Annotated in this window: 55 protein-coding genes and 1 pseudogene (1 of these 56 cut by a window edge); 33 read left to right on the forward strand and 23 right to left on the reverse strand. The window is 65.8% G+C overall.

Annotated features, from left to right (window positions below):
- The 6 genes and pseudogenes from A0U87_RS01910 to A0U87_RS01935 form a co-directional block, all read left to right on the forward strand.
- A pseudogene (locus tag A0U87_RS01910) lies at positions 1-637 on the forward strand (hypothetical protein); the annotation flags it as partial.
- 66 nt (positions 638-703) lie between these two features.
- The gene (gene sseA, locus A0U87_RS01915) at positions 704-1,552 is read left to right on the forward strand and encodes a 3-mercaptopyruvate sulfurtransferase (RefSeq protein WP_048936316.1); all 849 of its coding nucleotides are present in this window, start codon (positions 704-706) and stop codon (positions 1,550-1,552) included.
- The gene (gene metC, locus A0U87_RS01920) at positions 1,549-2,757 is read left to right on the forward strand and encodes a cystathionine beta-lyase (RefSeq protein WP_048936315.1); all 1,209 of its coding nucleotides are present in this window, start codon (positions 1,549-1,551) and stop codon (positions 2,755-2,757) included. The genes sseA and metC overlap by 4 nt, the downstream gene beginning before the upstream one ends.
- Entirely contained in the window at positions 2,754-4,049 is a 1,296-nt protein-coding gene (locus tag A0U87_RS01925) for a mechanosensitive ion channel domain-containing protein (protein ID WP_048936314.1), read from the forward strand. The genes metC and A0U87_RS01925 overlap by 4 nt, the downstream gene beginning before the upstream one ends.
- A 271-nt stretch (positions 4,050-4,320) precedes the next feature.
- Positions 4,321-5,061: a TorF family putative porin gene (locus tag A0U87_RS01930; protein ID WP_048936313.1), complete on the forward strand. Its 741-nt coding sequence runs from the start codon at positions 4,321-4,323 to the stop codon at positions 5,059-5,061.
- 115 nt (positions 5,062-5,176) lie between these two features.
- A complete protein-coding gene (locus A0U87_RS01935; RefSeq protein ID WP_048936451.1) occupies positions 5,177-5,695 on the forward strand; it encodes a sterol desaturase family protein in 519 nt (172 codons plus the stop codon).
- A gap of 411 nt (positions 5,696-6,106) precedes the next feature.
- Here A0U87_RS01935 and A0U87_RS01940 read toward each other — a convergent pair whose 3' ends face one another.
- Together A0U87_RS01940 and prfB are read right to left on the reverse strand one after the other, a co-directional pair.
- Positions 6,107-6,826 (reverse strand): methyltransferase domain-containing protein, encoded by a 720-nt coding sequence (locus A0U87_RS01940; RefSeq protein ID WP_048936312.1) that lies wholly within the window; start codon positions 6,824-6,826, stop codon positions 6,107-6,109.
- Positions 6,826-7,953: a peptide chain release factor 2 gene (gene prfB, locus A0U87_RS01945; protein ID WP_048936311.1), complete on the reverse strand. Its 1,128-nt coding sequence runs from the start codon at positions 7,951-7,953 to the stop codon at positions 6,826-6,828. The genes A0U87_RS01940 and prfB overlap by 1 nt, the downstream gene beginning before the upstream one ends.
- A 228-nt stretch (positions 7,954-8,181) precedes the next feature.
- Here prfB and A0U87_RS01950 point away from each other — a divergent pair, with 228 nt between their 5' ends.
- Positions 8,182-8,616: a hypothetical protein gene (locus tag A0U87_RS01950; protein ID WP_048936450.1), complete on the forward strand. Its 435-nt coding sequence runs from the start codon at positions 8,182-8,184 to the stop codon at positions 8,614-8,616.
- A 33-nt stretch (positions 8,617-8,649) separates the two neighbouring features.
- On the opposite strand, the gene A0U87_RS01955 is transcribed toward A0U87_RS01950, so the two are convergent.
- Both A0U87_RS01955 and A0U87_RS01960 read right to left on the reverse strand, forming a co-directional pair.
- Positions 8,650-11,184 (reverse strand): transglycosylase domain-containing protein, encoded by a 2,535-nt coding sequence (locus A0U87_RS01955; protein WP_048936310.1) that lies wholly within the window; start codon positions 11,182-11,184, stop codon positions 8,650-8,652.
- Positions 11,185-11,320: 136 nt separating this feature from the next.
- The gene (locus A0U87_RS01960; RefSeq protein ID WP_048936309.1) at positions 11,321-12,601 is read right to left on the reverse strand and encodes an N-acetylmuramoyl-L-alanine amidase; all 1,281 of its coding nucleotides are present in this window, start codon (positions 12,599-12,601) and stop codon (positions 11,321-11,323) included.
- 519 nt (positions 12,602-13,120) lie between these two features.
- Between A0U87_RS01960 and A0U87_RS01965 the strand changes: the two genes are divergently transcribed.
- The 9 genes from A0U87_RS01965 (at position 13,121) to A0U87_RS02005 (ending at position 21,805) form a co-directional block, all read left to right on the forward strand.
- Positions 13,121-15,859 carry a ribonuclease E/G gene (locus tag A0U87_RS01965; RefSeq protein WP_234415655.1) on the forward strand — a complete coding sequence of 913 codons (2,739 nt, stop codon included), beginning with the start codon at positions 13,121-13,123 and terminating at the stop codon, positions 15,857-15,859.
- A gap of 149 nt (positions 15,860-16,008) precedes the next feature.
- The gene (locus A0U87_RS01970) at positions 16,009-17,355 is read left to right on the forward strand and encodes a M48 family metalloprotease (RefSeq protein ID WP_048936449.1); all 1,347 of its coding nucleotides are present in this window, start codon (positions 16,009-16,011) and stop codon (positions 17,353-17,355) included.
- Positions 17,352-18,119, forward strand: coding sequence for a DsbA family protein (locus A0U87_RS01975; RefSeq protein ID WP_170978344.1), 768 nt, complete (start codon positions 17,352-17,354; stop codon positions 18,117-18,119). The genes A0U87_RS01970 and A0U87_RS01975 overlap by 4 nt, the downstream gene beginning before the upstream one ends.
- Positions 18,120-18,289: 170 nt before the next feature.
- Entirely contained in the window at positions 18,290-18,424 is a 135-nt protein-coding gene (rpmH, locus tag A0U87_RS01980; protein WP_004210039.1) for a 50S ribosomal protein L34, read from the forward strand.
- A gap of 32 nt (positions 18,425-18,456) precedes the next feature.
- The gene (gene rnpA, locus A0U87_RS01985) at positions 18,457-18,858 is read left to right on the forward strand and encodes a ribonuclease P protein component (RefSeq protein ID WP_037518557.1); all 402 of its coding nucleotides are present in this window, start codon (positions 18,457-18,459) and stop codon (positions 18,856-18,858) included.
- Positions 18,855-19,067, forward strand: a complete 213-nt coding sequence (gene yidD, locus A0U87_RS01990) for a membrane protein insertion efficiency factor YidD (RefSeq protein ID WP_004210035.1) — start codon at positions 18,855-18,857, stop codon at positions 19,065-19,067. The genes rnpA and yidD overlap by 4 nt, the downstream gene beginning before the upstream one ends.
- 35 nt (positions 19,068-19,102) lie before the next feature.
- Entirely contained in the window at positions 19,103-20,809 is a 1,707-nt protein-coding gene (gene yidC, locus A0U87_RS01995) for a membrane protein insertase YidC (RefSeq protein WP_048936307.1), read from the forward strand.
- Between the two features lie 41 nt (positions 20,810-20,850).
- Positions 20,851-21,498 carry a ribosome biogenesis GTP-binding protein YihA/YsxC gene (gene yihA, locus A0U87_RS02000; RefSeq protein ID WP_048936306.1) on the forward strand — a complete coding sequence of 216 codons (648 nt, stop codon included), beginning with the start codon at positions 20,851-20,853 and terminating at the stop codon, positions 21,496-21,498.
- Positions 21,499-21,502: 4 nt separating this feature from the next.
- Entirely contained in the window at positions 21,503-21,805 is a 303-nt protein-coding gene (locus tag A0U87_RS02005; RefSeq protein WP_037507361.1) for an alkylphosphonate utilization protein, read from the forward strand.
- Between the two features lie 6 nt (positions 21,806-21,811).
- On the opposite strand, the gene A0U87_RS02010 is transcribed toward A0U87_RS02005, so the two are convergent.
- Complete coding sequence (locus A0U87_RS02010) at positions 21,812-22,363, reverse strand: 2'-5' RNA ligase family protein (RefSeq protein WP_048936448.1); 552 nt, start codon at positions 22,361-22,363, stop codon at positions 21,812-21,814.
- A gap of 119 nt (positions 22,364-22,482) precedes the next feature.
- Between A0U87_RS02010 and A0U87_RS02015 the strand changes: the two genes are divergently transcribed.
- Positions 22,483-22,917: a pyridoxamine 5'-phosphate oxidase family protein gene (locus tag A0U87_RS02015; RefSeq protein ID WP_122928705.1), complete on the forward strand. Its 435-nt coding sequence runs from the start codon at positions 22,483-22,485 to the stop codon at positions 22,915-22,917.
- A 17-nt stretch (positions 22,918-22,934) separates the two neighbouring features.
- Positions 22,935-23,312 (forward strand): DoxX family protein, encoded by a 378-nt coding sequence (locus tag A0U87_RS02020; RefSeq protein ID WP_080993508.1) that lies wholly within the window; start codon positions 22,935-22,937, stop codon positions 23,310-23,312.
- A 3-nt stretch (positions 23,313-23,315) separates the two neighbouring features.
- On the opposite strand, the gene A0U87_RS02025 is transcribed toward A0U87_RS02020, so the two are convergent.
- Complete coding sequence (locus tag A0U87_RS02025; RefSeq protein WP_048936303.1) at positions 23,316-24,554, reverse strand: aminotransferase class V-fold PLP-dependent enzyme; 1,239 nt, start codon at positions 24,552-24,554, stop codon at positions 23,316-23,318.
- Positions 24,555-24,705: 151 nt separating this feature from the next.
- On the opposite strand from A0U87_RS02025, the gene A0U87_RS02030 reads away from it, so the two are divergent.
- On the forward strand, positions 24,706-26,754 hold the full coding sequence (locus A0U87_RS02030; RefSeq protein ID WP_048936302.1) for a carbon starvation CstA family protein: 2,049 nt from the start codon (positions 24,706-24,708) through the stop codon (positions 26,752-26,754).
- On the forward strand, positions 26,751-26,936 hold the full coding sequence (locus tag A0U87_RS02035) for a YbdD/YjiX family protein (RefSeq protein WP_010336890.1): 186 nt from the start codon (positions 26,751-26,753) through the stop codon (positions 26,934-26,936). Before A0U87_RS02030 ends, A0U87_RS02035 begins: the two co-directional genes overlap by 4 nt.
- 14 nt (positions 26,937-26,950) lie before the next feature.
- Here A0U87_RS02035 and A0U87_RS02040 read toward each other — a convergent pair whose 3' ends face one another.
- Positions 26,951-27,868: an XdhC family protein gene (locus A0U87_RS02040; protein ID WP_048936301.1), complete on the reverse strand. Its 918-nt coding sequence runs from the start codon at positions 27,866-27,868 to the stop codon at positions 26,951-26,953.
- A gap of 69 nt (positions 27,869-27,937) precedes the next feature.
- Positions 27,938-28,606 (reverse strand): S24 family peptidase, encoded by a 669-nt coding sequence (locus A0U87_RS02045; protein ID WP_048936300.1) that lies wholly within the window; start codon positions 28,604-28,606, stop codon positions 27,938-27,940.
- Between the two features lie 115 nt (positions 28,607-28,721).
- On the opposite strand from A0U87_RS02045, the gene A0U87_RS02050 reads away from it, so the two are divergent.
- Together A0U87_RS02050 and A0U87_RS02055 are read left to right on the forward strand one after the other, a co-directional pair.
- Complete coding sequence (locus A0U87_RS02050; protein WP_004210013.1) at positions 28,722-28,907, forward strand: hypothetical protein; 186 nt, start codon at positions 28,722-28,724, stop codon at positions 28,905-28,907.
- A complete protein-coding gene (locus A0U87_RS02055; protein WP_048936299.1) occupies positions 28,904-29,275 on the forward strand; it encodes a hypothetical protein in 372 nt (123 codons plus the stop codon). The genes A0U87_RS02050 and A0U87_RS02055 overlap by 4 nt, the downstream gene beginning before the upstream one ends.
- 9 nt (positions 29,276-29,284) lie before the next feature.
- Here A0U87_RS02055 and A0U87_RS02060 read toward each other — a convergent pair whose 3' ends face one another.
- Together A0U87_RS02060 and A0U87_RS02065 are read right to left on the reverse strand one after the other, a co-directional pair.
- Positions 29,285-30,367, reverse strand: a complete 1,083-nt coding sequence (locus A0U87_RS02060; RefSeq protein ID WP_048936298.1) for a hypothetical protein — start codon at positions 30,365-30,367, stop codon at positions 29,285-29,287.
- A 51-nt stretch (positions 30,368-30,418) separates the two neighbouring features.
- Positions 30,419-31,642, reverse strand: a complete 1,224-nt coding sequence (locus A0U87_RS02065) for a TIGR04063 family PEP-CTERM/XrtA system glycosyltransferase (protein WP_048936297.1) — start codon at positions 31,640-31,642, stop codon at positions 30,419-30,421.
- 101 nt (positions 31,643-31,743) lie between these two features.
- On the opposite strand from A0U87_RS02065, the gene A0U87_RS26085 reads away from it, so the two are divergent.
- From A0U87_RS26085 to A0U87_RS02090, 6 genes are all read left to right on the forward strand, one after another.
- On the forward strand, positions 31,744-31,881 hold the full coding sequence (locus A0U87_RS26085) for a hypothetical protein (protein WP_004210005.1): 138 nt from the start codon (positions 31,744-31,746) through the stop codon (positions 31,879-31,881).
- Positions 31,874-33,238: a putative O-glycosylation ligase, exosortase A system-associated gene (locus A0U87_RS02070; RefSeq protein ID WP_010336883.1), complete on the forward strand. Its 1,365-nt coding sequence runs from the start codon at positions 31,874-31,876 to the stop codon at positions 33,236-33,238. The genes A0U87_RS26085 and A0U87_RS02070 overlap by 8 nt, the downstream gene beginning before the upstream one ends.
- Entirely contained in the window at positions 33,235-33,948 is a 714-nt protein-coding gene (locus A0U87_RS02075) for a hypothetical protein (protein ID WP_048936296.1), read from the forward strand. The genes A0U87_RS02070 and A0U87_RS02075 overlap by 4 nt, the downstream gene beginning before the upstream one ends.
- Before the next feature lie 78 nt (positions 33,949-34,026).
- Positions 34,027-35,034 carry a DNA topoisomerase IB gene (locus A0U87_RS02080; protein ID WP_048936295.1) on the forward strand — a complete coding sequence of 336 codons (1,008 nt, stop codon included), beginning with the start codon at positions 34,027-34,029 and terminating at the stop codon, positions 35,032-35,034.
- Positions 35,035-35,066: 32 nt separating this feature from the next.
- Positions 35,067-36,224: a mechanosensitive ion channel domain-containing protein gene (locus tag A0U87_RS02085; RefSeq protein ID WP_048936294.1), complete on the forward strand. Its 1,158-nt coding sequence runs from the start codon at positions 35,067-35,069 to the stop codon at positions 36,222-36,224.
- 114 nt (positions 36,225-36,338) lie between these two features.
- Positions 36,339-36,737, forward strand: a complete 399-nt coding sequence (locus tag A0U87_RS02090) for a hypothetical protein (RefSeq protein WP_010336879.1) — start codon at positions 36,339-36,341, stop codon at positions 36,735-36,737.
- Between the two features lie 383 nt (positions 36,738-37,120).
- On the opposite strand, the gene dgcA is transcribed toward A0U87_RS02090, so the two are convergent.
- Positions 37,121-38,095 carry an N-acetyl-D-Glu racemase DgcA gene (gene dgcA / locus A0U87_RS02095; RefSeq protein ID WP_048936447.1) on the reverse strand — a complete coding sequence of 325 codons (975 nt, stop codon included), beginning with the start codon at positions 38,093-38,095 and terminating at the stop codon, positions 37,121-37,123.
- A gap of 103 nt (positions 38,096-38,198) precedes the next feature.
- On the opposite strand from dgcA, the gene A0U87_RS02100 reads away from it, so the two are divergent.
- Together A0U87_RS02100 and A0U87_RS02105 are read left to right on the forward strand one after the other, a co-directional pair.
- A complete protein-coding gene (locus tag A0U87_RS02100) occupies positions 38,199-39,491 on the forward strand; it encodes a class I SAM-dependent methyltransferase (protein WP_048936293.1) in 1,293 nt (430 codons plus the stop codon).
- A 57-nt stretch (positions 39,492-39,548) separates the two neighbouring features.
- Complete coding sequence (locus A0U87_RS02105) at positions 39,549-41,336, forward strand: ABC transporter transmembrane domain-containing protein (RefSeq protein WP_048936292.1); 1,788 nt, start codon at positions 39,549-39,551, stop codon at positions 41,334-41,336.
- A 24-nt stretch (positions 41,337-41,360) separates the two neighbouring features.
- Here the strand turns inward: A0U87_RS02105 and A0U87_RS02110 are convergent, their stop codons facing one another.
- The 5 genes from A0U87_RS02110 to A0U87_RS02130 all read right to left on the reverse strand — a co-directional run bounded on the left by A0U87_RS02110 (position 41,361) and on the right by A0U87_RS02130 (position 44,402).
- Positions 41,361-41,684 (reverse strand): PilZ domain-containing protein, encoded by a 324-nt coding sequence (locus A0U87_RS02110; RefSeq protein WP_048936446.1) that lies wholly within the window; start codon positions 41,682-41,684, stop codon positions 41,361-41,363.
- Between the two features lie 179 nt (positions 41,685-41,863).
- A complete protein-coding gene (locus tag A0U87_RS02115) occupies positions 41,864-42,286 on the reverse strand; it encodes a biopolymer transporter ExbD (protein ID WP_004209993.1) in 423 nt (140 codons plus the stop codon).
- 24 nt (positions 42,287-42,310) lie between these two features.
- Positions 42,311-42,799, reverse strand: a complete 489-nt coding sequence (locus tag A0U87_RS02120; protein ID WP_004209992.1) for a biopolymer transporter ExbD — start codon at positions 42,797-42,799, stop codon at positions 42,311-42,313.
- A gap of 113 nt (positions 42,800-42,912) precedes the next feature.
- Positions 42,913-43,668 carry a MotA/TolQ/ExbB proton channel family protein gene (locus A0U87_RS02125; RefSeq protein WP_004209990.1) on the reverse strand — a complete coding sequence of 252 codons (756 nt, stop codon included), beginning with the start codon at positions 43,666-43,668 and terminating at the stop codon, positions 42,913-42,915.
- Positions 43,669-43,739: 71 nt separating this feature from the next.
- Positions 43,740-44,402: an energy transducer TonB gene (locus A0U87_RS02130; RefSeq protein WP_004209989.1), complete on the reverse strand. Its 663-nt coding sequence runs from the start codon at positions 44,400-44,402 to the stop codon at positions 43,740-43,742.
- A gap of 249 nt (positions 44,403-44,651) precedes the next feature.
- Between A0U87_RS02130 and A0U87_RS02135 the strand changes: the two genes are divergently transcribed.
- Both A0U87_RS02135 and A0U87_RS02140 read left to right on the forward strand, forming a co-directional pair.
- Positions 44,652-45,530 (forward strand): hypothetical protein, encoded by an 879-nt coding sequence (locus tag A0U87_RS02135; RefSeq protein ID WP_137405194.1) that lies wholly within the window; start codon positions 44,652-44,654, stop codon positions 45,528-45,530.
- Between the two features lie 109 nt (positions 45,531-45,639).
- Positions 45,640-46,944 carry a homoserine dehydrogenase gene (locus A0U87_RS02140; RefSeq protein WP_010336871.1) on the forward strand — a complete coding sequence of 435 codons (1,305 nt, stop codon included), beginning with the start codon at positions 45,640-45,642 and terminating at the stop codon, positions 46,942-46,944.
- Between the two features lie 20 nt (positions 46,945-46,964).
- On the opposite strand, the gene A0U87_RS02145 is transcribed toward A0U87_RS02140, so the two are convergent.
- Positions 46,965-47,402: a hypothetical protein gene (locus A0U87_RS02145; protein ID WP_048936290.1), complete on the reverse strand. Its 438-nt coding sequence runs from the start codon at positions 47,400-47,402 to the stop codon at positions 46,965-46,967.
- 220 nt (positions 47,403-47,622) lie between these two features.
- Here A0U87_RS02145 and glpX point away from each other — a divergent pair, with 220 nt between their 5' ends.
- Positions 47,623-48,606 carry a class II fructose-bisphosphatase gene (gene glpX, locus A0U87_RS02150; RefSeq protein WP_004209983.1) on the forward strand — a complete coding sequence of 328 codons (984 nt, stop codon included), beginning with the start codon at positions 47,623-47,625 and terminating at the stop codon, positions 48,604-48,606.
- 95 nt (positions 48,607-48,701) lie between these two features.
- Here glpX and A0U87_RS02155 read toward each other — a convergent pair whose 3' ends face one another.
- From A0U87_RS02155 to A0U87_RS02180, 6 genes are all read right to left on the reverse strand, one after another.
- A complete protein-coding gene (locus A0U87_RS02155; protein ID WP_004209982.1) occupies positions 48,702-49,079 on the reverse strand; it encodes a MerC domain-containing protein in 378 nt (125 codons plus the stop codon).
- Positions 49,080-49,170: 91 nt separating this feature from the next.
- Positions 49,171-50,952: a sensor domain-containing diguanylate cyclase gene (locus A0U87_RS02160; protein WP_048936289.1), complete on the reverse strand. Its 1,782-nt coding sequence runs from the start codon at positions 50,950-50,952 to the stop codon at positions 49,171-49,173.
- A 129-nt stretch (positions 50,953-51,081) separates the two neighbouring features.
- On the reverse strand, positions 51,082-52,581 hold the full coding sequence (locus A0U87_RS02165; RefSeq protein WP_048936288.1) for a catalase: 1,500 nt from the start codon (positions 52,579-52,581) through the stop codon (positions 51,082-51,084).
- Positions 52,582-52,695: 114 nt separating this feature from the next.
- On the reverse strand, positions 52,696-54,168 hold the full coding sequence (locus A0U87_RS02170; RefSeq protein WP_048936287.1) for a glycerol kinase: 1,473 nt from the start codon (positions 54,166-54,168) through the stop codon (positions 52,696-52,698).
- Positions 54,165-55,673, reverse strand: a complete 1,509-nt coding sequence (locus A0U87_RS02175; RefSeq protein ID WP_048936286.1) for a glycerol-3-phosphate dehydrogenase — start codon at positions 55,671-55,673, stop codon at positions 54,165-54,167. Before A0U87_RS02175 ends, A0U87_RS02170 begins: the two co-directional genes overlap by 4 nt.
- A gap of 143 nt (positions 55,674-55,816) precedes the next feature.
- Positions 55,817-56,227 carry the 3' portion of a hypothetical protein gene (locus A0U87_RS02180; protein WP_048936285.1) on the reverse strand. 195 nt of this gene lie beyond the right edge of the window, so 411 of the gene's 606 nt are visible here — the last part of the coding sequence; its start codon lies beyond the right edge, outside the window — the gene reads right to left on this strand; it ends in the stop codon at positions 55,817-55,819.

The following is a 56,227-nucleotide window of genomic DNA, read 5'->3' on the forward strand; positions in this document are numbered from 1 at the left end:
CGTTGCGCCGCCCCCGCCTGCTCCGGCTCCGGCCCCTGCTCCCGCGCCCATTCCGGCGCCCACGCCAGCCCCTGCCCCCGAACCCGTGGCAGCTGCGCCGGCCAGCGACGCCGGCGATCGCCCCTGGATCGACCTCGGCCTCGACATCAGCCTCGCCCGCTCCTCGCTGATCGGTGTGACCATCGGCTACACGCTGCTGCTCCACAATCGCGGCGATCGCCCGGCCCGCGACATCATGGTGCGCGGCATATTGGGCAATGCGGGCGCGCAGCAGGATGCGTTGCTGCGCCATTTCTTCGGTGGCGAGACCGGCATGCCGCTGCATTCGATCGTCTCGATCGCGCCGGGCGAAACCGTGCGCATGACCAATGAACTGCGCCTAGCCCAGGACGAGATCGTGCCGGTGACGATGGGCGAACGGTCGCTACTGGTGCCGATAGCCGCCTTCGACGCCCATTATCGCTGGGGCGAGGATGAGGAAGCGCCCGAAGGCACCGGCCGCACCGGTCGCGCCTTCATCGTCGGCCAGGAACAGGATCCGCCCGCCGAACGCCTGTCGCCTTTCCGCCTCGACCAGGGGCCGCGCCAATATCGCCGGCCGGCCGCCCGCGCCGCCGCCGAAGTGCCGCCGGCCTGAGCATTTCCCTTTCCTGTCCGGCCAGGCGCTCCTAAAGTGCCTGCCGGACAAGGCAAAAGGGGCCGCATGGACATTATCGTTTCCACCGACTGGCTGGCCGGCGAAATCGGCAAGCCCGATCTCGTCATTCTCGACGCCAGCCTGTTCCTGCCCGGCACGCCGCGCGACCCGCGCGCCGAATTCGACGCGGCCCATATCCCCGGCGCCGCCTATATGGACCTGCCGAGCCTCAGCGATCCCGCCGATCCGGTACCGGGCCAGTTGCCGCCCGACGCGCTGATGACGCAGCGCATGCAGGCGCTGGGCGTCAACGCCGACAGCCGCATCGTCGTCTATGACAATAGCCCGACCCACAGCGCGGCGCGCGGCTGGTGGATGATGCGCGTCTATGGCCTGGGCGCATCGGCTGCGATCCTGGACGGCGGCCTGCCCAAATGGGTCGCCGAAGGCCGCCAGGTCGACAGCGGCATGCCCGCCATCGAGCCGGGCAACGCCGTCGCCCGGCTCGACCGCACACAGGTCCGTAGCAAGGCGGACATCCTCGCCAATCTCGCCAGCGGCACGGCGCAACTGCTCGATGCACGCGGCGCAGGGCGCTTCACCGGCGCCGAGGCCGAACCCCGCCCCGGCATGGCGTCGGGCCATATCCCCGGCAGCCGCAACATCCCCTCCTCCGCCTTCTTCGCCGCCGACAACAGCCTGAAGCAGGGCGAGGAGCTGCGCCGCCTGCTGATCGACGCCGGCACCGATCTCGACCGGCCGATCATCACCACCTGCGGCAGCGGCGTGACCGCGGCGATCATCCTCGCGGCGCTCGAAACGCTCGGGAAGCGCGACGTCAGCCTCTATGACGGCAGTTGGTCGGAATGGGGGTTCGATCCCGCCACGCCCAAGGCGACCGGGCCGGCCGCATGAGCGAGGACAGCAGAAGGCCGCTAACCCGACTGGCGCAGGCCGGCCGCCGCGCCGACTGGACCGGCATGCCGGGGCAACCCGGCGCGATCGTCAGTCCGGGCGTGTGGCGCGCTTCCACCATCCTCTATGACGATGTCGCCCATCTGCGGAAGGCGGCTGGCAGCAGCACGCATGAACGGCTGTTCTACGGGCGCAAGGGCACGCCGACCAGCTGGAGCCTGGCCGATGCGCTGACCGAGATGGAGCCGGGCGCGGAGGGCACGATGCTCTTCCCCTCGGGCGTGGCGGCGATCGCCTGCGCGCTGATGGCGGTGCTGCGGCCGGGCGACCAGTTGCTGATGGTCGACAGCGCCTATGATCCGACCCGCAATTTCTGCGAACAGGTGCTGAAACCCTTCGGCGTCGAGACGCTCTATTATGATCCGACCATCGGCGCCGGCATCGCCGAGCTGCTGACCGATCGCACCCGCGCCATCTTTCTGGAATGCCCCGGCAGCCTGACCTTCGAGGTGCAGGACGTGCCGGCGATCACCGCGATCGCGCGCGATCGCGGCATCACCACCCTGCTCGACAATACCTGGGCGACGCCGCTTTTCTTCCCGGCGCTGGCCCATGGCGTCGATATTTCGATCCTCGCCTGCACCAAATATATTGTCGGCCATAGCGACGTGATGATGGGGTCGGTCACTGCCACACCGGCGCTGTTCCCGAAAGTCCGCCAGTCTGCCTATCTGTTCGGCCAGATGACCAGCCCCGACGATGCCTGGCTTGCCAGCCGGGGCCTGCGCACGCTGGGCGTCCGCCTGGCCCAGCATCAGGCGAGCGCACTGCAGATCGCGCAGTGGTTGAAGGACCAGCCCGACGTTGCCCGCGTGCTGCATCCCGCTCTGCCCGATTGCCCCGGCCATGAATTGTGGGCGCGCGATTTCAGCGGCTCGACCGGCCTGTTCAGCTTCGTGCTGCAGGGCGGGGACGAGGCGGCCCGCGCCGCGCTGATCGACGGGCTCGCTCATTTCGGCATCGGCTATAGCTGGGGCGGGTTCGAGAGCCTGGCCCTGCCGGTCGATCCGGCCCGCTATCGCACCGCGACCGCCTGGCAGGCGGAAGTGCCGGTCATCCGGCTGCAGATCGGGCTGGAGGATCCCACCGACCTGATCGCCGACCTTGACGCCGGTCTCGCCCGCTTCCGGGCAGCGCGCGGATGACGCAGCTGTCCGCATGGCTGGCCCGACTGCCGGGCAATGCGGACATCACCCAGCCGCTGATCGCGGTCGGCATCGCGCTGCTGCTCTATGCCATTGCCCATAGCGCGGCGCGCCTGCTGGCGCCGCGGGTGAAGGACAGGCTGCCCGCGCTCAGCGAACTGGTCTCCACCCATATTCGCCCGATGCTGCGTCATGCGATCAGCGTGCCGCTGTTCGCGACGGCACTGGCGCTGTGGCCGGCGGACAGCATCGCCCATCTGATCCTGGGCGCCGCGCTCGCCCTCGCCGTCGCCCTGTTCGCGCTGCATCTGCTGCAGGCGCTCAGCTTCCCGCGCTGGGCGATTACCCCGCTCGCCCTGCTGCTGTTCGTCATGGTGATATCGGGCAGCAGCGGCGGCATCGCGCCGGTCGGGTCGATGCTCGATGATGTCGCGCTGACGCTGGGCAAGCGGCGGATCAGCCTGCTCGACCTATTGTCGGTTGCGGCGACATTGGTCGCGCTGCTTGCCGGTATCCGCCTTGCCAACCGGCTGATCCGGCGCAGCATCCAGAAGGCGCCCGATCTCGACCCGACCCAGAAGTTGCTGGGCCAGAAGCTGGCCGGGATCGCCGTCATCATCGCCGCCTTCTTCATCGGCATCGACATATTGGGCATCGACCTCACCGCCTTCACCGTCTTTTCCGGGGCGCTGGGCCTGGCGGTCGGCTTCGGCCTGCAGAAGACGGTCGGCAATCTGATCGCCGGCATCATCCTGCTGATGGACCGGTCGATCAAGCCGGGTGACGTGATCGCGGTCGGCGACAGTTTCGGCTGGGTCAGCAAGATCGGCGTGCGCGCCGTGTCGATCATCACCCGCGACGGCAAGAAGCATCTCATCCCCAACGAAAATCTGATGACGCAGGAGGTGGAGAACTGGTCCTATTCCGACCGCAATATCCGCGTCCGCATCCCGGTGGGGATCAGCAACGACAGCGACATCGCGCTGGCCCAGCAACTGATGCTGGAAGCGGCCAAGGAAAGCCCGCGCGCGCTCAAGCATCCCGAGCCCAAGGTATGGCTGACCGCGCTCGGCCAATATCGGCTGGAGCATGAGATTCGCGTCTGGATCAACGATCCGGAAAATGGCGTGGGCGGGGTGACATCCGACGTGCTGATGCGGGTGCTGGACAAGTTCAAGGCACATGGCATCATCGTCCCCTATCCGCGCCAGATCATCGAATTGCGGCAGCCGCAGGACAGACATGATCCAGCAATGAATGAGCCCGACATTTCGGACCATTCCCCGTCCTGAGCGACCGCGACAGCGTTCGAATATCCAATAAATTATGCCTTATCATGCAGATACGCCGGACATCCGGCGATCGCAGCCGCGCACCTTGTTGCGTCGTAGCAACAATAAAAGACGCAAAAGACATGAAACAGCAATAATATCTTGTGCGCCGCAGCGCGCGCAGGCATGGCCAAACTTGTTGAGGCAAGCTGGCCCACTTCCCCTGGGGGAAGCATAGAGGCAGGCGCCTGAACGCAGGCGGGACGATCGCAGAACCATCAAGGGGATTATCATGCGTAAGTCCATTCTCGGCCTCTCGGCCTTCGCTCTTGTTGCGCTGTCGGCACCCGCCATGGCCCAGGATGAGCCCGCTCCCGCGGTGACCGTCACCGGCAATGCCGCCGTCGTCAGCGATTATCGCTTCCGCGGCATTTCGCAGACCAACAAGAAGTTCGCGCTGCAGGGCGGCATCACCGTCACCCATGAATCGGGCTTCTATGTCTCGACCTGGGGCAGTTCGATCGACGAATATGTCGCCAACGGCTCGGACCAGGAACTCGACCTGATCGGCGGCTATTCGACCACGGTCGGCGGCGCGACGATCGACGTCGGCGTTCTCTATTATTACTATCCGGGCAATGCCGGTGCGAACACCGACTTCGTCGAGCCCTATGCCTCGATCAAGGGCACGTTCGGCCCCGCCACCGCCAAGCTGACCGCCAACTACGCCCCCAAGGCGAAGGCGCTGACCGTCGGCAATGGCAAGGAAGACAATCTCTACCTCGCTGGCGACGTCTCGGCCTCGATCCCCAACACCGCGCTGGGCGTGTCGGCGCATCTGGGTCACAGCTTTGGCCCGAGCTACCTGACCATCGGCAAGGAATATACCGACTGGAATATCGGCGCGACCTACACCTGGGGTCACCTGACCTTCGGCGTATCCTATGTCGACACCGACAAGTCGCTCTATTCGTCGGCAGGCCACAATATCAGCAAGGCCGGCGTGCTCGGTTCGCTCACCGCCTCCTTCTGATCCGCCTTCCCTTCGGGGATGAACAGGGCCACGCTCTCCAGGGGGGATCGCGGCCCTTTCCTATATGCGGTGTTTACGGGTCGCCTTGGCCCGCGCCGCTGCCTATAAGGCGCCGATGCCTCCGATCGCCCTCCTGCTGCTCTTCGTCGTCACGATCGCGCTGATGGAGGGCTTTGCCTATGTGATGCACCGCTGGGTGATGCATGGGCCGGGCTGGTTCCTCCACGCCAGCCACCACCGCCCCCGCACCGGCTTCTTCGAGGCCAATGACCTCTATTTCGTGATCTTCGCCATGCCCTCCATCCTGCTGCTGCTGGGCGGGGTGCAATGGGGCTGGGGCAATTGGGCGACGGCCGTTGGCGCCGGCGTCGCCGCCTATGGCGCGATCTACCTGGGCTTCCACGACATCATCGTCCATCAGCGGGTGCGCCACCGCTATGTTGCCCGCTCGCGCTACATGAAGCGGATCGTCCAAGCGCATCGGCTGCACCATGCGGTCGAGACCAAGGACGGTACGGTCAGCTTCGGCTTCCTGATCGCGCCCCACCCCGCGGACCTCAAACGCGAACTAGCGCGGCGCGGCCGGGCCGGCGTGCGCGCCGCCAGGCATTGGCAGCCCGGCACGCGGGACTAGATCCGCGCGACATCGGTGGGAAGCGGACATTCTACCCCTCTCCCTTGAGGGAGAGGGCTGCGCAGACTTGGCAGCTTGCTGCCTAGTCGTAGCTGGGTGAGGGGGATGCCGCCCTTTCCTATTCGGTCATTCTCTGCTCCACCCTTGTCCATGGACGAGAGTGCCCGGCAATCCATGCGCGACATCCCGCCAATGGCTGGCCGGCGCCTGACTGGCGCACCCTTGTCGCGTCACTGTCGCTTCGGGCGCGCGTCAGCGACGCGTCGCGTTCTGCCCGGCTGTCGCGTTACAGGCGCGCCACCGGCGCGCGGCAGGCGCATATCTGGCGCAAATAGGGTGAATCACCCCGATAACGGTGTGAACTTCGGCGGACATGAAACTGTCGCGTCGCGAACCGGACTGGGCAGGCCCCTAGCCGCGCAGCGCGCAGGGGACGATGCTGGACGGATCGGGGCGGGCGGTGCTGCGGCGGAAGCGGGCCATATAGCCACCGGCGGTCGGCTTGGCGATCATCTCCTCCAGCCGGAAGCCCATTGCCGCCAGTTCGCAGGTGAGCAGGCGCCGGGGCGTGCCATGCTGGTCGGTCGGCCGATCGGCATCGACCACGATCAGTTCGCCATCGGCTTTCAGCGCGGGGCTGAGATGCCAGAGGAACGCATAGGGCTCGGCGATCTCATGATACATATGGACCATGAAGATGCGGTCGAAGCTGTTTTCGGGCAGCTTGGGATCTTCCGGCGCGCCCAGCTTCACGCTGACATTGGTCCAGTTTTCGCGGGTGATGCGACGGCTGAGCGCATCGATCACCTCGGGCAGGATGTCCTCGGCCAGAACCCGGCCCTTGGCGCCGACGCGCTTGGCCAGGCGCACGGTATAATAGCCCTCGCCAGCACCAATGTCGGCAATGGTCATGCCCGGCCGGATGCCGGCCCGGTCCATGATGTCCTCGGCCTCATTGACCCGGTCGCGCGCCTCCTCGCTCGACCAGCGGGTCGACACGATCGGCGCCACCGGCCGGTCGGCGCGGGGGAAGGACGCGGCGCCGGCCGCGCGTTCCGACTGATTGCCGCCTGCCAGCGGCCCGCAGGCTGCCAGCAGGAGCAACGGCCCCGCCAGCGCCATGCGGATCATCAGTCGACATCCTCCACGTCGACCTTCTCGCCCGTGACCTTCTGGCTGAGCGCAGCGGCCATGAACGGATCGAGCGCGCCATCGAGCACATCGTCCGGAGCGGTCGAGGTGACGCCGGTGCGCAGATCCTTCACCAGCTGATAGGGCTGGAGCACATAGGAGCGAATCTGGTGACCCCAGCCAATTTCGGTCTTGGCAGCATAGTCGGTCGACGCTGCTTCCTCGCGCTTGCGCAGTTCCGCTTCATACAGGCGCGCCTTAAGCATGTTCATGGCCGTCGCGCGGTTCTTGTGCTGCGAGCGGTCATTCTGCGACGCGACGATGATGCCCGAGGGGACGTGGGTGATGCGGACCGCGGAGTCGGTGGTGTTGACGTGCTGGCCGCCCGCACCCGAGGCGCGATAGGTATCGATCTTGAGGTCGCTCTCCTTGACCTCGATATCGATATTGTCGTCGATCACCGGATAGACCCAGACCGACGAGAAGCTGGTGTGGCGGCGCGCGGCGCTGTCATAGGGGCTGATGCGGACCAGGCGGTGGACGCCGCTTTCGGTCTTGGCATAGCCATAGGCATTTTCGCCCTTGATGAGGAAGGTAGCCGACTTGATGCCGGCGGTTTCGCCCGCCTGATAATCGACCAGTTCCACCTTGAAGCCGCGCCGTTCGGCCCAGCGGCGATACATGCGCGACAGGATTTCGGCCCAGTCCTGGCTTTCGGTGCCGCCGGCGCCGGCGTGGATTTCCAGATAGGTGTCGCTGGCATCGGCTTCGCCCGCCAGCAGCGCCTTGATCTTGTCCTCGTCGGCGCGCTCGGCCAGCGCCTTCAGCGCGGCGATCGCTTCGGAGACCATATCCTCATCGCCTTCGGCCTCGGCCATTTCGATCAGTTCGGCATTGTCGGTCTTTTCCGCCTCGATCGCGCGGGTGGCGCCGATCGCGCTGTCGAGACGGGTGCGCTCGCGCATCACCTCCTGCGCCAGCTTGGCATTATCCCACAGGGTCGGATCCTCGACGCGGGCATTCAGCTCGTCCAGCCGGCGTAGCGCACGGTCCCAGTCGAGGAAGCGGCGCAGCAGGTCCAGCGCGGCGTCGATACGGTCGATATATTGCTGCGCTTCGGCGCGCATGGGAGGTCTCCAGAATCTCGTGGCGTCCAGCGTCAGCTACCCGAACGCATCAAACGCCTGCCCCTATCCCAGGCCGGGCTTTTTGGGAAGATCAATCCGCCGGAGGGGCGGCGCGGCAAAGGTCCGAAATCTGCCGGACATAATGGCATCTTAGCCCGATGGCGCAGACCGCCCCGCGCGAGGGCGGCGCATCAAGGGGGAAAACCTTTTTCCATGAAAGGCGATCCCATGAACCCGACCACGCCCATGCCGGCGACGCACAGCCCGGCCACCCTCTATATCCTGCTCGACGCCGTGCGTTGCTGGGCGGCAGCGCGACGCCGACGCCGGCCGGCGATGGCCCAGTTGCACCTGCGGCTGCGACGCTATGGCTGCGAACAGCTATCCCCGGCGCTCGACAGCCTGTTGCGCCTGGGCGAGCAGGTGACCGGCCATGGGCTGCGCACCGGCCGGGGGCCGCGCCTGAGCGAGGACGAGAATCTGCTGATCGACCTGTTGCAGGCGCGCTGGACCGGCCCCGTTCCCTATGCCTGCAGCGACGCGATCGCCTGCGCCTTCTGCTATGCGGTGCGATCGACCCAGATATTGCTGGCGCAGGCGCTGGAGGGCCGGCGCGGCGCCACCAGCCTGTCGATCCGCGACGCCAATCCGCGCCACTGCTGAGGATAAGAGGGCGGGCGCCGACGCGCCCGCCCCTCAATAGATGCCGCCCTGGTCCTGCAGGAAGTCGGCGTCGTTGCGCTGCCGGGTGCGGACCGCGTCGGCCTTGGCCGCGACCTTGGCCTGCGCCTCCGCCTCTTCCTTGCGGATGGTGCGGCGCGGTTCGGATTCGGGCTTGAACGCTTCCCAGATGACCGCGGGCTTGGGCTCGTCGGTCGGCCAGGCGCCATAGACGCGCTTGCCCGAACGGCGGTCGATCGCGACCATGCGAATGCCGGCCGGGGCGATGAACGGCGTCTTGGGCATGGTCTCCAGGATCGGGGCCATCGCTTCCTTCCAGATCGGCGCGGCGATGCGGCCACCCTGTGCCCAGCCGCCCAGGCTGCGGGGCTGGTCATAGCCGATATAGACGCCGGCAACGAGGTCGGGCGAGCCGCCGACGAACCAGACATTGGTCGGGCCGTTGGTGGTGCCGGTCTTGCCGAACAGCGGGCGCTTGAGGTCAGCCAGCACGGTCGCGGTGCCGCGCTGGATCACGCCTTCAGTGATATGGACGACCTGATAGGCGGTCATCGGGTTCATAACCTGACGCCCCTCGAACCCGAAGCGCGGCATCGGCTTGCCGTCCCAATTGGCCATGTTGCAATTGTCGCAGGGATGCCAGCGTTCCGGCCAGATCACCTTGCCGCGCCGATCCTGGACATAGTCCATCAGCTTGGGCGCGAATTGGCGACCCTGATTGGCGAGCGTGGCATAGGCGTTGACCATCCGTTCCACCGTCGTCTCGCCCGCGCCCAGCGCGAAGGAGAGATAGGGCTGATAGTCGCCGATGCCCATATTCTTGATGGTGCGCACGACCCGGTCCATGCCGGTCTGGCTGGCGGCGCGCACGGTCATCAGGTTGCGCGACTGTTCCACGCCCCAGCGCATCGTCTGCGGCCCGGCACTGCCGCCCGAGAAGTTGCGGAAGCATTTCTGGCCAAGGCCGGCGCCCTGATAGACGCACAACGGGCCATCAACGATGATCGAGGCCGGCGTCATGCCATTGTCGAGCGCGGCGGCATAGACGAAGGGCTTGATCGTCGAGCCGGGCTGACGCTGCGCCTGGGTCGCGCGGTTGTAGGAGGAAAGGCGATAGTCGAAGCCGCCCTGCATCGCGCGGATGCGGCCCGAATGCACTTCCTCCACCACCATGCCGCCCGACACTTCGGGAATGTTGCGCAGCGCCCAGCTGGCACCGTCGCGGGCGACGATGATCAGGTCGCCCGGCTTCATCGCCGAGATGGCGGGACCACCGGTGCGGCGATAGGGCAGCTGCGCCAGGCTGGCGGGCAGCGTGCCGGTGGTGCCGTCGGCAAAGCCGATCTGCGCGCCACTGCTGTCGCGGCTGATGACGGCGGCGACGCGCCAGCCGGCATAATCGACGCTGATGAAGCTGGCGGCGAGTTCGCGTTCCCAGCCCTTGTCGGGGTCGATATGACCGACCGGGCCGGACCAGCCGCGCCCGGCGCCGAAACGCAGCAGGCCGTTGCGCAGCGCGGTCTGGGTATGATCCTGCACCACCGGATCATAGGGGCTGCGCACCCACAGGCCGCCGGCATAGACGCTGTTGGGGCCATCCTCCGCCTTTTCGCCGAACTGCTGGATCAGGCGGCGACGCACCTCCTCCATATAATAGCCGCCGGCATTGGCGTCGAAGCTGGAGCCATGGGCGGCAACGGTGCCGAGCGGCAGGGCGATGGCGGCGTCGCGCTGGGCCGCGCTGATCCAGCCATTCTTCTCCATCTCGCCCAGCGCCCAGTTGCGACGATCGATCGCGCGGGCATGGCCGGTGGTGCTTTCCGGGCGATAATTGGCCGGCCCCTTGGGCAGGATCGCCAGATAGGCCATTTCATGCAACTGGAGATCGGCGACGTCCTTGTCGAAATAGGCGCGGGCCGCCGCCTGCACGCCATAGGCGTTCCGGCCGAGGAATATCTGGTTGAGATAGAGTTCGAGGATCTGCTGCTTGGTGAGGACATTTTCCATACGCCAGGCGAGAATCATTTCCTTCACCTTGCGCGTGGGCGAATATTCGTCGCCGATCAGCAGATTCTTCGCCACCTGCTGGGTGATGGTGGAGCCACCGCGGGCGCGCTGCCCCGAGCCGAGCTTGCTGGCATAGTCGAACACCGCACCGGCAAAACCGGGAATGTCGACGCCATGATGTTCGAAGAAGGTCTTGTCCTCCGCCGCCAGATAGGCGTGGATCAGCTGCTGGGGATAATCGCTATATTGCAGCTGGACGCGGCGTTCGCGGGCATAGCTGTGGACCGGCTGGCCATTGATGTCGCGCACCATGGTCGGTAGCGGCGGCTCATATTCCAGCAGCGAGGTCGCGTCGGGCAGGCCGCGCGCGAAGATCAGCCAGAACAGGAAGATGGCGAGCAGGAAGCCGCCCAGCAGGATCGCGGCCCAGCGGAACAGGCGGCGCTGCCACAAGGGCTTCAACCGGTCGGCAATGCCCCCGGCGCCACGGCGCAGGCGATAGGCGAAGGACGATGCGGGCGGATTGGAACGGGCCTCTTCCATGGTGGAAGAGGCTCTAGAGCCTGATCGCCTGAGATGGAAGCGCTTTGCGTTTCCATCGATGGCGTGAATCAGGCTCTACATCCTGACTCCCGGTCAAAAGTCCTTCAATACCAGCACCGATGCGCGGATAGACGCGTCAGCCGCCCGACCGGCCGCTGCCCATGGCAAGCTTGCGGGCGAAATGGACGTCGATGGCGCGGGCGACGCCGCGCGCGATTGCCTGCTGCCCCTCGTGCGAGGAGAGGAAAACGGCATCATCCGCATTGCTGATATAGCCGGTCTCGAACAGGACCGAGGGGGTGTCCGGGGCCTTCAGCACCATCAGCGAGGCGAAGCGGTGATAGGCGCTGCGGAACGGCACATAGGGTGCCGCCTCGCGCTGCAGCAGCCGCGCGAAATTGGCCGAAATGTTCATCGATTCCCGCTGCGTCAGATCGATGAGGATCGAGGAGACATCGCCCGACTGGTTGCCGAGATTGACGCCGTTCAGCACATCGGCCTTGTTCTCGCGCGCGGCGAGCCGGGCCGCCTCCCGGTCCGATGCGGTTTCGGAGAGGGTGTAGACGGTGGCGCCATGGGCATCGGCATTGTCCGCCGAATCGGCATGGACCGAGATGAAGAGATCGGCACCCAGCTTGCGGGCGATGCCATAGCGCTCCTGCAGCACGAGGAAGCGGTCATCGTCGCGGGTCAGCGCCACGCGCACCCGGCCGGACTTGACCAGCTGGTCCCGGATCGCCTGCGCGATCGCCAGCGTCACATCCTTTTCGCGCTTGCCATTATCCTTGTTGATGGCGCCCGGATCATGACCGCCATGACCCGCATCAATCACCACCAGCGGGCGCGATCCGTCGCGCACGCCCTCGATCGCGGGCAGATCGACGCCGCGTGCGACCGGCGGGATCGGCACGGTGATCGAATGAATGCGCTTTTGCGGCCGGGCGCTCATATTGGCGGGCGCGTCGAAGCGCAGCCGCCCCTGCCCCACGGCGGTGCGGAACCGGCCGTCGGTCACATTCTGGAGCGAGAAGCTGAGCGACTTGCCGTCGGCCGCGATCTGCGGATCGCCGAGCGTTGCCGGCGTCGTCAGGTCTAGCACGATGCGCGCCATGGTGTCGCTGAGCTGGCCCTGGCGAATGCCACTGACCGCAGCATTGGAACCGGCATAGCGGCTGGCACCGGCCTGCGCGCCGGCAACATCCAGCGCGATGCGGCGCGGCCCGTCGAGCAGGAAGGCGGACGCGCCCTCGACCCGATCGTCGAACCGAACGGTGACGCGGTCGCCCTGCACGTCCACAGCCGCGATGCCGCCGGCATCGCCGGGGGTCGCGGCCAGCATCGTCGTTGCCAGCGCAATTATGTTGAGCATGCGCTGCTTGTGCAACGCGCGCCCATCGGCCGTCCAGCCCATTTTCATGACGTCTATCCGTCCAGCGTCCCCACGCTGAATTTCGGATTAAGCATCGCCCGTTGTGACGGGGTAAAATGAGACGGTTAATATCGGTTTCAGCATGAATCGCCGACCGGCCAATCAAGGTCATCATAAAGACATAATCTTTTCACGGACCGTTGCTCCCCGCGCCCATGACTGCTACCCCTTCACATTCCGGGAGGACCGACCATATCAATAAGGTCCTTTGCGGATCTTGATTATTTGCATCGGCGCGCGCCTGTCGCTCGAGCCGATGCGCAACAGGTTGACGCTGCATGAGGCATGACTTTCCTTCCACGCTGGCCCCGATACCGGGTGCTGTGGCGTGGATGGTCCGGCCCGGCGCACTGTCCGGCCCTGCCGACGCAGCAGACACGCAATTCTTCCTTCAAACCTGGACGATGCCGCCTCGCGCGCCGAACCCGGCGCGCGCACGGCCGTCCCTTCACTATCGCGTGGCGGCCCGGCTCCATGCCTGCGGCCGCCGTCGCCGGAGACACATAAATGACAATGCGTATGCTGATCGATGCGCGCCACCGGGAAGAAACCCGGGTCGCGGTCGTCAAGGGAAACCGGATCGAGGAATTTGACTTCGAATCCGCTGAGCACAAGCAGCTCAAGGGCAATATCTATCTCGCCAAGGTCACCCGCGTAGAGCCTTCGCTCCAGGCGGCCTTCGTCGATTATGGTGGCAATCGCCACGGCTTCCTCGCTTTCAGCGAAATCCATCCCGACTATTACCAGATTCCGCGCGAAGACCGCGAGGCACTGCTGCGCGAGGAACGCGCGCATGCCGAGGAAGAGGCCGCGCTGCGCGCCGATTATGACGAGGATGAGGACGCCGCCGGCGACGATGGCGTCGAGGTCGTGGAAGCGACCCATCATGACGATGAGGAAGGCGCCCACGAAGCCGAAGCCAGCGAAGGCGAAAGCAACGAAGGCGGCCGCCCGAACCGGCGCAAGCGCGAAAAGGGCGACGACGCAGCCGACGAGCTGCGCCGCAAGCGCATGGCGCTGCGCCGTCGCTACAAGATCCAGGACGTCATCAAGCGCCGCCAGGTGCTGCTGGTGCAGGTCGTCAAGGAAGAGCGCGGCAACAAGGGTGCGGCGCTGACCACCTATTTGTCGCTGGCCGGTCGCTATTGCGTGCTGATGCCCAACACCAGCCATGGTGGCGGCATTTCGCGCAAGATCAGCAATGCGGCCGACCGCAAGCGGCTGAAGTCGATCATCGCCGAAATGGCGCTGCCTTCGTCGATGGGCTGCATCGTGCGCACCGCCGGCCTGCAGCGCACCAAGCCCGAGATCAAGCGCGACTTCGACTATCTTGCCCGGCTGTGGGACGAGATTCGCGAAAAGACGCTGCGCGCCGCCGCGCCCGAGCTGATCCATAACGACAGCGACCTCATCAAGCGGGCGATCCGCGATATCTACAACAAGGATATCGAGGAAGTGATCGTCGAGGGCGAGCATGGCTACAAGGCCGCCAAGGACTTCATGAAGCTGCTGATGCCGAGCCATGCCCGGCGCGTGAAGCAATATGCCGACGCGGTGTCGCTGTTCCAGCGCGCCAGCGTCGAGGACCAGCTGGCGGCGATGTACAATCCCGTCGTTCAGCTGAAGTCCGGCGGCTATCTGGTCATCAACCCGACCGAGGCGCTGGTGTCGATCGACATCAACTCGGGCCGGTCGACCCGCGAGCATGGCATCGAGCAGACCGCCGTCGCCACCAACCTGGAGGCGGCGCGCGAGATCGCCCGCCAGCTGCGCCTGCGCGACATGGCAGGCCTGGTCGTCATCGACTTCATCGACATGGAGATGAACTCCAACATCCGTAAGGTCGAGAAGGCGATGAAGGAGGCGCTGAAGGACGATCGCGCCCGTATTCAGGTCGGCCGCATTTCGGGCTTTGGCCTGATGGAAATGAGCCGTCAGCGCCTGCGCACCGGCGTGCTGGAAGCATCGACCCGCCAGTGCCCGCATTGCGAAGGCACGGGCCTGGTCCGCACCGCATCGTCGGCGGGCCTTGGCGCGCTGCGGATGCTGGAGGAAGAGGCCGCCCGTGGTCGCGGCAGCGTCATCACCCTGCGCGCCAGCCAGGAAGCCGCCTTCTACGTCCTCAACAACAAGCGTCGCGAACTGGACGAGATCGAACAGCGCTATGGCGTGCGTATCGTCGTCCTGCCCGATGGCGAGATCGAGGGTGCCCGCATGTCGGTCGAGCCCAGCGGTCCGCGTCCCGAACGCGTCGTCACCTATGCCCCGCTCGCGGAGGAAGAGGATGACCTCGACGTGATCGAGGACGAGGAAGAAGAGGAAGAGATCGAGGAAGAAGCCGCCCCCGAACGCCAGGAGCGTGGCGAGCGTGGTGACCGGGGCGAGGAACGCGAAGGCGGCCGTCGCCGTCGCCGTCGTCGCCGCCGTCGCGGTGGCCAGCGCGAGGACGCGCAGGGCGAAGCCGGCGAAGACAATGGCGCCGAAGACGGTGAAGAAGGCGAGGAATCGGGCGACGTCGAGACCGATGCCGAGGCTGTTGCCGCCGAACCGGCCGCCGAAGGCGAGGATGAAGGTGGCAGCCGTCGTCGTGGTCGCCGCGGTCGCCGTGGCGGTCGTCGCCGTCGCGAAGGTGGCGAAGCGGGTGCCGAAGCCGGTGAGACCGCTGGCGAGGACGGCGCTGAAACAGTGATCGGAGCCGATGCGGCCGCGCCCGCCGAAGAGGCTCCGGTTGCCGAAGCGGCCCCGGAAGAAGCCCCGGCCGAAGAAGCGCCCAAGACGCGCCGTCGCCCCCGTGCCCGCAAGGCGAAGGACGCGGCGGCCGAACCGGCTGCCGTCGAAGCGACCGAAGCCCCGGCCGAGGTTGTGGCCGAAGCGCCCGCCGCCGAGCCGGTTGCCGAGGAAGCGGCCGAAAAGCCCAAGCCCAAGCGCACCCGCAAGAAGAAGGCGGATGTCGAGGCCGAAGCCGCTGCGGCAGCCGAAGCGCCCGCCGTCGAAGCGGTTGCCGAGGAAGTGGCCGAAAAGCCCAAGCCCAAGCGCACCCGCAAGAAGAAGGTCGAACCGGTCGCCGAGGAAGCCGCCGTCGAGGCCGCGCCGGCCGTGACCGAGGTCGCTGCCGCACCCGCCGAGACGCCGGCTGCGGCTGCACCGGCCAGCGAAGCCGTCACGGCCGACCCCGCCGCCGAGGCGGAGAGCGACGAGAATGGCGAGCCGCGCCGTGGCTGGTGGCAGCGCACCTTCGGCCAGTAAGGCCAGGGCACAGGCCTGAATGAAACACGCCGCCATCCAGCCCCAAGGGTCGGATGGCGGCGTTTTTCGTGGCTTCACTTGATGTTCAGGGCGAGAAGGGCATAAATCGGGCCAATGCCTGTTCCCCTTCCCCATCAAGGCTTTGCATGATGACGCGGTGGCTGCGCCTTGCCGCGCTCCTGCTGGGGTCGCTGATGCTGATGGCGCGGCCGGCACTGGCCCAGAGCATCCTGCGCGATGCTGAGACCGAAGCCTTCATGGCGGACATGTCGGGCGATCTGGTGAAGGCGGCGGGCATGCAGCCGCGCAATGTCCAGGTGATGGTGATCAACGATCCGGAGATCAACGCCTTCGTCGCCGGCGGCCAATATGTCTGGGTGCATAGCGGGCTGATTGCGCAGGCCGACAATGTGAACCAGTTGCAGGGCGTGGTCGCGCATGAACTGGGCCATATCGAGGGCGGCCATGTGATCCGCACCGACGGCATCAAGGAAGCGACCAGCATCACATTGCTGAGCCTGGTGCTGGGTGCAGCGGCGATCGCGGCGGGCGGCGCAGAGGCCGGCATGGGCATCATGGGCCTGGGCCAGCAGGTCGGCATGTCCAAATATCTGGCTTTCTCGCGCGCGCAGGAAAGCTCCGCCGACCTTGCCGGCGCGCGCTATCTGAGCGGCGCGCATCTGAGCGGCAAGGGCAGCCTGGAATTCTTCAAGAAGCTGCAGAATCAGGAATATCGCCTCGCGATTCCGCAGGACAACAGCTATGGCCGCACCCACCCGCTGTCGGGCGAGCGCATCAATGTGCTGCGCGAGGTCTATACGGTCGATCCGGCCTGGGACAATCCACCCAATCCGCAGCTGGAAGCGCGGTTCGAGCGGATCAAGGCGAAGCTGATCGGCTTCGTGTCGGAACCGCAGCAGACGCTGCTCAAATATCCCGAGAGCGACCGGTCGATCCCGGCCCATTATGCGCGCGCCTATGCCTGGCATAAAAGCGCCTATCCCGAGAAGGCGCTGAGCGAAGCGGACGCGCTGCTGACAGCGGCGCCGCATGATCCCTATTTCCTGGAGCTGAAGGGCCAGATCCTGCTGGAGAGCGGGCGACCGGGCGAGGCGATCCCACCGCTGCGCGAGGCCGTCGCCAAGACGCAGCAGCCGCTGATCGCAGTGCTGCTGGGCCATGCCCTGATCGCGACCGAGGATGAGAAAAATTACGCCGAGGCCGAAACCGTGCTGCGCAATGCGATCGCGCGGGACCGCGAAAATCCCTTCGCCTGGTATCAACTGGGCGTCGTCTACGAGCATCGCGGCGACACGCCGCGCGCCGCGCTGGCCAGTGCCGAGCGCTTTTCGATGATCGGGCAGGACAGTATGGCGCTGCGCAGTGCGGACGCGGCGATGCAGGGTTTGAAGCCCGGAACGGTTGACTATCTGCGGGCGCAGGATATCGCGATGGTCTCGCGGGCTGCCGTCGAGCAGAAGCGGAAGAGAAGATGACAGATCAGACCCGGCCCAGCTTTCGTGCGGCCCTATCCAACAGGAAAATGCAGATGACCCTGGGCGCCCTCGCCTTGATCGCTGGCGCCGCCGGCACCGCCCTTGCCGTGCAGGCGCCCGGCAGCGTCTCCACCGGCGACAAGGCCGCGATCGAAAAGATCGTCCACGACTATATCCTGGAGCATCCCGAGATCATCCCGCAGGCGATCGAGAAGCTGCAGGCCAAGCGGATGGAAGGCACGATCGATGCGAATCGCCAGACGATCGAGACGCCCTATGCCGGGGCATGGGAAGGCGCCGCCAATGCCGATGTCACCGTGGTCGAGTTTTTCGACTATGCCTGCGGCTATTGTCGCGCCTCGCTGCCTGACCTTGCCAAGCTGGTCGGCGCCGATGCCAAGGTGAAGATCGTCTATCGCGAACTGCCGATCCTGTCGGAGGAAAGCTCCGACGCGGCCAAGGTGTCGCTGCTGGCAGCCGAGCGCAATCGCTACATGGCCTATCACAAGGCGCTCTATGGCGCTGGCAAGGTGACTCGCGAATCGATCATCGGCGCCGCCACCCAGGCCGGCATCACCAAGGCCGATGCCGAAGCGGCGATGGCGTCGAGCAAATATGATGCCGAGCTGCAGTCGAACATCGCCCTCGCCCAGAAGCTGCAGGCGAGCGGCACCCCGACCTTCGTCATCGGCAATCAGGTGCTGAACGGTGCGGTCGGCTATGATTCGCTCAAGGACGCCGTGACGAGCGCCCGCGGGAAGTAAGCCCGAGAGCGGTTCGGGCGGGACAAGCAGGAGTTTGCGGGGAAGCGCGGCGCAGCGCCATTGACTTCCCCGCCCCATTTCCCTATCGGACGGCCCCTGACTTGCGGCCGCCCCGTGTGGCGGCCCTTTTTTGTCATACCTGATTCTCTAGTTTGTTTGAGGAATGAACGATGAAGCGCACTTTTCAGCCGAGCAATCTGGTTCGGAAGCGCCGTCACGGTTTTCGCGCTCGCATGGCGACCCCCGGTGGCCGCAACATCATGCGCGCCCGTCGTGCCCGCGGCCGCAAGAGCCTGAGCGCCTGAGCGACCTGACGCCGCCGGCCGCGCCTGCCATCATGGGCAAGCGCGCGGATTTCCTGGCGGCGAATCGGGGCCGACGCGCGCCCATGCCGGGATTCGTCCTGCTGGTGCGTGAGCGCGGCGACGGCGATCCGGCGATGCGTATCGGCATCACGGTGACCAAGAAGATAGGCGGCGCTGTCATCCGCAATCGGATGAAGCGCCGTTTTCGCGTCCTGGCACGCGAACTGCTGCCTGTGCATGGTGTGGCTGGTGCCGACCATGTGCTGATCGGCCGTGCCGAAGGCGTGGAGCGCGACTTCGCGCTGCTGCGCGGCGAACTGGAAAAGGCGCTGGGCAAGATATTGACCCGCCCCGAAGGCCAGGGCCGCCCGCCCCGCCGCAAGGGCGATTCCCGACCCGCGCCCCCAGCCGCGAAGACCGGCCAGCCGGCATGATTGCCCGGCTGCTGATCCTGATCGCGCGCGCCTGGCAGCTGGGCCCGTCCCGCATTCTCCCCCCCACCTGTCGCTATGCCCCCTCCTGTTCGGAATATGCGATCCAGGCGGTCGGCAAATATGGTGCGATCAAGGGTAGCTGGCTGGGGTTCAAGCGGCTAATGCGTTGCCACCCATGGGGTGGTTCGGGCTATGACCCGGTCCCCTGAGACATTGACGAGTATAGACGGCGGAGCCGAATAGCGTGGACGACAAGAAGAATATCATTCTGGCGGTGCTGCTGACCGCCGCGATCCTGTTCGGCTGGCCCTATATCTCCGAACATTTCTTCCCGGCGGCCAATTCGCCCGCGACGAAGATCGAGGGCGGCAAGACCACCCCGCTGACCCCGGCGGGCGAGGCGCCGGCGCAGGATGCATCGACCGCGATCCGCGATCGCGCCCTGGTGCTTAAGGAAACGCCGCGCGTCGCCATCCGCACGCCCAAGATCATAGGCTCGATCAACCTGAAGGGCGCGCGCATCGATGATATCGTGCTGCCGACCTACAAGGAAACGATCGCCAAGGATTCGCCGGCGATCCGCCTCTATAGCCCGAGCGGCACCAAGGACGCCTATTTCGCCGGCTTCGGCTGGCAGGGCGAGGGCATCAAGACCCCCGATGCCAGCACCGTCTGGACCGCCAGCGGCACCGAACTGACCCCCACCAGCCCGGTTACGCTGAGCTGGAACAATGGCGCGGGCCAGAATTTCGAGATCCGCTATTCGATCGACGAAAATTACATGATTTCCGCCGCGCAGAAGGTGTCGAACAGCGGCACCGGCGCGATCGCGGTCAAATCCTATGGCTATGTCAGCCGCGCGGCTCCGTCGGCCGATCCCGACACCTGGACCATCCATGTCGGCCCGATGGGCGTGTTCAACGGCGCGGCCAATTATGACGTGAACTACAAGGATCTGGAAAAGGGTCCGGCCAGCCAGAGCTTCCAGTCGACCGGCGGCTGGATCGGCTTCACCGACAAATATTGGCTGTCGGCGCTCATCCCCGACCAGAAGGACGCCTTCACCGGCCAGATGCGCAAGGGTGCTGGCACCCAGTTCCAGACCGACATCGCACTGGCTCCGGTCATGCTGCCCCCCGGCAAGGCGATGACCCAGACCAACCGCCTCTTCGTGGGCGCCAAGGAAGTGAAGACGCTGCAGGCCTATGAGCGCGCCGGCGTGCCGCTGTTCGACCGCGCGATCGACTGGGGCTGGTTCTACTGGTTCGAGCAGCCGATCTTCGCGCTGCTGCACTGGCTGTTCGAGACGCTCGGCAATTTCGGCGTCGCCATCATCTGCCTGACCTTCTGCGTCCGCGCCCTGATGTTCCCGGTCGCCCAGCGCCAGTTCGCCAGCATGGCGGCGATGCGCGCGGTGCAGCCCAAGATGAAGGCGCTGCAGGAGAAATATAAGGACGACAAGCAGCAGCTGCAGCAGAAGATGATGGAGCTGTACAAGCAGGAGAAGGTCAATCCGCTGGCCGGCTGCCTGCCCATCTTCATCCAGATCCCGATCTTCTTCGCGCTGTACAAGGTGCTGCAGCTGACGATCGAAATGCGCCACCAGCCCTTCGTGCTGTGGATCAAGGATCTGTCCGCGCCCGACCCGCTGCATATCCTGAACCTGTTCGGCTTGCTGCCATTTACCCCGCCCTCCTTCCTGGCGATCGGTGTGCTGGCGCTGCTGCTGGGCATTTCAATGTGGCTGCAGTTCAAGCTGAACCCGGCCCAGATGGACCCGATGCAGCAGCAGGTGTTCGCGATCATGCCGTGGATGATGATGTTCATCATGGCGCCGTTCGCCGCCGGCCTGCTGGTCTACTGGATCACCAACAACTGCCTGTCGATGGCGCAGCAATGGTGGCTGTACAAGCGCCACCCCGTGCTGAACACCGCGACGGCCACCAAGTAAGGAAAAGGAAATCCTCCCCGAAAGGGGGGGATTTTTTCGATATGACAGAAGACGACAACACCGCCCTGATCGAGGAAGCCCGCAAGCTCTTTTCCGGGCCGATCAGCTTCCTCAGATCCGCGCCGACGCTCGACTATCTGCCCGACATGGCGGTGAACGAGGTCGCCTTTGCCGGCCGTTCCAATGTCGGCAAATCGTCGCTGCTGAACGCGCTGACCAATCGCAATGGCCTGGCCCGCACGTCGAACACGCCGGGCCGCACGCAGGAACTCAACTTCTTCGACGTTGGCGATCCGCTGCGCTTCCGCCTGGTCGACATGCCGGGCTATGGCTATGCCAAGGCGCCCAAGGACCTGGTCAAGAAATGGCGGTTCCTGGTGAACGACTATCTGCGCGGTCGCGCGGCGCTCAAGCGGGCGCTGGTGCTGATCGACAGCCGCCATGGCATCAAGGATGTCGACACCGACATGCTGGACATGCTGGACGGCGCGGCGGTCAGCTATCGCATCGTCCTGACCAAGAGCGACAAGATCAAGGCGAGCGAACTGGTCGCCGTGACGCAGCGCACCGCCGATGCGATCCGCAAGCGGCCGGCCGCGCATCCCGAGATCATCGCCACGTCGAGCGAAAAGGGCATGGGCATCCCCGAACTGCGCGCCGCCGTGCTCGAATCCGTAAGCCAGGGATAAGCCGATGGCCGACGACGATTATGTCTATGACGAGGCGAGCGGCGAATGGATCAGCGCGGCCGATGCCGCCGCCAGGGCCGACGCCGGCGATGCTGTGGAAGTCCGCGATTCGGTCGGCAATCTGCTGGCCGATGGCGACCAGGTGACCCTGATCAAGGATCTGGTGGTCAAGGGCGCCGGCCAGACGCTGAAACGCGGCACGCTGATCAAGTCGATCCGCCTGACCGGCGACGCGCAGGAAATCGACTGCCGCTATGACGGCATCAAGGGGCTGGTGCTGCGCGCGGAATTCGTGCGCAAGCGCTGAGCGCCATCAGAACAGGCTATATTGGCCGCTGCCGCGCAGCGGCCATCGCCCCAGCAGCTCATGATGGGTGCGGCCGACATGGCTGCATAGCAGCACGAAATCCTCCACCCGCCAGTGAAAGCCGCTGATCCGCTGGGTGGCCGGGGTACCGTCGCGATAATAGAGCGTCTGGTGCGGGTTGAAGCTCCAGCCCGGACGGGCGCCCACCCCTGCCCGCTTCATCGCCAACGCCACCTTGCGCTGCAATTCCCGGAGCGGCGGCAGTGCATGCGCCGGCCGCAGCGCGGCCGATCGGCCACCCTCGCTCAACTGATCCAGCGACAGATCGAATGGATCGGCCAGGATGCCGGTGAAGCTGCGGTGCATCGCCTTCACCAGCGCATAGGGATAGTCCGGCCAGTCGCCGGTGATCCCCAGCGTGATATGCTGGTGCGCCGGCAGGATGCGCTGGGCATCGGGCGCCAGCGTCTCGGCGAAATGGTCGATCTGCCGCGTGATGCGGGTCGGCGGCTTCAGCGCCACGATCAGGCGATAGAGCGACGGCGTGCGGGCAAGCATGGCGAACATCCTCCGAATCGGATTTATGTTCACTATATGTTCTCTTCATCCTCCTGACGAATCCGACGCATCCGAATCCGCTCTGTCAGCGTTGAACCGGGCAGAAGAGGAGAGCGACCATGGCCCAGCAGACCATCGCCATTCTGGCAGACAAGATGCAGCAGATCGATTTCGCGATGCTGTCGACCCATACCGAAGACGGCCAGATCGGCGCCCGGCCGATGAGCAACAATCAGGACGTCGCCTATGGCGGCGACAGCTATTATTTCACGACCGAAGACACGCTGATGGTGAAGGATATCGAGCGCGATCCGCGGGTCGGCCTGTCCTTCCATGGCAAGGGCGGCCTGCTGGGGCAGCGCCCCCTGTTTATCGCGGTCGAGGGCCGCGCCGATCTGATCCGCGATCGCAGCGCCTTTGAAGCGCATTGGAATCCGGATCTGGAGCGCTGGTTCGCGCAAGGCGCCGATACGCCCGGCCTGGTGATGATCAAGGTTCATGCCGAACGCGCCCATTATTGGGACGGCGAGGATGAAGGCGAACTGGAGCTGTAGCCGTTACCGCGCGCGCCATCGCCCGTACCGTCCTGGCGCTTGCCTATGCGATTGCGGGCGCCGCGCATCTGATGCGGCCGGTCGGTTTCGTGGCGATCACGCCGCATTGGGTGCCGGAGCCGCAGATCGTCGTCGCGCTGACCGGTATCGCCGAACTGGCCGGTTCCGTCGGGCTGATGTTGCCGGCCACGCGCCGCGCCGCCGCGATAGGCCTCGCTCTCTATGCGCTGTGCGTCTGGCCGGCCAATTTCAACCATGCCCTGCATGACATCCCGCTGGGCGGCGTGCATCTGAACTGGTGGTATCATGGCCCCCGATTGGCGCTGCAGCCGGTAATCATCTGGTGGGCGCTATGGGCCGGCGCGGTGATCGACTGGCCATTCCGCCGACGATAGCGATCAGGCCTTCGCCAGCAGGTCCGCGATCAGGGCGATCTCGTCGGCGCTGTTGTAGATATGGGGGGAGAAGCGGATAGTCGGCTTGCCGTCCGCCTTGGACGGGGCGACCACCACCCTGCCCTGGGTCCACAGATAGTCGCGGATCGCCAGCACATCCTTGCCGGCGAAGGTCGGGGTGATGACCGGGCCGGTCAGGCCCTTGGTGGTCGTGCCGACCAGCTTCACGCCGGGCAGGCGCAGCACCATGTCGCGCATCTGGTCGCCGATCGCGAAGGCGCGGCGCTCTACCTCGGCCTCGCCGATGGCGTCGAGTGCATCGAGCGTCGCATCGATCGCGATCAGCTTGGGATCGTCGCGCTGGCCGAGAATTTCATATTTCTGCGCAGTATCGAGATTCTTCTCGTCGGTCAGCCAATAGCCATGGCTGAGCATGATCGGCTGGAGCTGTGCCTGGCCTTCGCGCCGGACATAGAGGACGCCGCCCTCCAGCGGACCCATCATCCATTTATGGGTGCTGCCCGAATAGGAATCGACGCCGAGCGCCGGCAGGTCGAGCCGCAGCCAGCCGAAGGTCTGGGCACCGTCACCATGCAGCCAGATGCCCTTTGGTCGGGTCAGCGCAGCAATCTGCGCCAGCGGGAAGATCATGCCGGTGACGTTCGACATGTGCGACAGGAAGATGGCGCGGGTGCGCGGCGTAATGGCGGCAGCGAACAGATCGACCACCGCCTGGGCAGACGTCGCATAGACCGGCACCGGCAAAATCTTGAGCACCAGCCCCTCGCGCGCGGCGCGCAGCTTCCATGTCTCCAAGGTCGAGGGATGGTTGTGGTCGGTCAGGATCACCTCGTCCCCGGCCTTGAGCGCCAGGCCGCGGACCGCGACCGTGTTCGCCTCGCTGCTGTTGCGGACCAGCGCGATTTCCTGCGCGCTGACGTTCATCCGCTTGCCCAGCCGCGCGCGCAGGGCATCGGCGGTGGCCGGATATCTGGTGCGATATTGGGGTGAGGGATTGGCCTGGAACGCCTGCGTCTCGCGCTCATGCGCGACGATCGCGCTGCGGAAGGCCGGGCCGATATTGGCGGCGTTGAAATAATGGATGTCGGGCGCCAGCAGCAACTGGTCGCGCGCGCTATTGCCCGATGGGGCCGCGCGCGCCGCCAGCGGCAGCGCCGCCCCCACGACGGCAGCCGCCTGCAACAAGCCCCTGCGCGAAACGTCCTTGCTCCGGTCGGTCATGCGATGCCTCCTGCCCTGTTCACCCGATGGACGAACGAACGCGTCCGAATCCCCTAACCCCGACAAGCGCCTAACCCAGACTGGCGGTTGTCTTTCGGGGGGAGCGGCCTAGTGTGGCGCCCAATCCCTATCCCGAACCGTTGAGAGAGCGATGACCCGGCATATTCCATGGATACTGACTGCGCTGGTGGGCGCGGTGTCGCTGGCGGTCGTCGCGGTCTCGCGCGGCGAAACGGTCAATGCGCTGTGGATCGTAGTCGCATCGGTCAGCTGTTTCCTGGTCGCCTATCGTTACTATGCGCTGTTCATCGCGCGCGAGGTGATGCGGCTCGATCCGGCGCGGCCGACCCCGGCGATCCGCCGCGCCGACGGGCTCGACTATGTCGCGACCGATCGCACCGTGCTGTTCGGCCATCATTTCGCCGCGATCGCCGGCGCGGGGCCGCTGGTCGGGCCGGTGCTGGCGGCGCAGATGGGCTATCTGCCCGGCACCTTGTGGATCATCGCGGGCGTCGTGCTGGCCGGCGCGGTGCAGGACTTCATGGTCCTGTTCATCTCCATGCGCCGCGACGGCAAGTCGCTGGGCGAACTCATCCGCATGGAAATGGGCCAGGTGGCGGGCACCATCGCTTTGTTCGGCGCCTTCATGATCATGGTGATCATCCTCGCCGTGCTGGCGCTGATCGTGGTGAAGGCACTAGCGGAGAGTCCCTGGGGCATGTTCACCGTCGCCGCCACCGTGCCGCTGGCCATGGCGATGGGCGCCTATACCCGCTGGATCCGCCCCGGCCGCATCGGCGAAGTGTCGATCCTGGGCCTGATCGGCCTGCTCGCCGCCATCGTCTATGGCCAGGCGATTGCGCAATCGCCGGTCTGGGGGCCGATCTTCACCTTCACGCCGGTGCAGCTCTGCTGGATATTGATCGGCTATGGCGCGGTAGCATCGGTGCTGCCGGTGTGGCTGCTGCTGGCGCCGCGCGATTATCTGTCGACCTTCCTCAAGATCGGGGCGATTGCGGCGCTGGCGATCGGCATCGTCATCATGGCGCCGCCGCTCAAGATGCACGCTGTCACCCAGTTCGCGGCCGGCGGCGGGCCGGTCTGGTCGGGCGGCCTCTTCCCCTTCCTGTTCATCACCATTGCCTGCGGTGCCGTGTCCGGCTTCCACGCGCTGATCGCCAGCGGCACCACGCCCAAGCTGATCGCGACCGAGAGCGACGCGCCGCTGATCGGCTATGGCGCGATGCTGATGGAGGCATTCGTGGCGATCATGGCGCTGGTCGGCGCATCGATCCTGGACCCCGGCATCTATTTCACGATGAACAGCCCGGCCGCCGTGATCGGCACCGATCCTGCCGCCGTGTCCGCCGCCGTCACCGCCATGGGCTTCCCGATCAGCCCGGACCTGATCGTCCAGACGGCCAAGGATGTCGGCGAACATACGATCATCAGCCGCGCGGGCGGCGCGCCGACGCTGGCCGTGGCGATGGCGGAAATCTTCAGCCATGTGTTCGGCGGGCCGGCGATGAAGGCCTTCTGGTATCATTTCGCCATCCTGTTCGAGGCGCTGTTCATCCTGACTGCGGTCGATGCCGGCACCCGCGCCGGCCGCTTCATGCTGCAGGATCTGATTGCGCTCGCCGTGCCGAGCTTCAAGGACAGCAAGAGCCAGCTGCCCGGCTTCATCGCCACGGGCCTGTGCGTCGCGGCCTGGGGCTTCTTCCTCTATCAGGGCGTGACCGATCCGCTGGGCGGGGTGAACACGCTATGGCCGGTGTTCGGCATCTCCAACCAGATGCTGGCGGCAATCGCGCTGATGCTGGGGACCGCCGTGCTGTTCCGGATGAAGCGCGACCGCTTCGCCTGGGTGACGATGGTGCCGGCCGCCTGGCTGCTGATCTGCACGCTGTCGGCGGGCTTCCTGAAGCTGTTCTCGACCGATGCGAAGGTCGGCTTCCTGGCCCATGCCGCCAAATATAGCGCGGCGCTGGACAAGGGCGAGGTTCTGGCGCCGGCCAAGTCGATGGCGGAAATGCGCCAGATCCTGTTCAACGATTATGTCGATGCCGGGCTGGTGGCGATCTTCCTGGCCGTGGTGCTGTCATTGCTGGTCTTCACCATCCGCACCTGCCTGGCCGCACGCGGTTTCACCACGCCGACCGCGCGCGAGATTCCGGCTCAACTGGTCACGAAGCCATGAGCCAATTTCTCCAGACGCTGCGGCGCATGGCGCATCTGATGGTCGGCCAGCCCGACTATGACGCCTATCTGCGCCATATGCGCGACCATCATCCCGGCCATGCGCCGATGGACCGCACCGCCTTTTTCCGGAACCGGCAGGAGGCGCGCTATGGCGGCAAGAATGGCGGAAAATGCTGCTGATCAGCAGCGTTTGATCAGCGGCGGGCGTTGAAGCCGGCGACCATCCCGGCGGTGATCGACAGGGCGATTTCCGCTGCGCCAATCGCGCCGATGTCGAGCCCCGCCGGCCCGTCGATCCGGGCGAGATCGTCCGTGCCGAAACCCTGCGCCGCGAGCCGTTCGAGCCGCGCGGCATGGCTGCGCCGCGATCCCAGCGCCGCGACATAGCCGGTCGGGGCGGCCAGCGCCGCAATCAGCGCGGGATCGTCGATCTTGATGTCATGGCTCAAGGTCACGACGGCGGTGGATTCGCCGGGATGGCGCGCGGCGATCGCCGCGTCGGGCCAGCGATCGTCCAGCTCGATGCCGGGAAAACGCTCCGCCGTCAGGAAGCGGCCGCGCGGGTCGATCACCACCGGCGTGACGTCGATCGCCTGCGCCAGCGCGGCAAGCGACTGGGCGATCTGCACCGCGCCGACGATCAGCAGCCGGCGAGGCGGATCATAGCGGTTGAGAAACTGCCCCTCGACCGCGCCCTCGCGGGTGATGCCTTCGTCCAGATCGGTCGAGAGCGTGAGCGCCCGGCCGCGCGCGCTTTCCGCCGCGATCCGATCGAAAAGGTCGGGGGCGAAGCCACCCTCCCCCACGGGCTGCACCAGCACGCTGATCTCGCCGCCGCAGGGCAGGCCGACCTCCCACGCATCACCATCAGCCACCCCATAGCGCGCGACATGGCCGGGCCGGCCGGCAATCACCTCGGCCGCGCGCTGCAACACATCGGTCTCGACGCAGCCGCCCGATATGCTGCCCTCCAGCCGGCCATCCTGATGCACGATCATGTGGCTGCCGCGCGGGCGCGGCGCCGATCCCCAGGTCGACACGACCGTCGCCAGCGCCATCGGCGCACCGCGCCACTCGATCGCCTTGCGGATCACCGCGCCATTATCGTTCATGATCCAGCCTTCCCCTGTTTTCCTGGACATAGGAAAGGCACGGCGCCTTTCAAAGACGGACCAGGCTTCTCAGACCAGCCGCCTGCCTGTCCAGACGACCCGGCCGACGATCGCCACCATCGCCGGATCGATATCGGTCCAGTCGGGATAATGGGGATTGTCGCTCAATACGCTGAACCGGCCGCGCAATGGCCCCATCGCCACCCGCTTGACCATCAGCACGCCGTCGAGCCGCAGCACATAGACGCCGTCACGCAGGCGATCGGCATCATCCTCATGATCGACCATGATGTCGTCGCCATCGTTGAGCGTGGGCGCCATCGATTCGCCATCGACCCGGATGATCGACACACGCTGCGGCCGCACGCCCAGATGCCGTAGCCATTGCGCGTCGAACGCCATCACGCCGGCCGTGCGCTCATCCTCATCCAGCGAGCCCGCGCCGGCCGAAGCGCCGAGCGACAGGCGTGGCACGGCAACCACCGCAGGCAGGCCGCGCACGCGCGGGATCGGTGCGCCGGCTGGCAGCGGACTGCCCAGCATCGTTTCCGCCACGCCGAAATAGCGCGCCAGGATGCGGCGATCCGCCTCGTCCAGCTTGCGCGGCGTGCCACGCTTGATGAACTGCTGAATATAGGCGGGATTGCGCCCGATCAGCCGCGACAGATCGGCATAATTTTCCCCGCGTTCGACGATCAGCCGATCGAGGGCAGTCCGGGCGTCCTGCGCTTCATCCATGTTGCATCCATAATGATAGGAATTTTCCTAGACAAGTAGGAAAATGAATATGAGATAGGAAATTGCCTATCGATTCGCAGGGGGCGAATCGGCTCGATAAAGGAGAGGTCCGTCCATGCTGCTGCGCACGATCGAGAAATTCCTGCGAGACTATCAGATCGCGCCGACCCGTTTCGGTCGCGACGCCGTGCGCGATCCGCGCCTGGTCTTCGACCTGCGCATGGGGCGCGATCCGGGCGATCGAGTAAAGAGACGCGTAGAACATTTCATGAACGAATATCGCAGGAGCGTGAGCCAATGACAAGCGCCGACATGCTGCGCACGAGCGCGAATCTGGTCCGTAATCGAGCAGAAGAACGGCGCGAGGCCGATCCGCTGGCCCAGTTGCTGGTCCAGTTGATCGCCCGGATCGGCGAGCCGGCGACGGTCGAGCGTGCTGTCAGTCGTCCCTGGGCCAGCGCCCTGTTCGAGGGGCGTCGCCATGCCATCCTGTTGCGGGTGGCGGGCGGCAGCCTGCGCGCGCGCCGGGAGGCACTGGCCAACGAATTGCAGGAAGCGGAATGGACTTTGCCGGGCCATTTCGTCGCCGACATCGTGATCGACGACCTGCGCGGCGATGCGGAGGGCGAATGGATCGAGCTGTCCGCCCTCACCATCCGCGACTGGTAGCCTGGTCGTTTAGCGCGGGCGCCCGGTCATGGTGCGCAGCGTGCCGAGTGCGGCACGCAGCGCATCCTCGACATCCTCCGATACCGCCTCGCGCACCGGCACCGCCGAGGCGATCGGCATGTCGGCGATGACGCGCGGCGCGGTCGCCGGTCGGCCACGCTGGACCAGCGCCCGCTCCAGCCGCTCGGTCAGTTCGGTAATCGACAGGCTGTCGATGCTGCGCGCGCTCGGGACGGGCGATGCCTCCGCCCTCAGAACGAAAGGTGCGGGTTCGGGCGCAGGATCGAACGCCTGGATCGGTTCTTCGATCACCGGTTCCGGGACGAAGGCAGGGGCCTGCTCGACGACCGGCTCTTCGTCAAAGGCGGCACATTCCGCCACTGCCTCTTCTTCCCAAGGCTCGAATATAGCGTCTTCCGGCGGCGCGAACGGCGCGCGGCCGAGCGGGATCGGATTGGTCGACAGGGCCGGCATGGCGTCGAACGGACGCGAGAAGGCGGGCGCGGGCGCGATCGCCATATCCTCGACCGGCGCCTCTTCATGCGGGGTCGGCATGGCAAAGGCGGCCGGCGTCTCCATGCGCACCACCGTCGCCGCCACCGGCTCCACCGGATCGCTATCGACCACCAGACGACGACGCCCCGATTCCGGGCGCGCGAAGATATCGGCGCCGCCAAAATCGCGGCTGGCAAAGATCGGAGGACGGGGCGGCGCATCAGGATGTGCGTCGGCGCGGCGCTGCGCGGGTGCAGCCTCTTCGGCAGCGGGCACATTGCGTCCGCGGGCAAGCGCGGTCAGCTTGGCAAATGCGAAACCCATTTTTCTTGCTCCTTGGGCGTCTGGATGACGCCTTCCGCTTATTCTCAAGCGCCTGTGCGGCGCATCCGATCCATTTCGCCGCACCGCGGCCACAATTCCTACACTCATCAGCGCGGCAAAACCGGCCAGCAGCAATCTTGCCTTCATGCCCAGCGGCGGACCGGCCGCCGGGATCGTCTCGCTCAGACCGCTCGACGCGACCAGCATTTCCATCCAGCCGACCGGCAGGGTCAGCACCACCAGGGCACCGCAGCCTGCCGCGGCCAATGCCATGATGGCCAGTCTCCGCATGGACGGTGTGAACTTCGGCATCGCCGCCGTTCCTCAGGCCGCCTTTGCGGTCGAGTCGCGTCCCAGAAGTCGCTGGTAAACAGGCTCATAACGCAAAATGTTTGACGACCAGTTACGCTCCCTCTCGACGAAATCGCGCGCCACGATGCGGCGTTCATCCCAGAAGCCGCGATCCGCGAACATGCCTGCCAGCGCCTGCGCGATCGCGGCCGGGTCGTCCGGCGCGAACAGGGTGCCGGTCACGCCATCCTCGATCAGTTCGCGATGGCCGCCGACGCTCGACGCAGCAACGAGTCGGCCCTGCGCCATCGCCTCCAGCGGCTTCAATGGCGTCACCAGATCGGTAAGGCGCATCGCCTTGCGCGGATAGGCGAGGACATCGACCTGGGCATAATAATGTTCGACCTGGTCGTGTGGCACCCGGCCGACAAAGACGATATGGTCGGTGAAGGGCGAGGCCAGCGCCTGATCGCGCAGCGCCTGTTCCATCGGCCCGCCGCCGACCAGCAGCAGCTTCGCCCTGGGCCGCGCCCGCACGAGTCGCGGCATGGCGGCAATCAGATCGTCCAGCCCTTCATAATCATAGAAGCTGCCGATGAAGCCGACGACATCCGCCCCTTCGAGCCCCAGCTTCGCGGTCAGAGCCGGATCACGCGGCACCGGCGCGCCGAACTGATCAAGATCGACGCCATTGGGCGAGACGGTGATCTTGGCCGAGTCGATTCCGCGCGCAACCAGATCGGACCGCAGCCCTTCGCAGATGACGGCAACCGCATCGGCGGCACGGACCGCATGGGTTTCAAGCTGGCGGGTCAGCCAGTAGCGCGGGCTGCCTTCGGTCCCGGTGCCGTTGCCGACCGCCGCATCCTCCCAGAAGGCACGAATCTCGTAGATCAGCGGAATCCCGTGCCGGCGCGCGACTCGCTGCGCGGCCATGGCGTTGAGCACCGGCGAATGGGCATGGATGATGTCCGGCCGCCACTGGCGCACCAGCGACTCGATCGCATCGGCATGGGCGGAAATGTCGCGCCATTCGCGCAGCAGCGCATTGCCGCCGGCCGCTTCGCCCGGCGTGCGGTGGAAATGCAGGCCGTCGACCAGTTCCTCCTGCGGTCCCGCAGAGACATGGCGCCGGCCGGTCAGCCCGCGCACGTCCCAGCCCTTTGCCAGTTGCGCGCGCAGGATCGCCCGCGTGCGGAACGTATAGCCGCTGTGCATCGGCAGGCTGTGATCGAGAACGTGAAGGATACGAGTCATAGCGGTAACTTTTTGCCGAAAAAGGTTTAACGCCCCGTCAACTCTGTCACGCTAGGGATTTTACGGGGCAAGAGTCCAGAACCGGCAGATCAAAACACGCAATGATTGATACCCTATCCCTGCTGATCAGCCATGGCGTCATCCTGCTGGCCGCCTGGCGGCTGCTGTCGCGCCCGGACCTGGATCGCGACATCGACACCCCGCCGGCATCGCCGGACGGAGACGCCGCCGATGCGTGACCTGTTCTTCATCGCCTTCCTGGGCGCCTTCTTCCTGATGGGATTCAAGCGGCCGTTCCTTCTGGTCATCATCTACGCCTATATCGACATCGTTTCGCCCCAGCGGCTCTGCTATTATCTGCTCAATTCGATCCCGATCTCGCTGATCGCCTTCGTCTGTGCGGTCGGTGCCTGGATAGTGGTCGACGACAAGAAGGATTGCCGTTTTTCCGCGCGGCAGGTGCTGCTGCTCGTCCTGCTGGCCTGGTGCGGTTATACGACCGCCACCGCCGATTTCCCGATCAACGCCGCGACCAAATGGGCCTGGGTGTGGAAGGCGATCGTCTTTGCCGTGTTCCTGCCGCTGGTGCTGCGCACGCGGCTGCGGATCGAGGCGCTGGCGCTGTTCATGGTGCTGTGCGCGAGCACGATCATCATCAATGGCGGCATGAAGACCGCGCTGTCGGGCGGCGGCTATGGCGTGCTCAATCTGATGGTCGACAATAATAGCGGCCTGTATGAGGGTAGCATCATTTCCTGCGTGGCGATCGCGCTGATCCCGATCATCCTGTGGCTCACTCAGCATGGCACCATCTTTCCGCCCGACTGGAAGGTGAAGGCCTTTGCCTATGCCTTGTGCCTGGCCTGCATGCTGATGCCGGTCGGCACGGAGGCACGCACGGGCCTGGTCTGCCTGGTGATCCTGGCCGGCATGATGCTGATGCGGTCGAAGCGCAAGTTCGTCTATGGCCCGCTGCTGGCCTTTGCCGCGCTGGCCGCCATCCCCTTCCTGCCCGCCAGCTTCACCAAGCGGATGCAGACAATCGAAAATCATCAGGGCGACGAAAGCGCGTCCACCCGCGTCGCGGTGTGGATGTGGACGCTCGACTATGTGAAGACCCATCCGGGCGGCGGCGGCTTCGACAATTATCTCCAGAACAGCTTCACCTATTTCGCCCAGAGCGAGGTCGGCGATGGCGACGAGAAGCGGATCGAGCGCCGCCTGGTCACCGACAAGGGCCGTGCCTATCACAGTGCCTATTTCGAGATGCTGGGCGAGCAGGGCTATTTCGGCTTCTTCCTGTGGGCGCTGCTGCACCTGAGTTGCTTCATCCGCACCGAATCGATCCGGCGCATGTATCGCAAGCGCGACGGACCGGATGAGGCCTGGATCGCGCCCTTCGCCGTGGCGCTGCAGCAGGGCCATGTCGTCTACATGATCGGGTCGCTGTTCGTGGGCATCGCCTATCAGCCTTTCATCTTCATGATGCTCTCGCTCCAGATCGGCCTCGACACTTATTTGACCCGCAAGCGCAAGGACGCCGGACGCGTGCCGTTCTTCGAACAGCCTGGCGCACAGGCGGGAGTGACGGCATGACCATGGAATTGCGGATTTTGGGCTGGCTTCAGGGACTGATGCTGGGATTGATCCTGGCTGCCCCGCTGCTGTCCCCCGCCTATATGCCATGGGGCGTGCAGATGCTGTTTGCCCTGTCCGCCTTCCAGTTGCGGCAGGCCGACCGGCGCTGGGCATTGCGGCCGGGCATGACCGGCTGGATCAGCCATATCCGCATGGCGCCGTCGCGGATGCTGCCCTGGGCGGCGAGTGCCGTCGTCGCCTTCATCGCGGACGGTGCGGGCGCGGCGGCCCCCGGCGCGATCCTGCTGGCGGCGCTGACCTGCGAATTGCTGCTCTATCCGCTGCTCACCCGCCTGATCGGCGGCTGGCAGTGGCGCCGTGCCGCGCTGGCGATGATCGGGCTGATTGCCGCCTGCGCCATCGTGCCGGCCGGCGCGATGCAGAATATCGCCATGTTCGCGCTGGGCGTCACGGGCTGCCTGTTCTGGCTGCGCGGCCCCGACGGCGACCTGCGGGCGACGCTCGCGGCCTTTGGCGGCGGGTTCTCGGCGATCATCCTCGCCTTTGCCATGCCCGCCACCATGATGCTGGCCTTCCCGCTGGCGGTCATCAGCCTGATCGTCGGCTGCGCCCAGGCGACGACGGTGCGCCGCCAATTGCTGCCCTGGACCGGCCATTATGGCGCGGGCACCGGCTGGCTGCAGCGGCTGCGATCGCGCCCGTCCTGACAGCGCCGGGCAGGCTGCACGCGGAACGAAGCCGATCATCACGGGTTGGACCGGGAGAAAGAAGGTCGCCCGGTTCCCATGTCGTCCCCCGCCATCATCCATAGCCATGACGGCATGCCCGGCATCAGCCGGCGCGCGCTGAAGCAGGGATGGGCCTATCGCGCGGCGGACGGCAGCCGCATCACCGACCGGGACGAGATCGACCGGCTGAACGCGATCGCCATGCCGCCCGCCTATCGCGACTGCTGGTTCTGCCCTTCGCCCCACGGCCATATCCAGGCGACCGGCTATGACGAGCGGGGGCGCAAGCAATATCGCTATCACCCCGATTTCCGGGCCGCGCGCGAGGCGGAGAAATATGCCGGCTGCCCCGCCTTCGGCCGCGCCCTGCCGCAGCTGCGGGCGCAGATGGAGGAGGATCTGTCGCGGCGCGGCCTGCGCAAGGCGCGGACGACCGCGGCGGTGGTGCGGCTGCTGGACCTCGCCAAGCTACGGGTCGGCAACGAACATTATGCCACCACCAACAAGAGCTTCGGCGCGACCACGCTGCGGCGGCGGCATGTCGACCTGAATGGCCGCAGCCTCACCCTGCGCTACCGCGCCAAGTCCGGCAAGGAACAGCAATTGAGCATCACCGACAGCCGCCTGCTGCGATTCGTGCGGGCGGTGCAGGATCTGCCGGGCCAGCATCTGTTCCAATATCTGGACGAGGATGGCGAGGCGCATCCGATCAGTTCGAGCGACGTCAACGCCTATATCGCGCAGGCCATGGGCGGCGACTTCACCGCCAAGCATTTCCGCACCTGGGGCGCATCGACCATCGCCTTCGAGACGCTGGCGGCGGGCCATGTCTCGCTCAAGGAGATGATCGAGCCGGTCGCGGCGGCGCTGGGCAACACGCCGGCGATCAGCCGCAAATCCTATATCCACCCCGCCCTGATCGACCTGTGCAAGGACGGACAGGATGAATGGCGGCAGGGGCTTCGCCTGCCGCGCCGGACGCGCTATCTGTCGCGTCACGAACGCGGGCTGATCGCGTTCCTCGACGATCTGGCCAACGCGCCCCCGCTGGCAGCGGCAGCCTGATCGAGCCCACGGACCATCAATCAAGGATCAGCATGGCCAACAAGAACGACCCCGGCATCGACATCAGTGTGCGTGCGCCCAACCTCACGGAAATGTGGCATTCGACCATCGCCTGGTTCCAGCTTCATTATATCCAGATCCTGATCGCCATCGGCGCGGCCACGATCATCTATCTGGCGCTCGCGACGCTGCGCCGGATCGGCACCAAGCATCGTGGCCGGCGTGGCGACCCGCTGGGCCTTGGCAATGTGCTGAGCCGCGCGGCGGCGCGCACGACGCAATATTTCATGATCATGGTCGCGGCCCGGCTGGTCGTGGTGTTCGCCGACGCGCCCACGTCGCTGGACAAGACCGTCACCTTCTTCTTCACCATCGCCGTGGTGGTGCAGGCCGCGATCTGGGCACGGGAGATCATCCTGGGCCTGATCGAGCGCAAGACGCTGGCCGAGGATGGCCAGGGCGAGACGTTGGCCAATGCCATGGGCCTGATCCGCATCCTGGTGACATTTGCCCTGTTCGCGATCGCCGCGATCGTCGTGCTCGACAATCTGGGCGTCAACGTGACCGGCCTGGTCGCGGGTCTGGGTATCGGCGGCATCGCGATCGGCCTTGCCGCGCAGGGCATCTTCTCCGATCTGTTCGCGGCGCTGTCGATCATCTTCGACAAGCCGTTCCGCCAGGGCGAGATCATCACCTATGACCAGACCACGGCGCGGGTCGAGAAGATCGGCCTGAAATCCACCCGGCTGCGGGCGATGAGCGGCGAGAAGAAGGTGATTTCCAACGCGAACCTGCTGCAGAAGGAAATCACCAGCCTGCAGACGCTGATCCAGCGCCGCGTCACCTATGCCATCGGCATCATCTACCAGACGTCGGAGGAACAGGCCGAGGCGATCCCCACCATATTGAAGGAGATCGTCGAGGCGGAAGGCATGATCTTCGTCAATGCCGGGATCATAGCCTTTGGTGCCAGCAGCCTGGACTATCAGCTCAATTTCGATGTGCCCGATCCCGACCATCATGACTATTTCCAGATGCGCCATCGCATCGGCCTGGCCATCTGGAAGCGGTTCAATGCCGAGGGCATCGAGTTCGCCTATCCGACGCAGACCAGCTTCACCGCAGCCCCCGACGGCAAGGCGATCATGCCCTATGCCGAGGTGCAGCCGGTGCGCCGCGTCGACGGATAGAACGAAACACCTCGCTTCACCGCAGGACGGATTCGGCTGGTCCCCTTTCCGCTTGCCGGCGGGGACCAGCCGCGCCCTTACCCATCCATCACCAATGACTGATATGGATTTGCCATGAAAATGAACCGGATGGCGGCCCTTGGCCTGCTGATCGCTGCCCCCCTTATGGCGCCTGCAGCCCATGCCGAGGGACTGGGCGCCGAAGTCAATTATGGCCGCGCCGACGGCCATTGGGGCACCGAGATCGGCGCCGGCTATGCGCTCGACATGGCGGGCTTCAGCCTGACGCCGGGCGGCGGCGTCTATCTGCGCGATGGCGATACCAAGCTCTATGGCCGGGTCGAGGCGGCCTATACGATCCCGATGTCGGTCTCGATCGGTGCGGGCGTGCGCTTCAGCGGCGACAATACCCGCCCCTATGCGACGCTGGCGATGCCGCTGATCCCCAAGCTGCGCGCCAAGGCCAATGTCGGCCCGAAATATTATAGCGTCGGCCTGACGCTGGGTTACTGAGCCGAGACAATCTGTCGCGATCGGCGGGCCTGGCAGGGTCACGCCGACGCGACAGCCCCGAAGTTCACAGTGTCGTCGAGCAAAATGGGCCGTTTGCACCGGATATGCACCACCCACGCCCCTGTCACGCGACGCCGGCGCGACACCTGGGTCACAGTTGCCTGTCGATCGGGTCACGACCAGGCGACGATGACGCGCCATCGAGGCGACACTTGGGTCACGCCTCCCATGGGCGACGGGCGATGACGCGGATTGCATCGCCGAGGATAGACCAGAGAATGGCCGAGTAGGAAAGCGGTGGCCGGTTGGGGGCCTGCTTCAGGCGGCCTGCCCCCTCCATCATCCTGCGGATGGCCCCTCCCCGCACGCGGGGAGGAATGGTTTCAGCCCTGGCCCCAGAGGGTGCCGGGGTGGAGCAGGCCATCGCGCAGCGGCAGGGCACCGTCGCGATCCTTCGCCAGCAACAGCGCGCCGTCGAGATCGATCCAGTCGGCACCCTGTGCCACCAAGGCGGCAGGCGCGATGCCGAGCGAGGTGCCGAGCATGCAGCCGACCATGATGCGAAAGCCGCGCGCGCGTGCTGCCTGCGCCAATGCCAGCGCTTCAGTCAGACCACCGGCCTTGTCGAGCTTGATATTCACCGCGTCGAAATCGCCCAGCCGGTCGAGATCGGCGCGGGTGTGGCAGCTTTCGTCGGCGCAGAGCGGCAACGGCGCGCGCAGACTGGCCAGCCTGTCCTCCCGCCCGTGCAGGATCGGCTGTTCCACCATTTCCACGCCCAGTTCGGCGAGCGCCGCCGCCTCCGCCACGATGTCGCGGTCATGCCAGCTTTCATTGGCGTCGACGATCAGCCGGACGCCGGGCGCACCGGCGCGCACGGCGGCAATACGGGCATGATCGCCCTCCCCCGTCAGCTTGCATTTGAGCAGGCCAAAGCCGCGCGCGACGGCAGCGCGGGCATCGGCCTCCATCCGCTCCGGCTCGCCCAGGCTGATGGTGAAGGCGGTGGGCAACGGCGTCGGTGCGGCAAGGCCGGCCAGTTGCCAGACCGGGACGCCGGCCCGTTTCGCCTCCAGATCCCACAGCGCGCAGTCGAGCGCGTTGCGCGCGGCGCCGCGCGGCATCGCCTGCAACAGCGCTTCGCGATCGAGCGGCCCGGCATAGGCGTTGATCGCCGCCGCACAGCCCTGTGCGGTCTCCCCCTCATAATAGATGGCCGTGCCCTCGCCCCGCCCGACATGATCGCCGTCGCCCACGGTGCAGACGACGACATCCACCTCCGTCTTGGCGCCGCGGCTGATGATGAAGGCGCCCGCCACCGGCCAGCGTTCGACCGTCGCGGAAATTATACGGGTCATCGGCGTTTCCTGCGTCATGATTTGACCAATTGGATGGGCGTCATATGCGTGAAACAGGACTGCTGGCATAGTCCCCGCCTTTGCGACAGGAGCGTATTTCCCCGTGACTTCCCGTGAATTGACCGGCTTCCTCTCGCTGCATGAATCCGCCCCCGTGACCGATGACCTGTCCCGCCGCACCTCCGACATGGCATGGCGCCTGGCCTTTGGCGCGATCGGCTGGCCCTGGCTGCTGGCCAGCCTGTCGGGCGGGCGCAAGGCGGACAAGCGCGCGCTGCTGGACGAACTCAAACTGCCCCATGATGCGCTGCCCCATCTGGGAAGCTGGAAGGCCGATGTCGGCTTCCTGCGCCATATCGTGCGCGAGATTGCGCGGCTGCGGCCGGCGCATGTCGTCGAACTGGGCGCGGGCGCATCCTCGCTGATCGCGGCGCGGGCGCTGCAATTGCATGGTGGCGGACAGCTGCACAGTTTCGACCAGCATGGCGGCTTTGTCGACGCGACCCGGCAATGGCTGGCCGACCATGCGCTGGACGTGGATATCCGCCATGCGCCGCTGACGCACGAAAGCGCCGACTGGCCGGGCCGCTGGTATGCGATCGACCGGCTGCCCGAGCAGATCGACCTGATCATCATCGATGGCCCGCCCTGGAGCGTGCATCCGCTGGTGCGGGGCGCGGCCGACAGCCTGTTCGCGCGCCTATCCCCCCATGGCGTGGTGCTGCTGGACGATGCCGCGCGGCCGGGCGAACGGCTGGTCGCGCGCCGCTGGCGCAAGCGCTGGCCGCATATCGATTTCCGCCTGATGCATGACGGCACCAAGGGGACGCTGGTCGGCCGGCGCCGCGACATGTCGCAACCGGTGGCCAATGACAATGAGGCCGGGCGCGGCTGGCGCCATGTCGGCCGGGCGGCGGCGATCGCCGCGCTGCTGGCGACGGGGTGGATCGGCCGGGGCGCGCTGGGCGAATTTCCCCAGGCGGCACAGGCCAGCACCTTCCTGGACGAGGCCGCCGCATCGCGCCGCGCCGGCCTGCTGCGCCAGCAGATGGCGTCGCAGGTCGAGAGCGCCAAGCTGGACGATGCCGAAATCCGGCGGTCGACCGGTATCGTGCTGCCGCGCCTGCCGGCCAATTGGCAGGTGCGGGACGTGCAACTGTTCCCGACCGCCGACAGCCCGGCGATCGCGATCGCGCTGACCACCGAAAAGGGCGAGCAATTGTCGCTGTTCGCCGACCGGGCGGAAACGCCGGCGGAAGGGCAGCCGCTGATCGCGGAACGGCGCGACGGCACGGTCGCCTATTGGGAGGCCGGCGACATGGCCTATGCGCTGACCGGCAAGGCGGATACGCCGCGCCTGATGGCGCTGGCCGAACGGATCGCACCGGCGGCCTGAGCGGCGGGATCACGCCCGCCCATTGAGGCGGGCGCGCCGCGCTGCTAACGCCCCGACATGGAGGATGCCACCGCACCCGCGCCGCGCCGCGCCGATCGCCCTGCCCTGTCGAGTCTGGCCATGCTGTGGCGCTTTGCGACGCGCTATCCGGCGCGGATCGCCGGGGCGCTGACCGCGCTGATCGTCTCTTCGGCCGCGACGCTGGCGATCCCAAGTGGCTTTCGCCTGGTGATCGACAAGGGCTTTACCGGCGGGGGCGATATCAGCCGCTGGTTCGAATATCTGTTCCTGCTGGTGGTGATCCTGGCGCTGGCAAGCGCGCTGCGCTTCTATTTCGTGTCCTGGCTGGGCGAACGGGTGGTCGCCGACATTCGCAGCGCGACCCAGGCCAATCTGCTGCGCCAGGCGCCGGCCTTCTTCGAGGAGAACCGGCCGTCGGAGATCGCATCGCGCATGACGGCGGACACCGCGATCATCGACCAGGTGGTGGGATCGACCGTGTCGGTCGCGCTGCGCAACCTGGTCACCGGCATTGGCGGCCTCATCTATCTGTTCATATTGGCGCCCAAGCTGGCGGGGCTGCTGATCCTGGGCATACCGGTGATCGTGCTGACGTTAGTGACGCTGGGCCGGCGAGTGCGCAAATTGTCGCGCGCCAGCCAGGATCGGCTGGCCGAGGTCGGCAGCGTCACCACCGAAGTGCTGGGCGCGATGAAGATCGTCCAGGGCTTTGGCCAGGAAGGACGCGAGGCGGCCCGGTTCGACGCGACCGTCGCGAGCGGCTTTGCCACCGCCCGGCAGCGCATATTGCTCCGCGCGGTGATGACCGCGATCGCCTTTGCGCTGGTGTTCGGGTCGATCACCGGGGTGCTGTGGCTGGGCGCGATCGACGTCGCGGCCGGGCGGCTGTCGGGTGGCAGCATCGCCGCCTTCGTGCTGACCGGCGGGCTGGTGGCCGGCGCGTTCGGATCCTTGTCGGAAAGCTGGGGCGACCTGTTGCGCGGCGCCGGGGCGGCGAGCCGGCTTGACGAGCTGATGGTGGCCGAGCCGGCGATCGCCGCGCCAGCGGCGCCGGTCGCGATCCCCACGCTGCCGCAAGGCGCGCGGCTGCGCTTCGACAATGTCCATTTCCATTATCCCACCCGCCCCGACCAGGCAGCGCTGAACGGCGTCACGATCGACATTGCGCCGGGCGAGACGGTGGCTGTCGTCGGCCCTTCGGGGGCGGGCAAGTCAACGCTGATCCAACTGGCGCTGCGCTTCTATGATCCCGACCAGGGCGAAGTGCGGCTGAACGATGTGCCACTGCCGGCCGCCGATCCAGCCGCGCTGCGCGCCACGATGGCGATGGTGCCGCAGGACAGCGTGATCTTCGCCGCCTCCGCCCGCGACAATCTGCGCTACGGCAAATGGGATGCGAGCGACGAGGAAATATGGGCAGCGGCGCGGGCGGCCAATGCCGAAGCCTTTCTGCGCGCGCTGCCCCAGGGGCTGGACAGCCATCTGGGCGAAGGCGGCGCACGGCTGTCAGGCGGACAGCGCCAGCGTGTGTCGATCGCCCGCGCGCTGCTGCGCGATGCGCCGATCCTGCTGCTGGACGAGGCGACGTCGGCGCTCGACGCGGAATCCGAGCAGCTGGTCAAGGATGCGCTCGACCGGCTGATGCAGGGGCGCACGACGATCGTCATCGCCCATCGGCTGGCGACCGTGCGGGCCGCCGACCGGATCATCGTGCTGGATCGGGGACGGATCGTGGAACAGGGCGACCATGCGACGCTGGTGGCGCTGGGCGGCCTTTATGCGCGACTGGCCAGTCTGCAATTCCAGGACCAGCTGAACGGCTGAACCGCCGTCCCGCCGGACGCGCGGTCAGCGACCCGCGAGGCAGCGCTGGACGATATAATCGAAGATGGCGGGATGGAGCGGGCGCTCGAAGGTGCAGCCCGATTCATGCGCGCGCACCCATTGGACGCGGGCGCGGCGCCCCTCGAAACCCGGCAGCATGATCCACAATTCGCTGCCGACGGTGAGCTTCATGAAACTGTGCAGGCGAAAGCCGGTAAGCGACATGTCGGCGATATTGCTGGTGAACCAGGTTTCACCCGTACGCCGCACCTTGACGCTGATCACAACGTCGCGCCGTTCGGCAAGCCGGCCCCTGCGTTCCAATTCGGTCAGTCGTTCAGCGCCCATGGTCCACATCCACCCATTCCCCTTCAGCATCGCGCAGGAAGGTAAGGGAAATGTTAAGCGGGAGACGGACGGGCACAAAAAAGGGGCTGCCGAAGCAGCCCCTGGTCTGTGGTCCGATTGATCGTCCGACGGGTCGGAGACGGGAAGTCTGAGACCGACGGGCCCCGGACGATCAGGGATCAGAACGAGCTATACTGCTCGTTGCCGACGAAACCCAGCTTGGTCACGCCCGCGCGCTTGATCTCCGCCAGCACCTCGTCAACGACGACGTAGCGGGTCTGCGCGTTCGGCTGGAACTGCAGTTCCGGCTCGACGGGCAGACGCAGCGACTGCTGCAGATACTGACGCAGGGTCAGCAGGTCGATCGGCGCGCCGTTCCAGCTGATCACACCGCCGGCATCGATCGCGACCTTGTTCTTGACAGGGTCGACCACATTGTCGCTCGGAGGCGCGCTCTGCGGCAGATCGATCTTAACCGCGTGGGTCTGGATCGGAATGGTGATGATGAACATGATGAGGAGAACGAGCATGACGTCGATCAACGGCGTCGTGTTCATTTCCACCATCGGCTCACCATCATCGGAGCCCATGCTCATGGCCATAACGAATTCTCCTTATGCGGCCGATCAGAGGCGGGTCGTCGTCGAACCGGGTTCCGGTTCGGAGATGAAGCCCACCTTCGGGAAACCGGCGCGCTGCATCGTGTAGATGGTGCCGCCGATGCAACGATAGGGGGTATTGATGTCGCCGCGGATATGCACTTCGGGCAGATCCTCGGGCGTCAGATTTTCAACACCACCAGCCTTCTTGATGTCCGCTTCCAGCTTGGCGACGGCGCGATCGAGCAGTTCGTCGGAGCTGACCTTGGTCAGGTTCCAGTAAACCGCACAGCTGCCGTCGGGCGCCGAGGTGACCGACAAGGAAACATTTTCGGGTTTCGTCGTGGTCGGCTCGAACGCCACCTTGGGAAGTTGCAGATCGACCGTCTGGACGACGACCGGGACCGCGATGAGAAAGATGATGAGCAACACCAGCATGACGTCGACGAGCGGCGTCGTGTTGATGTCGGACATCGGCTTGTCGTCACCGCCGTCGGAGCCAACACTCATTGCCATTGATACAATCCTAACCTTGGTGTCGTAGGTGCCCCGTTAACCGGGGCCCCTGTCCGGCAGGGGCCGGGTGGTCGCAGCCGCCACCCGGCGCCCGAACCGGCGTCTTAAGGCGATTAGGCCTTGGTCGGCGCAGCAGCCGGCTTGGCAGCAGCAGCGGCCGGAGCGGCAGCAACGGTCGGCTTCACGGCGCCGTCCGAAACCAGGTAGGCCAGCAGGTCGACGGTGAAGCCGTTCAGCTGTTCCGAGATCGCCTTGTTGCGGCGCTGCAGGAAGTTGTAGGCCAGAACGGCGGGAACGGCCACGGCCAGACCCAGCGCGGTCATGATCAGAGCTTCACCGACCGGGCCGGCAACGGCGTCGATCGAGGCCTGACCGGCAGCACCGATCTTGATCAGAGCGCGGTAGATGCCGATAACGGTACCGAACAGACCGATGAACGGCGAGGTCGAACCGACGGTGGCGAGGAACGCCAGGCCGCCACCGAGCGACGAGTTGATCGCGGCTTCCGAGCGAGCCAGCGAGCCGTGCAGCCAGTCATGTGCTTCGACCGGATCCTTCAGCTTGCCATGCTCTTCCTGAGCCTTGATGCCGTCATCGACGATCTGCTTGTAGGCCGAGTTCTTTTCGAGCTTGGCCGAAGCTTCCTTCAGCGAAGCGGCGCGCCAGAAGGTCGCACGGATCTTCTTGCCCTGGCTGATCACCTTCTGCTGTTCGATCAGCTTGGTGAACAGGATGTAGAAAGTGCCGACCGACATGGCGCACAGGATGATGAAGACGGTCCAGGCAATGGTGCCGCCCTGCTCCAGGGCTTCCATCAGGCCGTACGGGTTTTCCGGCTTGGGCGCCGCGGCTGCGAGATACATCAACATGTTCAAGACTTCCCTCTCAAAAGGATCGTGAAAGGGGAGAGCGGCGCCGGGCGCCTGCCCTCCCGTTTAAATTACTGCGGGATCCGCCACTGAATGCGGTTCGCGTAGGTCGACGGGATCTTGTTACCCTGGTCATCTTCCGCGGGGCTAAAGCGCGCGCGGCGGGAAACCAGCTTACAAGTTGCGTCGTCCAGTTCAGGCGAGCCACTCGACTGCGTAACGGTGCAGCTCGTGACACGGCCATCGGCGCCCACTTCAAGACGGAAACCAGTGGTCCCCTGCTTTTCTTCACGCAGAGCGCGCGAAGGATAGTCTTCCGTGGTTGCCCAGGAACCCGGATTGCCACGCGGCGACACGCCCTTTGCAGCCTGCTTTGCAGCGGGCGGCGGCGGCGGGGCCGGCGGCGGTGCGGGCACCGGAACCTCATTGAACACCGGCGGCGGCGTCCGAACCGTCTGGATCGGCGGCGCTGGGGCCGGGGTCTGGACGATCGGCGGCGGCGCGACGACCGGCGGAGGCTCAATCGGCTTGTCCGGCGGCGGCGGCGGCGGCTCCTCGTCAGGTGGCGGGGGCTCCTCCTTCACGTCGATCACGTTCAGCTGTTCCGCCGCCTTTTTGACATATTTCATGCCAAGACCGGTGACGAAGGCATAGCCGAGAACAGCGTGAATCAGGGCGACGATGACGATCGATATCGTGCGACTCGATCCTTGCGAGTGGTCAGCATAGGCCATTCGGCAACGACACTCCTTAACTCATCTTACCAGTGGGTTGTACAAATCAGCCAAAAACGGGCCGAGCTGCCCGGGGGTATCCCCGACCACCTTTGGCCCTTATCCGTCCATTTGCTACCGTGCGAACTCCTATCGCGGCGCATCGTGGCACGCAAACGCTTTATCGAACTACCGGCTTGCGTTTACCATTACACACCGGAATGACTTGCCTGTGACATCCCTGCCACGGGCTGATAGCATAGGACGAAGATGCAGAAGAAATCCACCACGGCCATGAAGACGCTCGCCTCGTTGTGCCTCATTTCGGCCTCATATACCGCCGTTTTCCCGGCATTTTCTCAGACAAATTCGATGACAGCGCAATCATCGACGGTTGCCGCCGGATTGACCTATGCCGACATTGCCGACCTTTCCGATGCGGCACCGCTGGTTGCCAACGTGCGCATTAGCAACATCGTCCCATTGAAGCCCGAACAGGCTCCGGACGTCCCGGCAGGCTATCGCAGGGTCTATGTCGAGGCCGAAGTGACCGCACTGATTCGCGGCGAAGGGGGCATAAGCCCGACCGTCGGCTATCTTTATGACGCCCGCCTCGATTCGAAGGGCAAGATGCCCAAGCTGAAAAAGGCGCAGGTGCTGCTGTTTGCCCGTCCGGGCGGGCGGCCGGGCCAGATTCAACTGATTGCGCGCGATGCGCAGATCGCCGCCACCCCTGCTGAAGTAGAACGGGTGAAGACCGTTCTGTCGGCACTGGTTGCGCCGGACGCACCGCCGCGAATCATTGGCCTGGGCGACGCTTTCCATGTGGCAGGCACGATCGCCGGCGAGGGCGAGACGCAGATTTTCCTGCGCACCGAAAATGGCGACCCGGTATCGCTGTCGATCATCCGCCGCCCCGGACAACAGCCCAGCTGGGCCGTGGCGCTGGGCGAAATCGTCGACGAAGCCGCCCGCGCCCCTGCCCCCGGCAGCCTGCTCTGGTATCGGTTGAGCTGCAGCCTGCCGGCCACTCTTCCGGCCCGGTCGGTCCGCACCCTGGCAGTGCAGGACGCCGAAGCCGCCCGCGCCGATCACCAGTTCGTCTTGAACGCACTCGGTCGCTGCGCACGCAATCGAAAGCCGAGCTGACCCCCTACGCACTTATCTTTCAATCGGGCGCCGCTGTGCTTTTCCTTGGACAGCGGCGCTCGGGACGCTATCAGCGCGGCTCTTACAGTGCGAAGGACCAGGAAACGCCATGACCAATCTCCACCGCCATGCCCCGCTGCGCGTCGCGCTCGTTGGCCTCGGAACGGTGGGTGGCGGCGTCATTCGCCTGCTCAACACCAATGGCGACCTGATTGCCCGCCGCGCCGGCTGCCCGGTGCAGGTGGTCGCCATCTCCGCGCGCGACCGCAACAAGGATCGCGGCGTCGACCTGTCGCCCTATGAATGGGTCGACGACATGACGACGCTGGCGACCCGCGACGATATCGACGTGGTGGTCGAACTGATCGGCGGCGCCGACGGCCCGGCCCTCACCCTCGCCCGCCAGTGCCTGGCCGCCGGCAAGCCGTTCGTCACCGCCAACAAGGCGATGCTGGCCCATCATGGCCTGGACCTTGCCAGCCGCGCCGAGAAGGCCGGCGTGGCGCTCAAATATGAAGCGGCGGTCGCCGGCGGCATCCCGGTCATCAAGGGCATGCGCGAAGGCGCGGCCGCCAACGAGATCAGCCGCGTCTATGGCATCCTCAACGGCACCTGCAATTACATCCTGACCACCATGGAGAAGGAAGGCCGGGGCTTTGACGAGGTGCTGAAGGAAGCCCAGGAGCTGGGCTATGCCGAGGCCGATCCGAGCTTCGACATTGACGGCGTCGATGCCGCGCACAAGCTGACCATCCTCGCCAGCCTCGCCTTTGGCACCGAACTGGACTTCGACCATGTCGCCACCACCGGCATCCGCCATGTGATCGCCGCCGACATTGCCGAGGCGGCGGCCCTGGGCTTCCGTATCCGCCTGGTCGGCATGGCGGAGAATGGGCCAGAAGGCCTGTTCCAGCGCGTCCATCCGATGCTGGTGCCGCTCGACCATCCGCTTGCCCATGTCGACGGTTCGCTCAATGCCGTCGTGGCCGAGGGTAATTTCGTCGGTCGTCTCTTCTTCCAGGGGCGTGGCGCGGGCGACGGCCCGACCGCATCGGCGGTGGTCGCCGACCTGATCGACGTGGCGCGGGACGAATATGGCGATGCGCTCGCGATGCCGGTCGCCGCCCTGACCCCGCAGCAGCCGGCAGACGCCGGCCAGCGGATCGGCCGCGCCTATCTGCGCTTCAAGGTGCAGGATCGTCCCGGCGTGCTGGCCGAGATTGCCGCCGCGACCCGCGATGCCGGCGTCTCGATCGAGAGCATGATCCAGCGCGGCGCCAACCAGGCCGATGGCGTGCTCGTGGCGATCGTCACCCATGCCGGCGAGGAACGCTGCGTGCGCGAGACGCTGGAGCGGCTGGCCGGCTCCGACAGCCTGCTCGACACGCCGATGGTCATGCATATTCTGGATTGATCGCGCCGGGACCGGTTGGATCAGTGCTGGCCGGCGCCCTTGACCGAAACCGGCAGGGGCGGCGGTGGCGCCATGTCGGCGTCGGGGTCGAACAAATGGGTGATGGCCTTGCCGGCCAGCATGGCAGCGCCCAGGATCGGCACGCCGCCACCGACGCAGCCCGTCCCCTGCCCGCCGACGACGCCACAGGCGCCCTGCCTGGGTGCGGCAGCGGACGCGCGCGGCGTATCGCCGGCAAGCGGGCGCCCCTCGACCGGCTCGCGCGGTAGCGGCAGCCTTTCCTTCGCATTGCGCTCCGCCCGGCTGCCGCAGACGACGATGCCGCCGCCGCTGCGATCGCAGGGGCGCACGACAGCGGTGCGCGCCTGATATTCCTCCATCGTGGTGCGCTGGGCGAGCGGCGCTTCATCCACCGGCACGATCTCCTGCGCGGCTGCCAGCGGCAGGCCGATCAGCAAAAGAGGGAAAGACAAGACCCACCGCATGACGACATCTGAACAGTCGAACATGGCGGGATGATGGCAGCGGCTGGACGCTGCGGAATGCCATATAAGGCAAAGGCGCGTCCATCCGTGGCATCACGACTATGAAAAGCTTTGCGAGCCGGGCAAGTTGGGTCGACAAGCAGAGGCGGACATCCTATCGCCCTGCTCTATCAGTTACAGCAGAGGAGTGGCTATGGTGCAGGCTAGTTCGATTCTCGATCGCGTCTTGGTACTCGAAATGGTGCGCGTCACCGAAGCGGCTGCAATCGCCGCATCCAAGCTGGTCGGTCGGGGCGACGAGAAGGCCGCCGACGCCGCTGCGGTCGAGGCGATGCGCCTGGCCTTCAACGACCTCTACATGGACGGCACCGTCGTGATCGGCGAGGGCGAACGCGACGAGGCGCCGATGCTCTATATCGGCGAGAAGGTCGGCAACGCGATCGGCAAGGGCCCCAAGATCGACATCGCGCTCGATCCGCTGGAAGGCACCACCATCACCGCCAAGGCCGGCCCGAACGCGCTGGCCGTGCTCGCCATTTCGGAAGAAGGCGGCCTGCTCAACGCGCCCGACGTCTATATGGACAAGATCGCCGTCGGTCCGGGCTATCCCGACAATATCATCGACCTCAACAAGTCGGTGAAGGAGAATGTCGAGGCGGTGGCCAAGGCCAAGGGCGTCGATCCGCACGAGATCATCGTCTGCGTGCTGGATCGTCCGCGCCACGAGAAGCTGATCGCCGAACTGCGCGCGATCGGCTGCGGCATCATGCTGATCCCGGACGGCGACGTTGCCGGCGTGATCGCGACCACCAATCCCGAAACCACGATCGACATCTATATGGGTTCGGGCGGCGCGCCCGAGGGCGTGCTGGCCTGTGCCGCGCTGCGCTGCGTGGGTGGCCAGTTCAAGGGCCGCCTGCTGTTCCGCAACGATGACGAGAAGCAGCGCGCCTACAAGTGGGGCATCACCGACCTGGACAAGGTCTATGACCTCAAGGAACTGGCCAAGGGCGACTGCATCTTTGCCGCGACCGGCGTGACCGACGGGTCGCTGCTGGCGGGCGTGAAGCATCTGCCGGGCGACAAGCTGACCACCGAGAGCGTGGTGATGCGCGCCAGCACCGGCACCGTGCGCTGGGTCAAGGGCGAGCATCGCGTGGAGCGCAAGGACGCCTGATCGGGCGGACAGGACGGAAAGACGAAGGGGGCCGAGAGGCCCCCTTTTTCGTGGTCATCGATGCGGGATGATCGCCCCCCGATAATCGCCGGCGATCAGTGGCTGGCGCGGTGGTTGAGATCGTGGCCGAGGGCGAGAATGGCGACGCCAAGCAGCGTATAGGCGCTTTCCTGCCAGCCATGGTCCATGGTCAGCGCGCCGGCCATGATGCCAAGGCCCAGCGAACCGATCGCGGCGGGCATCATGAAACGATGGACCAGCGCGCCATGGCCGAGCGCGATCGCGCCCATCAGGATGGCGAGCGCCAGCCCCGCTTCATGGAAGATCGGACTGTCGAAAATGCCGCCGGCCGATGCCAGCAGGCCCAGCACCACTGCGGTCAGGAAACAATGCGCGACGCACAGGCCCGAAAGCGCCATCGCAAGGCGATCGAGGCGTCCGGATTCCAGGGCGTGACGGAAGCTGAGCAGCATGGTGCGTGCTACATAGTCGAGACCGGCATAAGTTACAACATAACATCACCGATTTTTCCGGCGGGAAAGACGCTCCCGTTCCGCCGGACCGTCAGGCGGCGAAGCGCAGACAGTTGCGGCCGCTGCCCTTGGCGGCATAGAGCGCCTTGTCCGCCGCCTCCATCAGGGTCGCGGCGCTGGCGCTGCCGTCCAGTTCGACAAGGCCAGCGCTGAAGGTGATGGCGATATCCTCGCCATTGCCGAGCGGGAAAGACCGCACCCCGACGCGGGTGCGCAGATGCTCGCAGATGCGCTCGGCCCGTTCCAGATCGACATCGGGCAGCAGCACGGCAAATTCCTCGCCGCCCAGGCGCCCGATGCTGCCGGTGCCACGCAGCGCCTGGCGCAGCCGCTCGACAAAGCCCACCAGCACCCGGTCGCCAGCGGCATGGCCATGGCGGTCATTGACCGACTTAAAATGGTCGATGTCGATCAGCAGCAGGCAGGCCTGTCCGCCGGCCGCGACGCGGGCGATCTGGTCGTCCAGCTTTTCCTGCAATGCGCGGCGGCTGTCGGCACCGGTCAGGGCATCCTGCGCCGCGGCCTGGTGCAGCGCTCGCTGGCGCGCCTTGTGGCGGGAAATGTCGCGCACCGTGCTGATGACCCCGATCGCCCGCCCCTGCTCGTCCAGCACGGCGCGGACCAGCATCTCGTACCAGTCGAAATCATTGTCCGGCCGGTTGGGGCGAAATTCGACCGCATGCGCCTCCCCCGGATGGGCGAGCGCGCGGCGATGGGTGACGATTGCGAAGGGCCGATATTCCGGGTCGATCAGGTCGACGGCCGGCTGGCCCAGCAGTCGGTCTGCATCGATGCCGATCTGGTCGACGGCCGAAGGCGAGACATATTGGATGATGCCGTCGATGCTGAGATTGACCACGCCGTCGCCGCTATGTTCGGCAAAGGCGCGATAGCGCGCCTCGCTGTCGCGCAGCATGCGGATCAGGCGGCGACGGCTGTTGAGTTCGGCCGCCACGGGGACGGACAGCAGGAAGCTGAGCGCGAGATAGAATTGGAAGAACTGGATGCGTTCGGGAATGCTGGCCGCGACCAGACGGAGCGGTCCATGGCCGGTCATGGTCGCCGTGCCGCCGATCAGGGCGAGGATGACGATCGCCGCCGCCGACCCTGCATAGCCGGTGCGGAAGGCGATCAGCACCAGCGGCAGGAGCGAGGCGAACAGCATGGGATAATCGACGCGATAGAAGATCCACCAGGCGCACAGGGCAAAGGCGGACAGCAGGCCGAACGCCTCCAGCCGCTCGATCGGCCGGGCCTGGCGCGCCCAGCGGCTCACCTCGCCCTGCAGCAGGATCAGCAGCAGCGGCGTGCAGATGAGGCCGCCCAGCACATGGCCGCTATACCATTGCAGCCAGATATGGGGAAAATCACCACCCAGCAAAATGGAGACCACCAGCCCGGCACCGATAGCGGCAAGCACATTGGCGACGCCCGCCAGCGCGAAGATGAAGATGGACAATTCGCGCATCGATGCGGCGATCTGTCGCCCGACGCCAAGCCGGCGGCAGATATAGGCGACCACCAGCGCCTCCCCGACATTGAGGATAGCCATCGGCGCCGCCGCCAATGCGCCAATGCCGAGCAGCGCCGTCGCCATCGTGCTGGCGACCATGCAGGAGAGGATGAGGCGCGGCCAGGCGCGCATACGCGCGGTCATCATTTCCGCCATCAGCAGGGCATTGGCGCCCCAGATGAAGGCCAAACCACCTTCGAATCGCGAGGTCAGCAAAGCAAGCGACGCGACCGCGAAGTAAAGCAGGCCGGTAAATACCGACATTTTCAGGGAAATATGGCGAAGGGCGGGCCGCGTCATGTTCCCATCCGGGTTAAGCGGACAATGTTAATATATATTCCTATGCCGCCGACTATTTCACAGCGAATAGATGAAAACAGGCCCCGGTGACCATCATCGGGGCCTGTTTTTACAATATTACAAGTCTATTCAACTGGATGCGTCAGCCAACAGCGCATCGGTCGGAGCCGAAATCGACGGATTGCGATCCTTGATCGTGGCCCGTGCCTGACGCACGCCCGCGCCATAGTCGGGATGAACCTGATCGAAGAGCTTGCACTGGCGTTCCTCGATCTCATCCGGGATATCGCCCATGGCGGCGGCGATATTGGCGAAGAGACGCGCCTTCTGCGCATCGTCGAACAGGTTGAACAGCGCGCGCGGCTGGCCGAAATCATCATTGCCTTCGCGATGATTATAGCGGTCGGCATCGCCCGAAATCTTCAGCGGCGGCTCCATGAAGCGCTGATCCTCGACCGGGCCGCCAAAGCTGTTGGGCTCATAATAGGCGGCCGGGTTCGGATTGTTCGGGAAGAAGCGCATCGCCCCGTCCTTATGATAATGATGCACCGGGCATTTGGGGGCGTTGACCGGCAGCGCCTCATAATGGGTGCCGATCCGATGCCGGTGCGCGTCGGCATAGGAGAAGATGCGCGCCTGGAGCATCTTGTCGGGCGAGAAGCCGATGCCCGGCACGATGTTGGACGGCGAGAAGGCTGCCTGCTCGATCTCCGCGAAATAATTGTCGGCGTTGCGGTTCAGCTCCAGCACGCCGACGTCGACGGGCGGATAATCGGCATGCGGCCAGACCTTGGTGAGGTCGAACGGATTATAGGGCGTCTTGTCCGCATCCAGTTCCGGCATGATCTGGACCTGCATCTTCCATTTGGGGAAGTCGCCCTTCTCGATCGCCTCGAACAGATCCTCCTGCGTGGATTCGCGGGTGCGGCCGACGACATCCGCCGCTTCCTCGTTGGTCCAGTGGCGATGGCCCTGCATCGTCTTGAAGTGGAACTTCACCCAGAAGCGCTCGCCGGCGTCGTTGATGAAGCTGAAAGTGTGGCTGCCATAGCCGTTGATGTGGCGCACATCGGTCGGCAGGCCGCGATCCGACATCAGGATCGTCACCTGGTGCAGCGATTCCGGCGACAACGACCAGAAGTCCCACATCGCCGTGGGCGAGCGCAAATTGGTGCGCGGATGGCGCTTCTGCGTGTGGATGAAATCAGGGAATTTCAGCGGATCGCGCACGAAGAAGACCGGCGTGTTGTTGCCGACCAGATCCCAATTGCCTTCGGGCGTATAGAATTTCATCGCAAAGCCGCGCACGTCGCGCTCGGCATCGGCCGCGCCCAATTCGCCGGCCACGGTTGAGAAGCGCAGGATCATCGGCGTCTGCGCACCCGGCTGGAGCGCCTTCGCCTTGGTATATTTGGAAATATCGCCAGTGATCGTCAGCGTGCCATAGGCGCCCCAGCCCTTGGCATGGACGACACGTTCGGGGATGCGTTCGCGATTCTGGTGCGCCAGCTTTTCGAGCAGCTGATAATCCTGGAGCAGCAGCGGCCCGCGCGGGCCTGCGCTCAGGCTGTTCTGGTTATCGGCAATCGGCGCACCCGCGCTCGTCGTCATCACTGGCTTATCGACCATATCGTCCTCCTCAACTTTGGATGAGAACAGGCTAAGGCCCCGCGAAGTTTCAGAAAAACTGATTAAATTGGATTGGGTGATCGATTTTTACGGTCAATCTGAAGATCGCCCGAGTCAGGCGGTCAGCGCCCGATCGCGCAGGCGGTGCCATGCCGACAGTCGCGCATCGCGCGGCTGCGGCAGCATTGCCGGATCAAATCGAGTCGTCTTCCCTGCCATCGTCGCGGCCTCGTCCAGGGAGCGGAACAATCCAGCCCCCAGCCCTGCCAGCATGGCCGCACCCAGCGCCGTGGTTTCCACATCCGCCGGACGGTCCACACTGACATCGAGCATATCAGCGATATCCTGGGCGATCCAGTCATTGACGCTCATGCCGCCATCGATCCGCAGCTGGCGCCAGGGCGCGCCGTCAGCGGCGAAGGCGGTGGCGAGATCGGACAATTGGTGCGAAAGGGATTCGAGCGCGGCGCGGACGATGTGCGCGCGGGTCGATCCCTGGGTGAGGCCGGCGATGACGCCGTTCACATCGGGCCGCCAGTGCGGCGCACCCAGCCCCGCCAGCGCCGGCAGCATCAGCACGCCGCCGCTGTCGGGCACGGAGCGAGCCAGTGCCTCCGTCTCCGCCGCCGATCCGATCAGGCCGAGCTGATCGCGCAGCCATTTGATGAGATTGCCGGCGATGAAGATCGATCCTTCGAGCGCATAGATGCGTTGGCCGCCGATCCGGTAGAGCAGGGTGCCGAGCAGGCGATGGCGCGAGGCCGGCATCTGCGCGCCCATATTGGCGAGGATGAAGGCGCCGGTGCCCAGGGTCGCCTTGGCATCGCCGGGCGTCAGGCAGGCCTGACCGATGCTGGCCGCCTGCTGATCGCCGGCCAGTCCGCGGATCGGGATGGCGCCGCCGAACAGCTCTGCCAGCGTGTCGCCAAAGGTGCCGGCATTGTCGACGATTTCGGGCAGCGCCGCGCGGGGCACGCCGAACAGGTCGCACAAGGCCGGATCCCAATCGGTGCCGTCGAGCGCCACCAGCTGGGTGCGGCTGGCATTGCTGGCGTCGCTGACATGCAGGCCAGCGGTCAGTTTCCATACCAGCCAGCTTTCGATCGTGCCGAGCGCCAGCCTATCCCCCGCCTGCGCCACGGCCGGCACATGATCGATCAGCCAGCGCATCTTGCTGGCAGAAAAATAGGGATCGACGACGAGACCGGTGCGCTGTTGCAGCATCGCTTCATGGCCGGCCTCACGCAGCGCCGTGCATTGCGCCGCCGTGCGCCGATCCTGCCAGACGATGGCGGGCGCCAGCGGTTCGCCGGTGCGCCGGTCCCAGGCGACCACAGTCTCGCGCTGGTTGGTGATGCCGATGGCCGCGATCCGGTCGGCGCCACCCGCCCGATCCACCATCTGACGGGTGCAATCGCGCGTGCGGGTCCAGATTTCGGCGGCGTCATGCTCGACCCAGCCGGGCTGTGGATAATATTGGGTCAGTTCCGCCTGCGCCATCGCGATGCGGCAGCCGTCGGGGGCATAGAGCATCGCGCGGGTCGAGGTGGTCCCCTCGTCCAGCACCAGCAGATAGCGGTCGGTCATGCCCTCTCCTCAAGCCAAGCATCGAGCGCGGCCAGTTGCGCGGCGTCGAAGCGCAGGCCCAATTTGGTCCGGCGCCAGAGAATATCCTCACTGGTCTGTGCCCATTCGCGCGCGAGCAGGTAGCAGAGTTCCGCTTCGGTCAGGCCATGGCCGAAATCCCGGCCCAGGTCCGACCAGTCGCGCGCCGCGCCCAGCCAGTCGCGGGCACGGGTGCCATAGGCGCAGCCGATCCGTTCGGCCGTGTCGAGATCGAGAAAGGGGTAGTCGCCGGCCAGCGCGGCGACGAGATCGGCCAGGCCGGTCATCGGGAAATCGCCGCCGGGGAGCGGCGCGTCCGCCGTCCAGTCATCACCCGCCAGCGCAGGCACGAGCGGCTTCAGCAGGGCGATCGCATCGGCCGCGAGATGGCGATAGGTGGTGATCTTGCCGCCATAGATGCTGAGCAGTGGCGGCGCGCCCTCCTCCCGATCAAGATCGAGATGATAGCCGCGCGTCGCCGATTCCGGCCGGGCCGATCCATCGTCGATCAGCGGCCGGACGCCGGCAAAGGCCCAGACGACATCGGCGGGGCTGATCGACCGGGCGAAATAGCGGTTCGCGCCCTCGCACAGATAGGCGATTTCCTCGGCACTGGCCTCGATCGGATCGACGCCATCCTGATGATCGCGGTCGGTGGTGCCGATCAGCGTATAGAGATGCTGATAGGGGATGGCGAAGAAGATGCGGCCGTCGGGCAGCTGGAAGAAATAGGCCATGCCATGGTCGAACAGGCGCGGCACGACGATATGCGATCCGCGCACCAGCCGGATGAGCCGATCGGCGCGGCGATCAGCCCGATCCAGCAGGTCGAGCACGGCGGGACCAGTGGCATTGACCACGACCCGCGCATGGAAGGTCTGCGCCTGCCCGGCCGCATCGCGCGCATGGATGCGCCAATGATCGCCGGCCTGCTCCAGCCGCAGCACCTGCATGCGGGGGCGGATATCCGCGCCATGATCGGCGGCGTCGCGGGCATTGAGGATGACCAGGCGGGCGTCGTCGACCCAGCCGTCCGAATAGACATAGGCAGGGCCGAACCCCGCCCGCAGCGGCGCGCCGGCGACATGCTGGCGCAGGTCGATCGCCTCCGTCGCCAGCAGGGCGCGGCGACCACCAATATGATCGTAGAGGAAGAGGCCGAAGCGCAGCAGCCAGCGCGGGCGCAGCCCCTCGACCCAGGGCAGGACGAAACGCATCGGCTGGATGATGTGCGGCGCGATGCGCCACAGCCTTTCCCGTTCAGCCAGGGATTCGCGGACCAGGCCGAAGGCCCGATGTTCCAGATAGCGCAGCCCGCCATGGATGAGCTTGGTCGAGGCCGAGGAGGTGCCCTGTGCCAGGTCGCCCCGTTCGAGCAGCAACACGCTGGCCCCCCGCCCCGCCGCATCGCGCGCGATGCCGCACCCGTTCACCCCGCCGCCGATCACGGCAAGGTCGTGGATGAAAGGGGCCGTCTCCTGCGTCACGCCGCCGTTCTAGCGGCAAAATGCTGCCCCCGATATTAACGAAGGCAAGATCGTGAAAATTCATCCGGCCAGCCCCATGCGCGATAGCCCATGGTGCCGGCCGGATGTCTGCGAGCCCCCGCGCTCGTCAGAAGGGCGCGCCGTCAGGCGAGGCTGTCGACCACCAGACCGCTATTGCTGCTGCTCGTGGCGCTGCTGGTCGATCCGTAGAGCGACTGGCTGAGGCTGGAGCGGAGATTTTCGAGGAAGGCGATGATCGAATCCAACTGATCGGTGGCGCTGGTCGCGCTCGTCTCGCTGGTCGTGCTGTCGTCATCGCTGCTGTCCTCGACCGGGCGCGGCGGCGGTGGGCCGCGCATGCCCTGCGGCCCCTGCATCCCGTCCATGGCGGCCAGGCCGTCGATGCTCATACTGTCTTCGCCATCGGACGACGCCCCCGCGCCGCCCGGTCCCTGGGCAAAGAGGCTCTGCAACTGCGCCGCCTGATCCTCGGTCAGGGTGCCGGCCGATACCTGATCATCGATCAGGGAATCGATCCGATCCTTCATCGAAGA

The organism is Sphingobium sp. MP9-4 (assembly GCF_005281675.1).
Lineage (GTDB): Bacteria > Pseudomonadota > Alphaproteobacteria > Sphingomonadales > Sphingomonadaceae > Sphingobium > Sphingobium yanoikuyae.

Coding starts and splice junctions, on each gene's coding strand:
- A0U87_RS02010 (WP_048936448.1), bottom strand. CDS start 22,363: ATGCTTGCCCGCACGCCGTCGCTCTATCGCCTGATCGTGGCGCTGAAG.
- A0U87_RS02075 (WP_048936296.1), top strand. CDS start 33,235: ATGACCATGGAATTGCGGATTTTGGGCTGGCTTCAGGGACTGATGCTG.
- A0U87_RS02030 (WP_048936302.1), top strand. CDS start 24,706: ATGACCCGGCATATTCCATGGATACTGACTGCGCTGGTGGGCGCGGTG.
- A0U87_RS02130 (WP_004209989.1), bottom strand. CDS start 44,402: ATGGCCTATGCTGACCACTCGCAAGGATCGAGTCGCACGATATCGATC.
- A0U87_RS01960 (WP_048936309.1), bottom strand. CDS start 12,601: ATGAAAATGGGCTGGACGGCCGATGGGCGCGCGTTGCACAAGCAGCGC.
- prfB (WP_048936311.1), bottom strand. CDS start 7,953: ATGCGCGCCGAAGCGCAGCAATATATCGACCGTATCGACGCCGCGCTG.
- A0U87_RS02170 (WP_048936287.1), bottom strand. CDS start 54,168: ATGACCGACCGCTATCTGCTGGTGCTGGACGAGGGGACCACCTCGACC.
- A0U87_RS02135 (WP_137405194.1), top strand. CDS start 44,652: ATGCAGAAGAAATCCACCACGGCCATGAAGACGCTCGCCTCGTTGTGC.
- A0U87_RS02165 (WP_048936288.1), bottom strand. CDS start 52,581: ATGGTCGATAAGCCAGTGATGACGACGAGCGCGGGTGCGCCGATTGCC.
- A0U87_RS01975 (WP_170978344.1), top strand. CDS start 17,352: ATGACAGATCAGACCCGGCCCAGCTTTCGTGCGGCCCTATCCAACAGG.
- metC (WP_048936315.1), top strand. CDS start 1,549: ATGAGCGAGGACAGCAGAAGGCCGCTAACCCGACTGGCGCAGGCCGGC.
- A0U87_RS01970 (WP_048936449.1), top strand. CDS start 16,009: ATGACGCGGTGGCTGCGCCTTGCCGCGCTCCTGCTGGGGTCGCTGATG.
- A0U87_RS02090 (WP_010336879.1), top strand. CDS start 36,339: ATGAAAATGAACCGGATGGCGGCCCTTGGCCTGCTGATCGCTGCCCCC.
- A0U87_RS02050 (WP_004210013.1), top strand. CDS start 28,722: ATGCTGCTGCGCACGATCGAGAAATTCCTGCGAGACTATCAGATCGCG.
- A0U87_RS02055 (WP_048936299.1), top strand. CDS start 28,904: ATGACAAGCGCCGACATGCTGCGCACGAGCGCGAATCTGGTCCGTAAT.
- A0U87_RS02085 (WP_048936294.1), top strand. CDS start 35,067: ATGGCCAACAAGAACGACCCCGGCATCGACATCAGTGTGCGTGCGCCC.
- A0U87_RS02040 (WP_048936301.1), bottom strand. CDS start 27,868: ATGAACGATAATGGCGCGGTGATCCGCAAGGCGATCGAGTGGCGCGGT.
- sseA (WP_048936316.1), top strand. CDS start 704: ATGGACATTATCGTTTCCACCGACTGGCTGGCCGGCGAAATCGGCAAG.
- rpmH (WP_004210039.1), top strand. CDS start 18,290: ATGAAGCGCACTTTTCAGCCGAGCAATCTGGTTCGGAAGCGCCGTCAC.
- glpX (WP_004209983.1), top strand. CDS start 47,623: ATGGTGCAGGCTAGTTCGATTCTCGATCGCGTCTTGGTACTCGAAATG.
- A0U87_RS02015 (WP_122928705.1), top strand. CDS start 22,483: ATGGCCCAGCAGACCATCGCCATTCTGGCAGACAAGATGCAGCAGATC.
- A0U87_RS02065 (WP_048936297.1), bottom strand. CDS start 31,642: ATGACTCGTATCCTTCACGTTCTCGATCACAGCCTGCCGATGCACAGC.
- A0U87_RS01930 (WP_048936313.1), top strand. CDS start 4,321: ATGCGTAAGTCCATTCTCGGCCTCTCGGCCTTCGCTCTTGTTGCGCTG.
- A0U87_RS02045 (WP_048936300.1), bottom strand. CDS start 28,606: ATGGATGAAGCGCAGGACGCCCGGACTGCCCTCGATCGGCTGATCGTC.
- A0U87_RS01925 (WP_048936314.1), top strand. CDS start 2,754: ATGACGCAGCTGTCCGCATGGCTGGCCCGACTGCCGGGCAATGCGGAC.
- A0U87_RS01940 (WP_048936312.1), bottom strand. CDS start 6,826: ATGATCCGCATGGCGCTGGCGGGGCCGTTGCTCCTGCTGGCAGCCTGC.
- rnpA (WP_037518557.1), top strand. CDS start 18,457: ATGGGCAAGCGCGCGGATTTCCTGGCGGCGAATCGGGGCCGACGCGCG.
- yihA (WP_048936306.1), top strand. CDS start 20,851: ATGACAGAAGACGACAACACCGCCCTGATCGAGGAAGCCCGCAAGCTC.
- A0U87_RS26085 (WP_004210005.1), top strand. CDS start 31,744: ATGATTGATACCCTATCCCTGCTGATCAGCCATGGCGTCATCCTGCTG.
- A0U87_RS01955 (WP_048936310.1), bottom strand. CDS start 11,184: ATGGAAGAGGCCCGTTCCAATCCGCCCGCATCGTCCTTCGCCTATCGC.
- A0U87_RS01950 (WP_048936450.1), top strand. CDS start 8,182: ATGAACCCGACCACGCCCATGCCGGCGACGCACAGCCCGGCCACCCTC.
- A0U87_RS02025 (WP_048936303.1), bottom strand. CDS start 24,554: ATGACCGACCGGAGCAAGGACGTTTCGCGCAGGGGCTTGTTGCAGGCG.
- A0U87_RS02060 (WP_048936298.1), bottom strand. CDS start 30,367: ATGGCATTGGCCGCGGCAGGCTGCGGTGCCCTGGTGGTGCTGACCCTG.
- A0U87_RS02110 (WP_048936446.1), bottom strand. CDS start 41,684: ATGGGCGCTGAACGACTGACCGAATTGGAACGCAGGGGCCGGCTTGCC.
- A0U87_RS02035 (WP_010336890.1), top strand. CDS start 26,751: ATGAGCCAATTTCTCCAGACGCTGCGGCGCATGGCGCATCTGATGGTC.
- A0U87_RS02160 (WP_048936289.1), bottom strand. CDS start 50,952: ATGACGCGGCCCGCCCTTCGCCATATTTCCCTGAAAATGTCGGTATTT.
- A0U87_RS02115 (WP_004209993.1), bottom strand. CDS start 42,286: ATGGCCATGAGCATGGGCTCCGATGATGGTGAGCCGATGGTGGAAATG.
- dgcA (WP_048936447.1), bottom strand. CDS start 38,095: ATGACCCGTATAATTTCCGCGACGGTCGAACGCTGGCCGGTGGCGGGC.
- A0U87_RS02105 (WP_048936292.1), top strand. CDS start 39,549: ATGGAGGATGCCACCGCACCCGCGCCGCGCCGCGCCGATCGCCCTGCC.
- A0U87_RS02080 (WP_048936295.1), top strand. CDS start 34,027: ATGTCGTCCCCCGCCATCATCCATAGCCATGACGGCATGCCCGGCATC.
- A0U87_RS02070 (WP_010336883.1), top strand. CDS start 31,874: ATGCGTGACCTGTTCTTCATCGCCTTCCTGGGCGCCTTCTTCCTGATG.
- A0U87_RS01965 (WP_234415655.1), top strand. CDS start 13,121: ATGACAATGCGTATGCTGATCGATGCGCGCCACCGGGAAGAAACCCGG.
- A0U87_RS02125 (WP_004209990.1), bottom strand. CDS start 43,668: ATGTTGATGTATCTCGCAGCCGCGGCGCCCAAGCCGGAAAACCCGTAC.
- A0U87_RS02155 (WP_004209982.1), bottom strand. CDS start 49,079: ATGCTGCTCAGCTTCCGTCACGCCCTGGAATCCGGACGCCTCGATCGC.
- yidD (WP_004210035.1), top strand. CDS start 18,855: ATGATTGCCCGGCTGCTGATCCTGATCGCGCGCGCCTGGCAGCTGGGC.
- A0U87_RS02005 (WP_037507361.1), top strand. CDS start 21,503: ATGGCCGACGACGATTATGTCTATGACGAGGCGAGCGGCGAATGGATC.
- A0U87_RS02120 (WP_004209992.1), bottom strand. CDS start 42,799: ATGGCAATGAGTGTTGGCTCCGACGGCGGTGACGACAAGCCGATGTCC.
- A0U87_RS01935 (WP_048936451.1), top strand. CDS start 5,177: ATGCCTCCGATCGCCCTCCTGCTGCTCTTCGTCGTCACGATCGCGCTG.
- A0U87_RS02140 (WP_010336871.1), top strand. CDS start 45,640: ATGACCAATCTCCACCGCCATGCCCCGCTGCGCGTCGCGCTCGTTGGC.